Genomic DNA, 57,001 nt, shown 5'->3' with positions numbered 1-57,001 from the left:
CGTCCGATGCTAGCAGCCTCTCGGGGGAAAACGACATAACTATGTATTGCACGGTAAGAGGCTTGAGGTGATTGAATGACGAGATTACTGGCCGGAGCGGGATGTGAACGCCTAGACTTCGCCGATCTTCAGTTCAGGAATAGCCCGTGACCTCTATCTTCTGGTACGACTATGAAACCACTGGCATCAACCCCCGTTGCGACCGTCCGCTGCAAATGGCGGGGATTCGTACTGACTTCGATCTCAATGAAATAGACGAGCCGGTCAACCTTTACTGCCAGCCCAGTGAAGACATCCTGCCCCATCCGGCAGCCTGCGTGATCACGGGTATTACGCCCGGTCGACTGGCCGAGCAAGGCTTGAGCGAAGCCGATTTCATGACGCGGGTGCATGCCCAACTCGCTGCGCCCGGCACGTGCGGGGCGGGGTACAACACGCTGCGTTTCGATGACGAGATGACCCGTTACAGTCTTTACCGAAACTTTTTCGACCCTTATGCGCGAGAGTGGCAGGGTGGTAATAGCCGCTGGGACCTGATCGATGTGGTGCGTGCCGCGTATGCCTTGCGCCCTGACGGCATCGTTTGGCCGACGGACGACGAGGGGCGGATAACGCTCAAACTCGAACGCCTGACCGCCGCCAATGGCATTGATCACGGAAATGCTCACGAAGCGCTATCGGACGTTCGCGCCACCATCGCCCTGGCGCGTCTGATCCGGGAAAAGCAGCCGAAGTTGTTTGACTGGTTGTTTCAGTTACGCGGTAAACAAAAGGTGATGGATCAGATTCGTCTGTTGCAGCCGATGGTGCACATCTCCGGGCGCTTTTCAGCGGCGCGCAATTATGTCGGTGTGGTGCTGCCTTTGGCCTGGCACCCGCGCAACAAGAACGCCTTGATTGTCTGTGATCTGCATCTGGACCCTCAGGGCTTGCTCGATCTTGATGCCGACACCTTGCGCCAACGGCTGTATACCCGCCGCGATGACTTGGCCGAGGGCGAGTTGCCGGTGCCGCTCAAACTTATCCACATCAATAAATGCCCGGTGGTGGCACCGTTGTCGGTACTTCGCTCTGAAGATCAGCAACGTTTGGGGCTGGATATGTCGCTCTACCAAGAGCGCGCGCTGCGGCTAAGTGACGCACAAACAGTTTGGCGAGATAAAGTTCAGGCGATTTACGCCAGCGAAGATTTCACCTCGAGCCAAGACCCTGAGCAACAGTTATACGATGGTTTTATCGGTGATCGGGATCGGCGTCTTTGTGAGCAAGTCAGGTCTGCCGACCCGGCTCAATTAGCGCAACAACAATGGCCTTTCGACGATGAACGATTACCTGAATTATTGTTTCGATATCGCGCACGCAACTTCCCCGATACGTTGAGTTTCGAAGAGCAAGGACGCTGGAGAATATTCTGTCAGCAACGTTTGTCAGCACCCGAGTGGGGGGCGCCAAATACGCTGGAAACTTTTGTAGAAGCCGCAGCCCAATGGAGTATTACGGCTACATCGTTTCAGCGAGAGGTGCTGAATGAATGGCAGAATTATGTCGAAGGATTACGCAAACGTTTGAGTCTTTGAAATCGAAAATGTTCGGGGCTGAATACCAGGCATAAAAAAACGCCAGCAGATGCTGGCGTTCTTTTTTGTCGCGGATGAGTCTGCGACAAGCGCTACGGCTTAGCCCAGCAGGGTAGCCCAGCCTTCAACCACGTCACCGCCCCACTTGGCTTTCCACTCTTTCAGAGTTTTGTGGTTGCCACCTTTGGTTTCGATGACTTCGCCGTTGTGCGGGTTTTTGTATTGCTTAACTTTGCGAGCACGCTTGGTGCCAGTAGTTTTTACTGCGCCGCCGCGTGGTGCTTTGGTTTTGGACTCTGGATCCAATAGCGCAATGATGTCACGCAGAGACTTGGAGTATTCGCCCATCAGGGTGCGCAGTTTGCCTTCGAATTCCAGCTCGGTTTGCAGTTTGTCGTCTTGGGACAGGTTCTTCAAACGGGCTTGCAGCTCTTTGATAGCTTCTTCGGTGGCGCGATATTCGTTGATCAAGGACATGAGGACTACCTTATGTTGGGGCGCTGGATGGCAGGTGACAGTGCGGCAATAATAGTCAGGGTGTTTCACCAAGTAAACATTTAACCGGAGTTTTATTTAAATTAGTTACGGTGAATAGGCATAAATTGCCGGTGTAGTTAAATAGTGTGATGCAGTCATCACGAATATTCACAATTGAGCACTTGAAGATTGGCAACAGGAACACCATCGCGTGGGTTGCAGGTGCTGCCAGAACCTGTGCCGCTTACCTTTGTGTCGGGCCAAACGTCATCAATACTGCAGTTTTGCTGCGCAATCGCTAGAATGGCCGCCTTTGCGAAGTTCTGGAGTTTGACCCTCATGCGCACTTTTCGGCTGGTGATTGCTTGCCCGGACCGCGTCGGCATCGTTGCTAAAGTCAGTAACTTTCTGGCGTCACATAACGGCTGGATCACTGAAGCGAGCCATCACTCGGACAATCTCAGTGGCTGGTTCTTCATGCGTCACGAAATTCGTGCCGATTCGCTGCCCTTTGGTATCGATGCCTTTCGCGAAGCGTTTGCACCGATTGCCGAAGAGTTCTCGATGGACTGGCGCATCACCGATACCGAGCAGAAAAAACGCGTGGTGCTGATGGCCAGTCGCGAGTCTCACTGCCTCGCCGACTTGTTGCACCGCTGGCACAGTGATGAGCTGGATTGCGAAATTTCCTGCGTGATTTCCAACCATGATGACTTGCGCAGCATGGTCGAGTGGCACGGGATTCCGTATTACCACGTACCGGTCAATCCGCAGGATAAAGAGCCGGCATTCGCCGAAGTCTCGCGCCTGGTCAAACAGCACGATGCCGAAGTGGTCGTACTTGCCCGCTACATGCAAATCCTGCCGCCCGCGTTGTGTCGCGAATATGCTCACAAGGTCATCAACATTCACCACAGCTTCCTGCCGTCGTTCGTCGGTGCCAAGCCGTATCACCAGGCATCGATGCGTGGCGTGAAGTTGATCGGCGCTACTTGCCACTACGTGACCGAAGAGCTGGATGCCGGTCCGATCATCGAGCAGGACGTCGTTCGCGTCAGCCACAGTGACAGCATCGACGACATGGTGCGTTTCGGTCGGGACGTCGAGAAGATGGTGCTGGCCCGTGGTCTGCGTTATCACCTGGAAGACCGGGTGCTGGTGCACGGCAACAAAACCGTGGTGTTCTGATAGCCATTCAACGCGGTTGAAATTCGAAGGGCCTGGGCGTTCAATCGCTTCAGGCCCTTCGTCGTTTCTGCACTGAGGACATGACCATGGCCGATCCACTCGACAAAGCGACCTCCAAGGCTCCCGCCATGTTGGGCGAGGGGTGTTTGAGTCGTTACGACCCGGATGACATGAACCTCGAGGACGGCACGGAGTTTCCCGGTGCCGCCGAGTTGTGGGAACAGTTGCAGCAAGAACCCGACGACAAACCTACGCCTGCTTGAACTTCATCAACTTCTTCAGCAGCGGCCGCCCGAGCATCAGCAAAAACACCGGGCCACCCACCAGCAAATAGAAGTAATAGGTTACCGCCCGCCAGATCAGAATCGCCGCCGCCGCGGTGGATTTTCCCACCATCGGCGCCAGCAGCGCCGCCGACGTCAACTCCGCCGCCCCGGCACCGCCCGGCAACAGGCTGAATTGCCCCGCGCTTAGTGAGAGCATCTGGATCAGAAAGCTCCAGGCCCACTGCAAATCCGCCCCGAGCCCACGCAACGCCAGATACAGCACGCTATAGCGCAAGATCCAATGCAGGCACGTCAGGGCAAACACCGTGATGAGTGTCTGAAAGGGCAGCTTCAATGTGTCCGTGAACGCTGCCAGAAAGTGCAGGAGTTTTCGCGCCCAGCGCAGGCGCGTGGTGGTTTTGACATTCAGGCGAGCGAGCAACCGACCGCTCAGGCGAATCAGTATTCGATGGTAGCGGGCGACCACCACGCAACTGACTAACCCGCCGAACATCGAAATGGCGCTCACGGTCAGCAGCCATTCCATGCGTTGGCTGAGGTGCTGGAACAATGCATAAATCAGGATCCCGCTCAGCGCACACAGAAAAAACAGCAAATCGCTCAGCTGATCCATGGCGAACACGGCGCTGCCCCTGGCCGGACGCACGCCATTGCGCGCCAACAACGCCATGATCGTCAGTGGGCCGCCACTGCCGCCCGGTGTTGCGCAATAAGCGAACTCGGCGGCCATCACCACTCCGAGACTTTTCAGCGGGCCCACCTTGTCACGCTGATCCCCGAGCAACAGGCGCAAGCGCATCGTGTTCAGCACCCAGCACAGCAGGATCATGCCGAACATGATCAGCAACCATGTCAGCGGAAAGCTTCGCAGTCGATACCAGGTTTCGTTACCGCCCAGCAGCGACGGAATCAGCACCGCAGCGAGCAGAGCGACGAACAGCAGAATCCCGCGACTCATGCGGCGCGGCCGATACGGTCGCTTTGCAGCGCCAGCCAGCGTGCCTTGGTCATCGGTACACGTCCCTCATCGAGCAAGCGCTTGAGGGTTTGCAGCCAGTAAGTGCGCGAGAACTCATGGCGCATATCGACCGGGTGCAAGCCAAGACGAATCACCGGTGCTTGCTGCCAGCGTTGTTCGCGTTGATCACTGACAAGCTTCGACAACCCCCGGCGCCAGGCACTGCGCGCACTCCAGACCAACCCTGGCGCATCAACCGCGCTGAAGTCCGGCAGACGATACAGATGCTGCGAATCGCTGGTGTAACTCAGGGGTAACTGGCGCAAGGCCTGGCGCGTCCCTTCGCTCATCAACCAGGCCGGGGCGACGAAGCCCTCCAGCGGCCAGTGATAACGGTGGAATATTTCGATGCCGGCGCGCAGGCGGGCGAGGGCGGCGTCTTGAGACAGGCTGTAAAACTCGCCTTCATGGGTGTAGATCCGGCGCATGAACCAGTCTCGTGGCGTAGTGGGAGTGGGCGCTTCATCGCAATGAAAGTAACCGTGCAATGCCAGTTCGTCACCTCGGACGATTCGACTGTCGAGCAAGCGTCGAAATCCCGGATGCTCCTCCAGATCGTTGTGCTTGTGGAAATTGGGCACCACCAGCCAGGTCATCGGCACCTCGCCCAAGGCGTCGACGGCTTCGACAAAGGGTTGATAATCGGCCCAGGTTTGCGGTGCGACGTCGTGCAGCACGAGTAACAGGCTGGGCGGGCTCATGGGCTCAACCATTGGCCGTCAGCGGCCAGTGGCTGTCGAGCACGGCGTGATAGTGCCCCAGCAGGCTGTTGACCACCGTGTCCCAGGAGTAATGCCGCTCGACATGGCTGCGGGCCTGTTTGCCTAAAACCACGCTGCCCGAACTGAACAGCTCGCGGACCGTGTTGGCCATCGCCAATGGATTGTTCGGCGGGCAGAGCCGGCCGCATTGATCGGTGATGATTTCCTGAAAGGCCCCGGCCGCCACGGCCACCACCGGAATGCCACTGGCCATGGCCTCAAGAACCACCAGGCCGAATGTTTCCTGATCGCCGGCGTGCAGCAGCGCATCGGCGCTGGCCATCAATCGCGCCACGTGTGCCGCCGTACAGAATTCACCGATCACGGTAACGTTGTCGGGCACTGCGGCCGGCATCGACGAGCCTACCAACAGCAGGTGATAGCGTCGGCCCAGGCGTTTCATGCAGTCGAGCAGCACCGGCAGGTTTTTTTCCTTGGAGCCGCGTCCGGCGAAGATCAGCAAATGAGTGTCTTCATCAATGCCCAATTCGGCCCGCAGGCCTGTGTCTCGTGCGGTGGGATTGAAGGTTTGCAAATCGACACCCAGCGGTTGCACGAAAACGTTCTTCACCCCCAGCCCGATCAGTTTGTCGGCCATGACCTGGCTGGGCGCCAGAACCCGATCGAAGTTGCCATAGAGCTTGCTGACATAGGCTTCGACGTTGGTGGTGACCCAGTTGCCCATGCGATTGCTGACCAGCAGCGGCAGGTCCGAATGATAAAAGCCGATCACCGGGACATCGAGTTGCCGCCGGGCGTCGAGGGCCGCCCATGCGGTGAGGTAGGGGTCGCCGACCTCGATCAGGTCGGGCTGTAAATCCTGCAGAACATTGCGCCATGGCGCGAGACGGAGGGGGAAGCGATAACCCTTGCCGAAGGGCAGGGCGGGGGCCGGAACCGTGTAAACGCCATCCTGTTCACTCAAGTAAGCCCCAGGGATCAACAGACTGTGGCGAATGCCCGGCTTGATGCTCAGGCGACGGTGCTTTGCATCCAGATAAGTGCGCACGCCACCGCTGGCAGGGGCGTAGAACATGCTTATGTCAGCGATATGCACGATGAACATCCCTCCGGTCCGTTGTTCTCCCTAGGTTGACCTTTATGAAGGATAGATGTTCGGTTGGGGTTTTGTGGCGGGGCGTCGATCGCGCGCCCTCACCCTAACCCTCTCCCAGAGGTAGAGGGGACTGACCGAGGTGTTCTTGGAGCTACATCGACCTGAAAGTCCGAGTCGAACTCAGGTTTTGAAAAGCTTGCGATCGGCTCCCTTTCCCCCTCTCCCCCGTGGGGAGAGGGATGGGCGGGCGGCGTTCCGATGAGGGGTGGATTTTGACGTTTAGATCCTGAAACTGCCTACCAACTGTTTAAGCCGCGCCGCCTGCTGCTCAAGATCCGAGCACGCCCGCAACGTCGACTGCAGGTTTTCCACCCCTTCCTGATTCAGTGTGTTGATCTCGGTAATGTCGACGTTGATCGACTCCACCACCGCCGTCTGTTCCTCGGTTGCCGTCGCCACTGACTGGTTCATCCCGTCAATCTCGCCAATACGCAACGTCACGCTGTTCAAACGCTCGCCGGCCAGGTTGGCGATTTCGACGCTGTCCTGGCTGTGGCGCTGGCTGTCGCTCATGGTGCTGACGGATTCACGAGCGCCGATTTGCAGCTCCTCGATCATGGTCTGCACCTGTTGCGCCGATTCCTGAGTGCGGTGCGCCAGGTTGCGCACTTCGTCGGCCACCACGGCAAAGCCACGTCCGGCTTCACCGGCTCGCGCCGCTTCGATGGCCGCGTTGAGCGCCAGCAAGTTGGTCTGCTGGGAGATGCTGGTGATCACTTCGAGAATCTGCCCGATGTTCACGGTTTTGCTGTTCAGCGATTCGATGTTGGTGCTCGAGGCGCTGAGCATGCTCGACAGTTGATTCATCGCGACAATGCTGCGGTCCACCACTTGCTGACCATCTTCGGCCAGGCTGCGGGCATCGCTGGCCTGACTCGATGCTTGCGCTGCGTTACGGGCGATTTCCTGAGCGGCGGCGCCGAGCTGGTTGATCGCCGCGGCCACGCTGCTGGTGCGCGAAGCCTGTTGGTCGGAGTTGAACATCGACGAGTTCGAGGCGGCCACGACACGCAGGGCCACTTCGTTGACTTGCCCGGTGGCCGACGACACTTCGCGGATCGAACCGTGAATACGTTCCACGAAGCGGTTGAACGCGGTACCGAGGACACCGAATTCATCGTTGTTCACGATGGTCAGGCGTTTGGTCAGGTCGCCTTCGCCGTCGGCGATGTCTGCCATGGCGCGGGTCATGACGTGCAGCGGCTGGATCAGGATGCGGATCAGCATGCCCAGCAGGGCGATGATGATGGCCACGGCAATGACCGTCGCAACGAGCGCCGACGCGCGGAATTCGCTGAGCTTGGAGAAGGCTTTGTCCTTATCCACCGACAGACCGATGTACCAATTGACTGAGGACAGCCCTTTGATCGGTGTAAAGGTCACGATGCGAGTCTTGCCGTCGACGTCTACTTCACTGAAGTCGCTGCTGATGCGCGGGGTGTTTTTCGGGTACGCCTCGCTCAGGGACTTCATCACCAGCGCTTTGTCCGGGTGGACCAGGATTTTGCCATCGGCACCGACCAGGAACGCATAGCCCATGCCGTCGAAGTCCAGTGCGTTGAGGCTGTCGGTGATCACCTGCAAGCTCAAGTCACCACCCACCACGCCGATGTTTTGACCGTCCTTGAGTACGCTATTAACGATGGAAATCACCAACTGGCCAGAAGCCAGGTCGATGTAGGGTTCGGTCAGGGCAGAGCCGCTGGTGCTTTGCGCGCTCTTGTACCAAGGGCGGGCACGAGGGTCATAGCCGTCGGGCATCTTGCTGTCCGGGCGGATGATGAAGGTGCCATCTTTGTTGCCCAGGTAGGCGCCCATAAAGGTCGACGACACAGCCTTCTGTTCCAGCAGGTTGGAGACATTGGCTGTATCTGCGTTCAAGGCAACGGTTTGCGACAGGTTTTCGATCAGCAGGCTGCGGCCGGCCAGCCAGGTTTGAATGTTTTTCGCGGTGACGCTGCCCATTTCCTGCAAGTAGTTGTCCAGATCGCGGCGTATCGCATTGCGCTGCAAATAGTCGTTGTACAGCGTGAACGAGGCGAAGGCGGCAATGACGACGAGGGCGGCGGCAAGCAGGATTTTATGGCTGAAGCGCAGATTTTTGTTCATGGCTCGGGGGGTCCGCTAAGGTCTTATTGTTCGGGGCGTGTTGCTGCTAATGCGCGCAAAATGAGTGCGCAATGGAGCGAGTCGGTAATTCCTGCTCTCCATAGGGGAATGTCGGACCTTGCTTTCAATTGGGTCTCTCGCTTATTTCTATCGGCCGTGAAGGATCAAAGATTAACCATGGGTGACAAAATGCCTGACTCATTACAACTCGTTATCGGTGCCGACCTCGCCGGGCAGCCCATTGCCCAGGCCATGCGTCTGGCGAACCGTCATGGTTTGGTCGCGGGCGCTACCGGGACGGGCAAAACCGTCACCTTGCAACGGATGGCCGAAGCATTCAGCGATGCCGGCGTGGCGGTGTTCGCCGCCGATATCAAGGGCGACCTGTGTGGTCTGGGCGCCGCCGGCAACCCTCAAGGCAAAATCGCCGAGCGGATCGCCGGGATGCCCTGGCTGAATCACACGCCTCAAGCGTATCCGGTGACCCTGTGGGACATTCACGGTCAGTCCGGTCATCCGTTGCGCACAACCTTGAGCGAAATGGGGCCGTTATTGATTGGCAGCCTGCTGGAGCTGACCGACAGTCAGCAGTCGGCGCTGTACGCCGCGTTCAAGGTGGCGGACCGAGAAGGGCTGTTGCTGCTGGACCTCAAGGACTTGAAGGCACTGCTCAATCACCTGCGTGACAACCCCGAATTGCTCGGCGACGACGCCGCGCTGCTGACCACCGGTTCCAGTCAGGCGCTGTTGCGACGTCTGGCGACCCTGGAACAGCAGGGCGCCGAAGCGCTGTTCGGTGAGCCGGCGCTGCAACTCGAAGACATTCTGCAGCCGACCGCCGAGGGCCGCGGGCGCATTCACCTGCTCGATGCCAGCCGTCTGGTGCACGAAGCGCCGAAGGTCTACGCGACGTTCCTGTTGTGGCTGCTGGCCGAACTGTTCGAGCAATTGCCAGAGCGCGGCGATTCGGACAAACCGCTGCTGGCGCTGTTTTTCGATGAAGCGCATTTATTGTTCGCCGGTACGCCAAAGGCTTTGCAGGATCGTCTTGAGCAAGTGGTGCGGTTGATTCGCTCGAAAGGCGTTGGCGTATATTTCGTCACCCAATCGCCGGGCGACCTGCCGGATGACGTGCTGGCTCAGCTCGGTCTGCGCATTCAGCATGGCTTGCGCGCGTTCACCGCCAAGGAGCAGAAATCCCTGCGCGCGGTGGCCGAAGGCTTCCGGCCGAACCCGGCGTTCGATGCCTTGTCGGTGCTGACCGAGCTTGGTATTGGCGAGGCGCTGGTCGGCACGTTGCAGGACAAGGGCACACCGGAGATCGTCCAGCGCGTATTAGTCGCACCACCGCAGTCGCGGATCGGGCCGTTGAGCGAGACTGAACGCACAGTGCTGATCGCGGGGTCTCCATTCAAGGGGCGGTATGACAAACCCGTTGATCGCGAATCGGCTTATGAAGTGTTGATGGGGCGCAAAGGGTTGGCGCCAGAGCCTGACGCTGCTGCGGGCAAACCGGCAGCCGAAGAGCCAAGCTTCACCGACAAGGCCGGGGAGTTCCTCGGCACCGCGGCGGGGCAGGCACTGAAATCAGCGATGCGCCAGGCGGCCAATCAATTGGGCCGACAGTTGGTACGCGGCTTGATGGGCTCGCTGCTCGGCGGCAGCAAGCGCCGCTAAAAGCAAAAGATCGCAGCCTGCGGCAGCTCCTACGTAGGAGCTGCCGAAGGCTGCGATCTTTTGATCTTGCCGTTAAACCTTCGGTTTAGCGTGAGCCGCCAGCCGTTCCAGCGCCGCCCGCAGATTCGGATCGCTGATCCCGTCGGCTGTGGCCTGAATGGTTGCGCCTGCATCGGTCGACAAGCTGATGGTATGGCCAGCCGCCCCTTGCTGAACCGTGGGCGGCTGAACCTTGAACAGAATCCGCGTCAGACTGGCGAACTCGTCGAACATCTGTAATTGCCGTTGCAGACGCTTTTGCTGATAACGCAGGCGGGTTGCCCAATGACCGTCGGTCACTATCAGCAACAAACTGCCTTCGCGCCACGACGCCACATGGCAATGCTCGCGGGCGGCGGGCTGCAATTGGCTTTCCAGCAGACGTTGTAAATGACCCAGGCGTTGAGCGTGGCCGAAGATGGCTTTCAGCGGTTTGGCTTCGCGAAGCAGGACGGCGGGTGCTCTGGCCGTAAGAGGGCGAAATGCCATGATCAGACACCTGAAGTAACAGAGCCGCCATGGTAGCAGAAAGCACCGGATGCACCCGAGCCATTGCTTTGCGAGCGCTTTACCCATTAAATCAACAAGTAACTTCTGCCGTGAATGGCTTGAAGTTCAGCCAAAAGCCCTTATTTTAAGTGAGCCCCGTCACAACGCTGTGCCAGCATCGTGGAACAACGCCACTTTCCTCACCATCGTTTCCGGGTAGAATGCTCGTTCGCATGCGGCCATGAGGGCTGCTCGGGCGACTCACGGGGCCGCCCTCCATCCCTTTAGTGTGGAAGATCCTGCCGATATGTTTGCGCCTTTGTTAAAGAAACTTTTTGGAAGCAAGAACGAGCGTGAAGTCAAACGCATGCTCAAGACGGTGCAACTCGTCAATGCCTTCGAAGAGCAAATGGTGGCCCTTTCGGACGATCAATTGCGTGCCAAGACAGACGAGTTCAAGGCCCGCATCGCCAAAGGGGAAACCCTAGACAAGCTGCTGCCAGAAGCCTTTGCGGTCGCCCGCGAAGCCGGCAAGCGCGTCATGGGTATGCGCCACTTCGACGTCCAGCTGATCGGCGGCATGACCTTGCATGAAGGCCAGATCGCGGAAATGCGTACCGGTGAAGGCAAGACCCTGGTGGCAACACTGGGCGTTTACCTCAACGCACTGTCCGGCAAGGGCGTGCACGTTGTGACGGTGAACGACTACCTGGCCCGTCGTGACGCCAACTGGATGCGTCCGCTCTACGAATTCCTCGGAATGTCGGTCGGTGTTGTCACGCCGTTCCAGCCGCCGGAAGAGAAACGTCTGGCTTACGCTGCCGACATTACCTACGGCACCAACAACGAATTCGGTTTCGACTACCTGCGCGACAACATGGCGTTCAGCATGGAAGAAAAATTCCAGCGCGAACTCAATTTTGCCGTGATCGACGAAGTCGACTCCATCCTCATCGACGAAGCCCGTACCCCGCTGATCATTTCCGGTCAGGCCGAGGACAGCTCCAAGCTGTACATCGAGATCAACAAACTGATCCCGCAGCTTGAGTTGCACATCGAAGAAGTGGAAGGCGAAGTCACCAAGGCCGGCCACTACACCGTCGACGAGAAGACCCGTCAGGTCGAGCTCAACGAAGCCGGTCACCAGTTCATCGAAGACATGCTGACCCGCATTGGCCTGCTGGCTGAAGGCGAGAGCCTGTACTCGGCGCACAACCTCGGTCTGCTGACCCACGTTTATGCCGGTCTGCGCGCTCATAAACTGTTCAATCGCAACATCGAATACATCGTGCAGGATGGCCAGGTCGTTCTGGTCGACGAACACACCGGTCGTACCATGCCGGGTCGCCGTCTGTCCGAAGGCCTGCACCAGGCTATCGAAGCCAAGGAAAACCTGAACATTCAGGCCGAAAGCCAGACCCTGGCCTCGACCACGTTCCAGAACTACTTCCGTCTGTACAACAAGCTGTCCGGGATGACCGGTACCGCCGACACCGAAGCGTTCGAATTCCACCAGATCTACGGTCTGTCGGTGATGGTTATCCCGCCGAACAAACCGCTGGCGCGTAAAGACTACAACGACCTGGTGTTCCTGACCGCCGAAGAGAAATACGCGGCGATCATCAATGACATCAAGGAATGCATGACCCAGGGCCGTCCGGTGCTGGTGGGTACTGCAACCATCGAAACTTCCGAGCACATGTCTGCGCTGCTGCAGAAGGAAGGCATCGAACACAAGGTTCTGAACGCCAAGTTTCACGAAAAAGAAGCCGAGATCATTGCCCAGGCCGGTCGCCCAGGCGCACTGACCATCGCCACCAACATGGCCGGTCGTGGTACCGACATCCTGTTGGGCGGTAACTGGGAAGTGGAAGTGGCAACCCTGGAAGACCCGACTCCTGAGCAGATTGCCCAGATCAAGGCCGACTGGCAGAAACGTCACCAGCAAGTGCTCGAGTCGGGCGGTTTGCAGGTGATAGCTTCCGAGCGTCACGAATCGCGCCGTATCGACAACCAGCTGCGTGGTCGTGCCGGTCGTCAGGGTGACGCTGGTTCCAGCCGTTTCTACCTGTCGCTGGAAGACAGCCTGATGCGCATCTTCGCCTCTGATCGGGTGAAGAACTTCATGAAGGCCCTGGGCATGCAGCCTGGCGAGGCGATCGAGCACCGCATGGTGACCAACGCCATCGAGAAGGCTCAGCGCAAGGTTGAAGGCCGCAACTTCGACATTCGTAAGCAACTGCTCGAGTTCGACGACGTCAACAACGAACAACGTAAAGTGATCTATCACATGCGTAACAGTTTGTTGGCCGCCGACAACATCGGTGAAACCATCGCCGACTTCCGTCAGGACGTGCTCAACGCAACCGTCAGCGCCCACATTCCACCGCAATCGCTGCCTGAGCAGTGGGACGTGGCCGGTCTGGAAGCGGCGTTGCAGAGCGACTTCGGCGTGGCGCTGCCGATCCAGAAATGGCTCGACGAAGACGATCACCTGTACGAAGAAACCCTGCGCGAGAAGCTCATGGCCGAGCTGCTGGCTGCGTACAACGAGAAAGAAGAGCAGGCGAGCGCCGAAGCGCTGCGCACCTTCGAGAAGCAAATCGTTCTGCGTGTACTCGACGACCTGTGGAAAGACCACTTGTCGACCATGGATCACCTGCGTCATGGCATCCACTTGCGTGGTTATGCGCAGAAGAACCCGAAGCAAGAGTACAAGCGCGAGTCCTTCACGCTGTTCTCCGAGCTGCTGGATTCGATCAAGCGCGACTCGATCCGTGTGCTGTCCCACGTTCAGGTTCGCCGCGAAGATCCGATCGAAGAAGAACAACGCCTGCGTCAGGAAGCCGAAGCACTGGCTGCACGCATGCAGTTCCAGCACGACGAAGCACCGGGGCTTGAGCAACCGGAACTGCTGGGTGAAGAGGTCGATGTCGCCCTTGCCATCGCGCCGGTACGCAACGAACAGAAGCTGGGCCGCAACGAACTTTGCTACTGCGGCTCGGGCAAGAAGTTCAAGCATTGCCACGGGCAGATCCAGTAAACCCGTTTCATACGCTGAAATACCCGCGCCGCGACCGGCTTATGCCGTCGCGGCGTTTTGCCATTTAAACCACCGTTCTTCCTGAAAACGGTGCTGACATCATCTATTAAGGAGCGCATTCATGGCTGTTGGTCTTGGTCCTTTGCCAACGTTGCACCCGGTTGCCGGTTTTGAACTCGGTATCGCCTCGGCTGGCATCAAGCGCCCGGGGCGCAAGGATGTTGTGGTCATGCGCTGTGCCGAAGGCTCCACGGTCGCTGGCGTGTTCACCCTGAACGCTTTTTGCGCGGCTCCCGTGATCCTGGCCAAGCAGCGTGTGCAAGGTCCGGTGCGTTACCTGTTGACCAATACCGGCAATGCCAACGCCGGCACTGGCGAACCAGGCCTTGCCGCCGCCGAGCGCACCTGCGCCAAACTGGCTGAGCTGACCGGCGTCGACGCCAGCCTGGTGCTGCCGTACTCCACCGGTGTGATCGGCGAGCCGCTGCCGGTCGAGAAAATCGAAGGGGCTCTGCAAGCCGCCCTCGACGACCTGTCGGTCAACAACTGGGAAGCTGCCGCCACCGGCATCATGACCACCGACACCCTGCCCAAAGGTGCCAGCCGCCAGTTCCAGCATGACGGCGTGACCATCACCGTCACCGGTATCAGCAAAGGCGCGGGCATGATCCGCCCGAACATGGCGACCATGCTCGGCTACATCGCCACCGACGCCAAAGTCTCCCGCGACGTGCTGCAAAACCTGCTGCTGGACGGTGCCAACAAGTCGTTCAACCGCATCACCATCGACGGCGACACCTCGACTAACGACTGCTGCATGCTGATCGCCACAGGTCAGGCAGCACTGCCGGAAATCACCCGCGCCGAAGGCGAGTTGTTCGCCAAGTTGAAGCAAGCGGTGTTTGAAGTGTGCATGGACGTGGCCCAGGCCATCGTTCGTGACGGCGAAGGCGCGACCAAGTTCGTGACCGTTGAAGTCAACGGCGGCGGCAATCACCAGGAGTGCCTGGACGTCGGTTACACCGTGGCTCACTCGCCGCTGATCAAGACCGCACTGTTCGCCTCCGACCCGAACTGGGGCCGCATTCTGGCCGCCGTCGGCCGTGCCGGCGTACCGAATCTGGACGTGAGCAAGATCGACGTGTTCCTCGGTGAAGTGTGCATCGCCAGCCGTGGCGCTCGCGCATCGACCTACACCGAAGCTCAGGGCGCGGCCGTGATGCAGCAGGAAGAAATTACGATCCGTATCGAGCTGGGTCGCGGTGATTGCAGCGAAACCATCTGGACCACCGACCTGTCCCACGAATACGTGAAAATCAACGCCGAATACCGCACGTAACCACCTGCTAGACCGAGTCGCTCCATTCGCGAGCAAGTCGAATCGTCGCACCGCCGCTCCCACATTTGATCGCATTTCTACTGGAAGGACTCGGTCAAATGTGGGAGCGGGCTTGCTCGCGAAAGCGGACTTCCAGACACTAAAGATTCTGGCCTGTATCCCTCATCAAAAGGTCCCGAACATGAGCTTGCACCTGATCATCGGCGACAAACTGATTTCCTCCTGGTCCCTGCGCGGCGCGTTGGCTCTCGACCTGGCCGGCGTTCCTTACACCGAAGAACTGATCAAGCTGAACCAGCCGGATACGCGTGAGCGTCTGCTCAAGCACTCGCCGACCGGCAAAGTCCCGCTGTTGAAAACCGAACACGGCACCATCGCCGACTCGCTGGCGATTGCCGAGTATCTGGCAGAGCAGTTCCCCGACGCCGGCCTCTGGCCCAAAGACACCGCCGCCCGCGCCCAGGCGCGTTCGGCCTGCGCGCAGATGCACAGCGGTTTCTTCGCCATGCGCGGCAACATGCCGTTCGACCTGAGCCACGACGCCGCGCTGTCGCCAGCACCGGCTGACGTCCAGGCCGACATCGAGCGGATGTTGGCGTTGTGGGCCGAGTGCCGCGCTGCCGCCACCGAAACCGGTCCGTTCCTGTTCGGCGGCGCGACCCTGGCGGATGCCTTCTTCGCACCGATCGCCGTGCGCCTGCGCACCTATCAGGTGAGGCTGCCTGCAGCGGACGCGGCCTACGTCGAAACCATCTACCAATGGCCAGCCTTCAAGGCGTGGCAGAAGGCAGGTCTGGAGGAAGTAGAACGGTGAAAAGAGTCCACGTAGCCGCTGCTGTTATCCGTGATGGCAGTGGCAAAATCCTCATTGCCCGCCGTGCCGACACCCAGCATCAGGGTGGCCTGTGGGAATTCCCCGGTGGCAAGGTCGAGGCCGACGAATCCGTCGAAACCGCCCTGGCCCGCGAGCTCCTTGAAGAGTTGGGCATCGTGGTCAACGCGGCTCGCCCGCTGATCAAGGTCCGGCACGATTACCCGGACAAGCAAGTGTTGCTGGACGTTTGGGAAGTGTCGGCCTTTACCGGCGAACCGCACGGCGCCGAAGGCCAGCCGTTGGAATGGGTCGCGCCTCGCGATCTGCTGAACTACGAGTTTCCGGCGGCCAACCAGCCGATCGTTGCGGCTGCACGGTTACCGGCGCAATACCTGATTACCCCGGAAGATCTGGAAACCCCGGCCTTGCTGCGGGGTATCCAGAAAGCCATTGCCGGCGGCATCAAGCTGATCCAGTTGCGGGCACCCAATGGTTACGATCCGAAGTACCGCGATCTGGCGGTGGATGCGGCGGGGCTGTGTGCGGGCAAGGCGCAGTTGATGATCAAGGGGCCGTTCGAGTGGCTGGGAGATTTCCCGTCCGCCGGTTGGCACATCACCTCCGCGCAACTGCGCAAGCACGCAGCGGCTGGCCGCCCGTTACCGGCGTCGCGCTGGCTGGCGGCGTCCTGCCATAACGCTGAAGAGCTGGCGTTGGCCGAGCAGATGGGTGTGGATTTTGTGACCCTGTCACCGGTGCAGCCGACCCTGACTCATCCGGGGGCTCAGCCGCTGGGTTGGGAGCAGGCTTGCGTGTTGATCGAAGGTTTCAGCAAACCCGTGTTCTTGCTCGGTGGTGTTGGCCCGGCGGATCTTCAGAAAGCCTGGGAAGCAGGCGCGCAGGGTGCGGCGGGGATCCGGGCGTTTTGGCCTGAAGCATAACGCTGCAGTGAATCGGCTGGCCCCTTCGCGAGCAAGCCCGCTCCCACATTTGACCGAGTTCTTCCAGAAGGAACGTGATCGAATGTGGGAGCGGGCTTGCTCGCGAAAGCGGCCTGACAGCCGCCGATTAAACCTCTGGTTTGGTCGCCGGCTGCCAAAGTATCTCGGCAATCCCCTGCCGCTTGGCAATTAACCGCGCCACTACAAACAACAAGTCCGACAACCGATTGATGTACGCCAACCCAACCCCGGCCAACGGTTCAACGGCATTCAATTGCTGACAGCGCCGCTCCGCACTGCGTGCCAGGCATCTGCACACATGGGCCTGGGCAATCAACGCCGAGCCACCCGGCAGAATGAAATTCTCCAGCGGCCCCAGCTCTTCATTCCACACATCGATCGCGGCTTCCAGCCGTTCGACTTCTGCCGAGTTCAGTGCCTGATACACCGGCATCGCCAACTCGCCACCCAAGTCGAACAACCGATGTTGGCAAGGCGTCAAAACCTCGATCACTTCGTTCAACCCCGGATACTCGCCACTTTCCGCCGCCAACCCGGCCAATAGCACACCCACCTGACTGTTCAGCGTATCGACCTCGCCAATGGCTTCGATCCGCGGATGGTCCTTGGGCACGCGGCGGCCGTCGCCCAGCCCGGTTTCGCCTTTGTCGCCGGTGCGGGTGTAAATCTTCGACAAGCGAAAGCCCATGGTTACCTCGATAGCTGATTGAGTTCTTGAGAGACGAGCGGGGTGCCCGCCAAGGGCAGGCGCAAGGTGAAACACGTGCCTTGGCCCAGGGTCGATTGCACTTCCATCTGACCCTTGTGGTTGTTGGTAATGATGAAATACGAGACCGACAGGCCAAGGCCGGTGCCCTGACCGATTTCCTTGGTGGTGAAGAACGGCTCGAAGGTGCGTTTGCGCACGCTCTCGCTCATGCCGATGCCGTTGTCCTCCACCTGGATTTCCGCCCAGGGCGGATTCAGTTTGGTGCGCAGAATGATCCGTCCCGGCTCGCGGTCGTCTTCACGTTGGTGAATCGCCTGAGCGGCGTTTTTCAGCAGATTGAGCAGCACTTGCTCCAGTTCGTTCGCGGTCCCGGGCACCGGGCCCAACGCTGGATCGAACTGGCGAATGATCGCCTGGCCCTTGAAGTCGAAACCGATCGCCAGGTCGAAGTCGTTGCCGGCGATTTCGACTGCCTGATCGATCAGCGCGGGCAGGTCGCACGGGGCCATTTGCCGGGTACTGCGGCGACTGAAACTGAGCATGTGCGTGACAATCTTTGCCGCCCGGGCGCCAGCCTGTTGTATGCCGTCGAGCAACTGCGGCACTTCGCGCGCTTGCAGGTATTTGTTGACCGTATCCAGCGCGATCCCGGTTTGCTCGGCTTGTTCGAGATTCTTCGGCAGATCAGGCGAAAGGCGTCGGCGAATGTTCTGCACGTTGTGCAGGATCGCGCCTAACGGGTTGTTGATCTCGTGGGCCATGCCGGCGGCGAGGCCACCGACCGAGAGCATTTTTTCCGACTGCACCATCATTTCCTCCAGCGACAGGCGCTGGGTGATGTCGTCGATCCGGATCACCACGCCACGCCCGGCACCGCCCATCAGCGGGTAAAAGGTCAGGGCGTAGTGCTTGGCTTCTTCGTCCTTGAACCAGGTGACACGCTCGATCTTGGCCACTGTGTGCTGCTCGACGGTTTGCTTGAGTTGCGGCAGAAACGGTTTGAGCGGTTCGAAGGCAAGGAAGATCGGCTGGTTCAAGGCTTCGTCGAGGCGTGTGCCAGACAGGGCGCTGGCCTCCTGATTCCACTGCGTCACGTAGAGCTGTTCATCAAGGGCGATAAGGGCCGAGGGCATGGAGTCGATAATGCTGTTGAGGTAGTTCTGGAAGCCGGTGAGCTTCTTCTCGATCTTGCTGCGCACCTGAACTTCGAGTTCCAGTTTGCGATTGGTATGACGGGTTTCTTCGGCCAGGCCCTGGGCCTGGTCGTACGCGGCCTGGGAATCATCTCGTGCCCGTTTGAGTTGCTGCTCACGGGCCTCGATCCGCGAGAGCATGGTGTTGAACGCCTCAGCGAGGCTGCCGATTTCGTCATGGTTACCGCGGGAGGCGCGCAGGGCGTAGTTCTCTTCCCGGGTCACTTGCCGGGACAACTCTTCGAGCTGATGGATCGGCCGGGTAATCAGGCGTTTGATCTGTCGGGCGATCACCAGCCACAACAGCACACTGAAGATCAGAATCCCGAGGCTGGCGGTGAGGGTGCCGGTGTAGAACGCCATCGGCAGTTCGCTGCTGGCGACCAGTAACAGGTGGCCGGGCGCAGTGCCGGGGCGGGGCAGGGTGATCACTTGATTGCTGCGAAACTCGGTGGCTTGCCAGGATTCGATGTGCCGGTAGCGTTCCGGCAGGCTCAGATTTTCGCCATGCTGCAACTGCGCCAGACGCTCGCCCTTGCCGTTATAAAGGGCCGCCGCGCGCAGCGGTGAATAGCTGTTGAGTTCATTGAGCAGACGTTCGGCGCTTTGCGGTGACTGCAAGGCTTCGGACACCAGGCTGGGGTTGGACACCAGGCGGCCGATGGTCTGCAAGGCCTGAGGTGCCATGCTTTCCTGGGAGATATAGTACGCGGCGCTGATAAAGGTCAGGTTGGCGACCAGCAGGACGGTGGTCAACAGCACCAGCAGGGCGGCCAGCAATTTCTGGCCGACCGGAAGGTTTTCAAGGCGCTGGCGCAATGGCATCAGGTTCATCGCTGAAAAGGAACAAGTGGCCAGCGTAGCCGCTGCTCAGTCGCTGGGCAATCCAAGGCTGTGCAGATGGGTGATCAACCTTTGCTCAAGTTGATTGAGGTGCGGCAGGTTCAACTGATGCCTCGCGGCGACTTTGCAGGCATGACCCAATAGATAGCTGATTTCGGTTCGGCGCTGGTTCGCGACGTCCTGGTACATCGAAGAGTAGTTGGCGGCGGTCGCGTGAATCACCCGTTCGACTTCCTGTTGAAGGTCCTCGGCCGCTGCTGGCTGACCGCACCGCTCAAGCAACTCGGTCAATTCGACGCAAAGGGTGGCGACTTCGCAGTGGTGTTCCTGTAAACCGCCATTACGGCAATCGTGCAGCACGGTCAGCGGATTGATCGCACAGTTGAGCGCCAGTTTTCGCCACAGCCGGGTCAGAATGTCGGTACTCCACTCGTGGGGAATACCGGCGGCGCTCACGTCATCCAGCCAGATCGGCGCCACGGGATGCCCGGCATCCCCCAGCCAGGTGTAACCGTGGCCAGCGAACACCACGCGCCAGTCGCCATCGCGAAAGGCACCTTCGGTGCTCGACGCACAAATGCAGCGAGCCTGCGGCACCTGCGTGGCGACGGCGTCCTGGCTGCCAAGACCGTTCTGCAACAGGATCAGCTCGGCGTCGGGGGCCAGGCGCGGTGCCAGTTGGGCCACGGCTTTCTCGGCATCGTAGGCTTTGCAGGCCACCAATAGGCGGTTGATTGGTTCACCGCTGTCGGGTGTCTCGGCGGGCACCGGATAGCACTGCGCTTTACCGTGTTCGACCAGCGTTAACCCACCCGCCGCCTCATACGCCTCTAAGCGTGCAGCGTCCCGCACGATCAGCTTGACCGGCACGCCGGCCCGCGCCAGTCGAGTGGCCCATAAGGTGCCAAGGCTGCCGGCGCCCAGAACATGCCAGGTGGTGGACATCAGCTTTTTGCTCTGTTTATCGCGCGCATGGGAGGCTCGCAGTGAATGATGGGAAAGACCCGTTATAATCAGCGCGGATTTTAACCGCAAGCCAGGCGTGCTCCATCGTGATCGAGCATGCCCTTTTATTGGAGAGATTACATGCCGTCGTTCGACGTGGTATCCGAACTGGACAAACACGAAGTCACCAACGCGGTCGAGAACGCCGTCAAGGAACTCGATCGTCGTTATGACCTGAAAGGCAAAGGCACCTTCGAGTTCAAGGAAAAGGACCTGACCGTCAACCTGACCGCTGAAGCCGATTTCCAGCTCGAAGCGATGATTGAGATCCTCAAGCTGGCCCTGGTCAAGCGCAAAATCGACGTGCAGTGCCTTGAAGTCAAGGATGCCTATGCGTCGGGCAAGCTGATGAAGCAGGAAGCGGTCCTCAAGGAAGGCATCGACAAAGAGCTGGCGAAGAAAATCGTCGCTCATGTCAAAGACGCCAAGCTCAAGGTTCAGGCTGCCATTCAGGGTGAGCAGGTGCGCATTACCGGCAAGAAGCGTGATGACTTGCAGGAAGCCATCGCGGCCCTGCGCGCCAAGACTTTCGATATGCCGCTGCAGTTCAACAACTTCCGCGACTGACCTTTCAGGCGGGAACCTTGTGGGAGCGAGACCGGCCCTCTTCGCCGGCGAGCCGGTCTCGCTCCCACCCGGATTGTGCTTAACCCAGGAGAATGTAGATGGATTTGAATACTGAAGTGGACAACCTGGTCAAGGCGTCTCAAGCCTGGATTCCGATGATCATGGAATACGGCAGCCGCGTGCTGCTGGCGGTGATCACCCTGGCCATCGGCTGGTGGCTGATCAACAAGGTGGCGCAAAAGCTCGGCGGCCTGCTGGCGCTGCGTAACGCCGACCTCGCGCTGCAAGGGTTCATCAGTAGCCTGGCAAACATCATTCTCAAGGTTCTGCTGATCGTCAGCGTGGCATCGATGATCGGGGTGGAAACTACTTCGTTCGTCGCGGCCATCGGTGCGGCAGGTCTGGCCATCGGCCTGGCCTTGCAGGGCAGCCTGGCGAACTTCGCGGGTGGTGTGCTGATTCTGTTGTTCCGCCCGTTCCGCATTGGTGACTGGATCGAAGCTCAAGGTGTTGCCGGCACTGTCGACAGTATTCAGATCTTCCACACCGTCCTGCGCACCGGCGATAACAAAACCATCATCGTGCCGAACGGCAACCTGTCGAACGGCATCATCACCAACACTAACCGTCAACCGACGCGCAAAGTAGTGTTCGACGTGGGTGTGGATTACGAAGCGGACTTGCAGAAGGCCCGTGAAGTGTTGTTGGAACTGGCCAAAGATCCACGCGTATTGGCCGATCCGGTACCTCAAGCAGTGGTTTCTACTCTGGGTGACAGTTCAATCACGCTTTCGCTTCGGGTCTGGGTAAAGACTGCGGATTATTGGGACGTAATGTTCATGTTTAACGAACAGTCCCGTGATCGTTTGAAAACTGCCGGTGTTGATGTTCCGTTGCCACAGCGGATGATTCGTGTGGTTCAGGAGTCTGCGGTGCAGTGATTGTTTTTTGATCATGTCTGACTCTTTGGTCAGGCAAGTTCCTCACGGATTTGATCGTTTTAACGCATTGTTTGTAGCCAACGAAAAAAGGCCCATCCGAAGATGGGCCTTTTTTTGATTACCGCGAACTAACTTTCTGCAATTACAGAATGTTGAGCGGGTAGTCGGTGATCAGGCGGAACTCAGAGATATCGCCTTCGCCTTCGTCAGCATTGGCGGAGTGCCATGCTTGACGGATGCGGAACGACAGATCTTTAGCCGGGCCGGATTGAACGACGTATTTAACTTCCACGTTGGTTTCGTGGTGTTTGCCGTCTGCACCGTACAGACCAGCGTAAGCGCTGCCTGCTGGAGTGTTGGTGCCGTCGATGTCCCAACCTTTCACGTAACGGGTCATGAAGCTCAGACCAGGTACGCCGTATTCGGCCATTTTCAGGTCGTAACGGGCTTGTACCGACTTCTCGCCAGGGGCGTTGAAGTCAGAGTACTGGATGGAGTTGGCGAGGAAGATCGAGTCGCCACCGCGGTTGTTTTTACCCACACCGATGTAGTCGAACGGGGTATCGCCGTTCACTTTCTGGAAGCCCAGGGTCAGGGTATGCGCTTTCAGGAACGAGAAAGCAGCAGCCAGGGAGTAGGCGTTGTTGCTGATTTCGCCTGCTTTAGCGTTACCGGTGTCCTTGGTGTTGTAGTAGTTGCCGTCGAAGTTCAGCGACTGATCGCCACCCAGTGGGAGGGTGTAGTTCGCGTTGGCGTAGTACTGGTTCCAGACGTCTTCAAGCTTGGCACCGTAGAGCGAGAAGCTCAGGTTGTCGGTAACGCCATATTTGCCGCCGAAGTAGTCGATGGAGTTGGCTTTCACGCCAGCGTAAGTAGCCCACAGGTCGCCGTCACGGGCGTTGCTGTCCTGGCTGGTCGCCGAGTAGAAGTGGCCGCCTTCGAGGTCAAGGTCTTTGACTTCGCTGCTCTGCAGTTGGATACCGCTGGCAGTTTGGTGAAGGATACGGGAACCGCCAACAGCGAACACCGGAGAGGTGCTTGGCTGCATGTCGCCGACTTTCAGCTCGGTCTTGGAGATGCGGAACTTGGCGGCAGCGCCGGCTTTGCCCTGGCTGTTGTTGACTTCGCCATCAGAGTCCACCGACATGTTACCGGTGCCTGCATATTTGTCGGAACCGTCCAGCTTAATGGCCAGTTGGCCCCAAGCTTCAACGCCAACACCGATCAGACCTTGGGTGTAGCCAGAGCTGAACATGCCCTGAATGCCCTGGGTCCAGTCTTTGTCGTCGGTTGCGCCGTCGGTCTTGTTACGGTTGTAGTAGTAGTTGCGAACCAGCAAGTCGAGCTTGCTGTCTTCAACAAAACCTTTGGCTTCTGCCTGGTCGCTTACGAAAGGTGCGGCTACTGCCAACTGAGTACTGGCTGCTGCTGCAACTGCCAGTGCGATCATGCTCCACTTCATCACGCGCATCGTGATTTGCTCCTTTGGTTTTAGAAGAGTACTGCCGTCCCACCTGATTTATTATCTGGGCGGCTCTTTCTTTTTGTGTCGGCGCAAACTTATATCACGCCGACCATGTTGGCGATACTTGCGCATCTAACGTTTCAGCTTCTTTACGACCCTGTCGCAAACGGCTTGGTAGATGTCGCAAATTTACAGCCTCGACGCAAGCGGACTGACAACTTTTAACGTTGTTTTCCAAGGCCTGAGCATCGGTAAAAAGAGTCCCTGGTGAAACGCTTGAATCTCCATCGGGCAACCCTGCCACTGTTTTTATTTGCCTTAAGGCGTCCACTTCCAGCGGACGCTTTAGAGGCGATGTGGGTGTGAATGCAACAAGCGTGCACAAATCAGAATCCTGCTGTTTTTTTTTCTGAAAGCCTGCCTGTCACTGTAAAAACCTCATAAAACCGGGGTGTTCAAGCACGTTTTGTTCGGGCTTGACGCCATGGTTTGCATCGTGTTGTACCCTCGTGGTCGACTGCGTGACAACCCAAAACGTTACCGGTTCACCCCGCCAGTGAGTAAATGGCGGATACCTGACCGACTCAGCGTAGACGCACTGTGCGGTTTTGGTGCAAAAAAATTTAATCGCTGTACTGAATTCATACAGTGCGGCCGTTTGCCAAATTCGAACGCGTCGTTGTTTATCAGTCAGTTCGGTACTTTTTGCGTGGGCGTCGGTTCTGTAATGGTGCGTCCTGCGCGAAAATGACTCATGTCGGGGCGCGCGACCGGTCGTTTGTGTTTTCTCAGGGTGGCTTCGACAATGGTTCGTCGTGAAGCCAGCGGCGTTCGCAGGTATGCTGCCGTCCTGTCGCTTGGTGCGCCGTCTCTCGGGAGGGACGCTAAGCTGAAAATGATAACCAGGCGGGAGTGCGCGCAGTGTTCGCTTTAGATCCACGACTTCAACAAGACACGTTACCGATCGGGGATTTCCCATTGTGCCGGCTGCTGCTGTCCAATGATTCGAACTACCCCTGGTTCATTCTGGTGCCACGTCGCGACGATATCAGTGAGATATTTCAGTTGGATGTCGCAGATCAACAGCAGCTGTGGCAGGAAACGACCGCACTGGCGGAAATGCTCAAGGACTCGTTCGACGCGGACAAGTTGAATGTCGCGGCCCTGGGTAACGTCGTCAGTCAGTTGCACATGCATGTGATTGTGCGCAAGCGTGAGGACGCCGCCTGGCCGGCGCCAGTCTGGGGTAAACACCCGGCCAAGCCTTATAACTCAGAGCAGATCGCGTTGATTCGCGAACGGTTGCGCCTGGTATTGACTGATGATTTTACGTTTCTGGAGGGTTGAATCATGAGCCTGGAAGATCGCGTTACCGATCTGGAGAGCCAGCTGGCGTTTCAGGATGACACAATCCAGGCATTGAGTGATGTGCTGGCGACGCAGCAGCGTGCGGTTGAGCGCCTGCAACTGCAAATGGCGGCATTGCTCAAGCGGCAAGAAGAAATGGCCGGTCAATTCGAGACGTTTGAAGAAGAAGCGCCACCGCCGCACTACTGAGTGTGACCAGCAGACGGGCAACAAAAAACCGCGAACAGCCAGGCTGTTCGCGGTTTTTTTTAGCCTTGAATCAGCGACGCGGCAGAGCGGCGATCACATCTTCGGCTTGCAGGCCCTTGTCACGGTTCATGACAGAGAACTCAACACGCTGGCCTTCGACCAGAACACGATGACCTTCGCCACGAATGGCCCGGAAATGCACGAAAATATCATCGCCGGAATCACGGGAAATAAAGCCGAAGCCTTTAGAGGTGTTGAACCACTTTACGGTACCGGTATCGCGGTTGCTCATGTCATAGCTTGGCGAGGCGGCGGCCGGTGAAGATTTGTAGAAACTGATGGCCAGGTGCAGAAAAACGGCAATCAGGGCAGCGACCAGGCTGAACAGAACAGCAGGTTGACCGGCAATGACAGGCATCGGCGCGATCAGCGTCAGGGTTTGCAGGACGACGGCCAGAACCAGCAGGGCGCTGACCAGGTTTTGCAGTTGATGACGCGGGCCTTTGTTCCAGTAAGGGATAACAGGAGCGAGGGTGAGGTTGAGCAGGCCGAAAAAGGCCAGGTACAGCGCATCAGGTTGTTGCAGGTAAGGTACGGCTTCGGATCGCAGGCTAGGGATGAAGGACAACAGCAAGGCTGCTGCGCCCATTAGCAGGTGGACAATTTTCAACATTTTGAGTAACTCACGTTAAGACGGATCACAAGGAAGAGCTGATTGAGCACGGTTCGCTTCAGAACAATAAGAGGCGTTGGACACGTACCCGGTACCAGCCTATGCGCAGCCCCCGGAAAATAGGCGGTAGCGACACACTGCCTATTTAACAGCAAAGCCTGCGGCTACTCAAATCAGGCAGTCCAGCGGTGCTGTGAGGGTCGATTTGTCGCAGGTAGCTGGAGAATTCCGGGCTGCCTGACCCAGCGTATGCAAGTCCACGAGAAAACCGCGTGGATGCTGCGCGCCCTGTCTTCTCGTGACTTTAAATGTCTTTCTGTCGAATGATATTACGCCCAGGCGTGTAGGAAATTATCTGGAGTAGGACGGTCTCCATGATCGCCCTTCAGTTGTTGGCTTATCCTACGTTGATGGTCATAAAGTCATCTGGATATAACTTTGCGCCTGCGCTTTTATAGAGAAACAGCTTGTTGCTCATATAAAAAAGCAAGGATGGCAAAGGAGTGTCAACGATATGGATTACGAAGACAGGCGAAGCGAGGGGGGTGGCGGTCCGGTCAAGGAGATAAGGATCGATCCATTTGTCAGTGAATTTGATATGGGCCTGGCCCAGCCTTTATCCCGATCAGTGCGGTTGAATGGTTTTGCAACCTGTTTGCGGCTTGAGCAGGTCTATTGGGATATTTTGGGTGACATGGCCAAGGTCAACTGCTGTACGGTCAGTGCGCTGTTGTCCCATGTGGACCGCGAGGTGCATTTACGTCACGGCGGGGTCAAGAACTTCACCGGGCTGGTGCGGGTTGTGTGCGTCGTGCACAGCCTGAAGGAAGGCGGCTGCGTCGCCATGCCTTAGCCACAGGGGTGGAATGGGTAGAGTGTCGGTCTGTGCAGTCTTACGGCTGCACAGGCTGCATTTAATGGATATAATCCCGCTCTTTGCCGCAAAACCCAGCGTGTGCGGTAGCAATCTGATCGCCGAGACAACCCCCATGCCGATGTACGACTATCAATGTGCTTCCTGTGGTCATCAGTTGGAAGCCATTCAAAAGATCAGCGCAGCACCGCTGGTCGACTGCCCTGCCTGCCAGGCGCCAGAGCTTAAGAAGATGCTGTCCATGCCGGGCTTCCGCCTTAGCGGCACCGGCTGGTACGAAACCGATTTCAAGACCGGTTCCAAGAAGAATCTGGCCGGCGGCGACAAAGCTGACTAGGGTCTTGAACCTGAGTTGAACGACACGTGCGAGCTCTTGCATCATCTGGCGCCTTTCACAAGGGCAGGATATGAGCAAGGTCTCCAACCGAATTTCGAATTACGAGAAGCGAAACCACTACCATGATGCGCAGCCATTATTGCGGCCAACTGAACGAAAGCCTGGAAGGCCAGGAAATTACCCTTTGCGGATGGGTTCACCGTCGCCGTGACCACGGTGGGGTGATTTTCCTCGATATCCGTGATCGTGACGGTCTGGCCCAGGTGGTGTTCGACCCGGACCGCGCTGAAACCTTCGCCGCCGCCGATCGTGTGCGCAGCGAGTACGTGGTCAAGGTCACCGGCAAGGTTCGCCTGCGTCCGGCCGGTGCCGGCAACGCCAACATGGCGTCGGGCATGATCGAAGTGCTGGGCTACGAGCTGGAAGTATTGAACGAAGCGGAAACCCCGCCGTTCCCGCTCAACGAGTTCTCCGACGTCGGCGAAGAAACCCGCCTGCGTTATCGCTTCATCGACCTGCGTCGTCCGGAAATGCTCGAGAAGCTGCGTCTGCGTTCGCGCATGACCACCAGCATCCGTCGCTTCCTGGACGAGAACGGCTTCCTCGATGTCGAGACGCCGATTCTGACCCGCGCCACGCCAGAAGGCGCTCGCGACTACCTGGTGCCGAGCCGTACTCACGCAGGTAGCTTCTTCGCCTTGCCGCAATCGCCACAACTGTTCAAGCAGCTGCTGATGGTCGCCGGCTTCGACCGTTACTACCAGATCGCCAAGTGCTTCCGCGACGAAGATCTGCGCGCCGACCGTCAGCCGGAATTCACCCAGATCGACATCGAGACCAGCTTCCTCGATGAAAAAGAGATCATGGGCATCACCGAACAAATGATCCGCAACCTGTTCAAGGAAGTGCTGGATCTGGAATTCGGCGACTTCCCGCACATGACCTTCGAAGAGGCCATGCGTCGTTACGGTTCCGACAAGCCGGACCTGCGTAACCCGCTGGAACTGGTTGACGTTGCCGATCAACTGAAAGAAGTCGACTTCAAGGTGTTCAGTGGCCCTGCCAACGACCCGAAATGCCGCGTTGCCGCTCTGCGCGTTCCAGGCGCGGCAAGCATGCCGCGCAAGCAGATCGACGACTACACCAAGTTCGTCGGCATCTACGGTGCCAAGGGCCTGGCGTACATCAAGGTCAACGAGCGCGCCAAAGGCGTTGAAGGTCTGCAATCGCCGATCGTCAAGAACATCCCTGAAGCCAACCTCAATGTGATCCTTGATCGCGTTGGCGCGGTTGACGGCGACCTCGTGTTCTTCGGTGCCGACAAAGCCAAGATCGTCAGCGAAGCCCTGGGCGCGCTGCGGATCAAGGTCGGTAACGATCTGAACCTGCTGACCTGCGAGTGGGCACCGATGTGGGTTGTCGACTTCCCGATGTTCGAAGAGAACGACGACGGCAGCTTCACCGCCTTGCACCACCCGTTCACCGCGCCGAAGTGCACCCCGCAAGAACTGGAAGCCAACCCGGCGACTGCTCTGTCCCGTGCCTACGACATGGTACTGAACGGCACTGAGCTGGGTGGCGGTTCGATCCGTATCCACCGCAAGGAAATGCAACAGTCGGTGTTCCGTCTGCTGGGTATCAGTGAGGCGGAACAGGAAGAGAAATTCGGCTTCCTGCTCGACGCCCTGAAATACGGCGCGCCGCCGCACGGTGGCCTGGCCTTCGGTCTGGACCGTCTGGTGATGCTGATGACCGGTGCCCAGTCGATCCGTGAAGTGATCGCCTTCCCGAAAACCCAGAGCGCCGCTTGCGTCATGACTCAGGCGCCGGGTGTGGTAGATGCCAAGGCATTGCGCGAACTGCACATTCGTCTGCGCGAAACGCCTAAAGCTGAGTAAGGCTGACCAGAAGGGCGCATCTTCGGATGCGCCCTTTCTTTATAGAGTGGTCGAGATTTTTATTTGCCGGCTGGCGCGTCATGGCGTGGCGGGCAATGTTTCAAAGAGAATTCGGAGCGAGATATGGCGGGTCATTCCAAGTGGGCGAACATCAAGCACCGCAAAGAACGTCAGGATGCCAAGAAGGGCAAGATTTTCACCAAGTGGATTCGTGAACTGACCGTTGCTGCCCGTCAGGGCGGTGGTGATCCGGGTTCCAACCCGCGTTTGCGTCTGGCGCTGGACAAGGCCCTCGGTGCGAACATGAGCCGCGACATTATTGATCGCGCAGTCGCCCGCGGCGCCGGTGCTGCCGATACCGACGACATGGTCGAGCTGAGCTACGAAGGCTACGGCCCGGGCGGCGTGGCGGTGATGGTCGAGTGCATGACCGACAACCGCAATCGCACCGCCGCCGCTGTTCGCCACGCGTTCAGCAAGTGCGGCGGCAACCTCGGTACAGACGGTTCGGTGGCCTATCTGTTCGAGCGCAAGGGGCAGATTTCCTTCGCACCGGGCGTCGATGAAGATGCGCTGATGGAAGCGGCGATGGAGGCCGATGCCGATGACGTGGTGACCCACGAAGACGGCTCCATCGACGTATTCACCTCGTTCGCCGGTTTCTACTCGGTGCGTAACGCGCTGGAAGCGGCCGGTTTCAAAGGTGATGACGCGGAAATCGTGATGCTGCCGACGACCAGTGCCGAACTGGATCTGGAAGGCGCCGAGAAGGTTCTCAAGCTGATCGACATGCTTGAAGACCTGGATGACGTGCAGAACGTCTATTCCAACGCCGACATTCCAGAGTCGGTGGCCGCACAGCTCGGTTAAGGGCAACTAATATTCAATGTGGGAGCGGGCTTGCTCGCGAATGCGGATTTTTAGGCAACATAGTTGCTGAATGTGAAACCGTATTCGCGAGCAAGCCCGCTCCCACATTTGTTATTCGTTGTATTGAATATCGTGCTTTTACTTGATCCGCAGGCGTTATGACTTTAATTCTTGGTATCGACCCCGGTTCGCGCATTACCGGTTATGGCGTGGTGCGTGATACCGGGCGTGGTTGCGTGTATGTGGCGTCGGGCTGCATTCGCACAGGTTCCGGCGAGCTGCATGAACGTCTGCAAATCGTCTATCGTGGCGTGCGCGAAGTCATCCAGACCTACGGCCCGGTGACCATGGGCATCGAAAAGGTCTTCATGGCGCGCAACGCCGATTCTGCGCTGAAACTTGGCCAGGCCCGCGGCGCAGCCATCGTCGCCGGCGCTGAAGAAAGCCTGGAAATCGCTGAGTACACCGCGACCCAGGTCAAGCAGGCGGTGACCGGGACCGGCGCGGCGAATAAAGAACAGGTGCAAATGATGGTCATGCACATGTTGAAACTGACCAGCAAACCGCAAATTGATGCCTCGGACGCCCTGGCCATTGCCATTTGCCATGCTCACACCCGTTCCAGCCTGTTACCCCATGGCTTGGGTACGGCACGCAGTCGTGGCGGGCGCCTGCGTCTCTGATAGCATCAGCAATCATTTTTTATGGAACGAGGGTTTTGCGCCTGTGTCGTCGGCGTAAACCCTTGTTCTGTCAGTCGCCAGCACTGATCTGGCCAACGCTCAAGGATCTGAAACGTGATTGGACGCTTGCGCGGCACACTGGCTGAGAAACAGCCGCCGCACCTGATTCTGGATGTAAACGGTCTGGGGTATGAGCTGGAAGTGCCCATGACCACGCTGTATCGCTTGCCGTCGGTCGGTGAACCGCTGACCTTGCACACCCATTTGGTCGTACGCGAAGACGCGCAGTTACTCTATGGCTTCTTCGGCAAGCGCGAGCGAGACTTTTTTCGCGAGTTGATCCGTCTCAATGGTGTAGGGCCGAAACTGGCCCTGGCCCTGATGTCGAGCCTGGAAGTCGATGAACTGGTCCGCTGCGTACAGTCCCAGGACACCTCGGCACTGACCAAGGTGCCGGGCGTGGGCAAGAAGACTGCCGAGCGTTTGCTGGTGGAACTCAAGGATCGCTTCAAGGCGTGGGAGACTGTACCGGCGATGTTCGCGTTGGTACCAAACCAGCCGGGTGGGCCAGATACGACGCCGGTCGCCACCGCCGAAAATGACGCGGTCAGCGCGCTGATCTCCCTGGGCTACAAGCCGCAGGAAGCCAGCAAGGCGATTTCTGCGATCAAGGAGAAAGGTTTGAGCAGTGAAGACATGATTCGTCGTGCCCTGAAGGGAATGATCTAAGTGATTGAAGCTGATCGTCTGATTACCGCCACACCTGGCCCTCGTGACCGCGAGGAAGTCCAGGATCGGGCGATTCGTCCTGTCAGCCTGGCCGAATACATTGGCCAGCCGACCGTTCGCGAGCAAATGGAGTTGTTCATCCAGGCTGCCCGTGGGCGCAATGAATCCCTGGACCACACGCTGATTTTCGGTCCGCCGGGTCTGGGTAAAACCACCCTGGCCAACATCATCGCCCAGGAAATGGGGGTTTCGATCAAGAGTACTTCGGGCCCGGTGCTTGAGCGTCCGGGTGATCTGGCTGCGCTGCTGACCAATCTTGAGCCACACGACGTGCTGTTCATCGACGAAATCCATCGGCTCTCGCCGATCGTCGAAGAAGTGCTGTACCCGGCCATGGAAGATTTCCAGCTCGACATCATGATCGGCGAAGGGCCGGCCGCGCGCTCGATCAAGCTTGATCTGCCGCCGTTCACCCTGGTCGGTGCGACGACGCGGGCGGGGATGCTGACCAATCCGCTGCGCGACCGTTTCGGCATCGTCCAGCGCCTGGAGTTCTACAACACCGCCGACCTGGCAACGATTGTCAGTCGCTCGGCGAATATCCTCGGCTTGCCCCTGGACCCGGAAGGTGCTTTCGAAATCGCCCGCCGTGCCCGTGGTACGCCGCGGATCGCCAACCGCTTGCTGCGCCGGGTTCGGGATTTTGCCGAAGTTCGCGCCAAGGGCCACATCACCAAGCCGATCGCCGACCTGGCATTGAACCTGCTGGATGTCGACGAGCGCGGCTTCGATCACCAGGATCGACGTCTGTTGTTGACCATGATCGAGAAGTTCGACGGTGGGCCGGTCGGGGTCGATAGCCTCGCCGCAGCCATCAGTGAAGAGCGCCACACCATTGAAGACGTGCTGGAGCCGTACCTGATCCAGCAGGGCTACATCATGCGTACGCCGCGGGGGCGGGTGGTGACCCGGCATGCGTACCTGCACTTCGGTTTAAACATTCCGTCACGATTGGGCGAGATGCCCGTGGTAGACGAGTTCCTCGATGCCGTGGACGATTAATAACCTTTGCGCGCTGATTTATTCGGGGTTTGTGCGGTCTCAGGACCGTACTTTCGCCAGAAAGCCGTGAATCAATGAAAAACAGTTGCCTGGCCGGATTGGCAACCTGAGGAGTAAGCACTAGAGTATGCGCGCGCAAAACGGGCTTGAGCCTTTCGCACTTCGTTGTCGCGTTTATTACGAGGACACCGATGCGGGCGGCATCGTGTATTACGTCAATTACCTCAAGTTTATGGAACGGGCTCGAACCGAGCGGCTCCGGGAGCTGGGCTTTGCCCAATCCCAGCTTGCAGGCGAGGACCTGTTGTTCGTCGTGCATTCCAGCGAAGCGCGCTACCACGCGCCGGCGCGACTGGATGACGAACTGCTGGTAAGCGCTGAAGTAATCGAATTGAACCGTGTCAGCCTGCGCTTCAAACAGCAGGTCAGGCGAGCCACGGATAATGCGCTGCTCTGCGAAGGGCAGTTTCTGGTGGCCTGTGTGCGCACTGAAAGTTTAAAACCCCGGGCCATTCCCGAAGCTCTACGTGCGGCCTTTGCCGACGTGAGCGGCGCGGGTACACACTCAAAGCAGGAGATAAAGCGTGGAAGCTAACGTCGTCGACCATTCCTCCATGTGGAGCCTGGTCAGCAATGCCAGTATCGTGGTGCAACTGGTAATGCTGATCCTGGTAGCCGCATCGGTGACCTCATGGATCATGATCTTTCAGCGCAGCAACCTGCTGCGCGCCGGTCGACGTGCCCTGGAGAGCTTTGAAGAGCGCTTCTGGTCGGGTATCGACCTGTCCAAACTCTACCGTCAGGCCGGCAGCAACCCTGATCCGGATTCGGGCGTAGAGCAGATCTTCCGTGCCGGTTTCAAGGAATTCTCCCGTCTGCGCCAGCAGCCAGGCGTTGACCCGGAAGCGGTCATGGAAGGCGTGGCCCGTGCCATGCGCGTCGCCATTTCCCGCGAAGAAGAAAAGCTCGAGCAGAGCCTGCCGTTCCTTGCGACCGTAGGTTCTGTCAGCCCGTACATCGGTCTGTTCGGTACCGTCTGGGGGATCATGAACTCCTTCCGTGGTCTGGCAACTGCCCAGCAAGCAACCCTGGCCACTGTGGCTCCAGGTATTGCCGAGGCACTGATTGCAACCGCGATCGGTCTGTTCGCCGCCATCCCGGCCGTTATCGCTTACAACCGTTTTGCTGCTCGCAGTGAAACCCTGCTGGGCCGTTACTACACCTTCGCCGATGAATTCCAGGCGATCCTGCACCGCAAAGTGCACACCAGCGAAGAATAAGCAGGTAATTTCCAATGGCTTTAATCGCTCGAGCTCGCAAAAAGCGCAAGCCGGTTGCCGAGATGAACGTGGTGCCTTACATCGACGTGATGTTGGTGCTGCTGGTCATCTTCATGGTGACCGCACCGATGCTCAATCAGGGCGTGAAAGTTGATCTGCCCAAGGTTTCCAGTGAAGCCTTGCCGCAGGACAACAACACCCAGGTCCTGACCATTTCGATCAAGGCTGACAAGACCTACTACTGGAATCTTGGCAGCGAAGTCGACACTGAAAAGCAACAGGACAAGGCCATGACCTTGCCGCAGATGACTGACGCCGTGACCAAAATCATTCGCGCCGGCACTGAAGGTGGCAAGCGTACCCAGGTGTTCATCCGCGGCGACAAGACCGTCGACTACGGTTCCGTCATGGGGGCCATGGGCGGGTTGCAGAAAGCCGGGGTCGGTAATGTTGGCTTGATTACCGAGGCACCCTGATGCAGCAAATGCGAGAGCCGTCCGCCTCGGAAAGCTACTTCTGGCCTAGTGTCTGGGCGCTTGTCTTGCACGTGCTGGTTTTCGGCATGCTGTTTGTCAGTTTCGCCTTCACGCCCGAACTGCCGCCGGCCAAGCCGATCGTGCAGGCGACCCTGTACCAGCTGAAATCGAAAAGTCGGGCGACCACCCAGACCAATCAGAAGATTGCGGGTGAGGCGCAGAAATCTGCTGCGCGCCAGACCGAAGTCGAACAGATGGAACAGAAGAAGATCGAGCAGGAAGCGATCAAAGCCGCGGAACAAAAGAAGGAAGATGCGGCTCAAAAAGCCGAAGAATCCAAAAAGGCCGACGAGACGAAGAAAGCGGAAGAGGCTAAAAAGGCTGATGAAGCCAAGAAAGCCGATGAAGCGAAGAAGACCGCCGAAGCCAAAAAGGCCGAAGAGAAACAATTGGCTGATATAGCCAAGAAGAAGTCTGAAGAAGAAGCCAAGAAAGCAGCTGAAGAAGAGGCCAAGAAAGCGGCCGCTGAAGAAGCGAAGAAAAAGATCGTCGAAGACGCGAAGAAGAAAGCCGCGGAAGACGCCAAGAAGAAATCTGAAGCTGAAGACGCGAAGAAGAAAGTCGCGGAAGACGCGAAGAAGAAAGCTGCTGCCGATGCTGCGAAGAAAAAATCGCAGGAAGCGGCACGTAAATCCGCCGAAGACAAAAAGGCTCAGGCCCTGGCAGATTTGCTTTCCGACACGCCGCAGCGTCAGCAGGCCTTGGCGGATGAGCAGGGTGACGAAGTCGCCGGTAGTTTCGATGATCTGATCCGTGCTCGTGCAGCGGAAGGCTGGGCTCGTCCACCTTCGGCCCGCAAAGGCATGACGGTCGTGTTGCAAATCGGCATGTTGCCGGACGGTACGGTGACTTCGGTCGGCGTGGCCAAGTCCAGTGGCGATGGTCCGTTCGACGCTTCGGCTGTAGCAGCGGTGAAGAATATTGGACGTTTGACAGAAATGCAGGGAATGAAGCCGAGCGATTTCGCTCCGTATCGTTCATTCAAGATGACATTCACACCTGAGGATCTAGCCTTGTGAGAAACCTTCTTCGAGGAATGCTTGTCGTTATCTGCTGCATGGCAGGGATAGCGGCAGCCGATGAAAAAAACATTCTGGTCACCAGCGGCAGTGATCGGGCCACCCCGATCGCAGTCGTTCCGTTTGGCAACCAGGGCGGCAGCGTGCTGCCGGACGACATGGCCGAAATCATCGGTAACGACCTGCGCAACTCGGGTTACTACTCGCCGATTCCAAAACAGAACATGATCAGCCAGCCAAGCCAGGCCAGCGAAATCATCTTCCGTGACTTCAAGGCGCTGGGCGCCCAGTACGTCATGGTCGGCAGCATTGCTCCTGCGGGCGGTCGCCTGCAGGTCCAATATGCACTGTTCAACGTCGCCACCGAGCAGCAAGTGCTGACCGGCAGCGTGTCGGGTAGCGTCGATCAACTGCGCGACATGTCGCACTACATTGCGGACCAGTCGTTCGAAAAACTCACCGGTATCAAAGGTGCGTTCTCGACTCGTCTGCTGTACGTGACGGCTGAGCGTTTCTCCGAGAAGAACACTCGCTACACGCTGCAACGTTCGGACTATGACGGTGCCCGTGCCGTGACCCTGCTGCAATCGCGCGAGCCGATCCTGTCGCCGCGTTTCGCACCGGACGGCAAGCGCATCGCTTATGTGTCGTTCGAGCAGAAGCGTCCGCGTATCTTCATGCAGAACATCGACACCGGTCGCCGTGAGCAGATCACCAACTTCGAAGGCCTGAATGGCGCGCCAGCATGGTCGCCTGATGGCAATCGCCTGGCATTCGTACTGTCGAAAGACGGCAACCCGGACATCTACGTGATGAACCTGGGTTCGCGTCAGATCACGCGTGTCACTAACGGTCCTGGCATCAACACTGAACCGTTCTGGGGTAAAGATGGTTCGACCATCTATTTCACCTCTGACCGTGGCGGCAAGCCGCAGATCTACAAAACCAGCGCAGGCGGTGGTGGTGCGGAACGTGTGACCTTTATCGGTAACTACAACGCCAACCCTAAGCTTTCGGCTGACGAAAAGACCCTGGTGATGATCCATCGTCAGGAAGGTTTCACTAATTTCAAGGTGGCGGCCCAGGATTTGCAGCGCGGAAGCGTAAAAATCCTCACTGATAGCACTCTGGACGAGTCGCCTACTGTTGCGCCCAACGGCACCATGGTAATCTACGCCACCCGCCAGCAGGGCCGGGGAGTCTTGATGCTCGTGTCCATTAATGGACGCGTAAGGCTCCCGCTTCCTACCGCACAAGGCGAAGTCAGAGAACCTTCCTGGTCCCCTTACCTGAACTGACGCGGCGCTACACGTTGTACTTAACACATTGGGGTTCATTAGGAGTTTCACGATGGAAATGCTGAAGTTTGGTAAATTTGCTGCGCTGGCTCTGGCCATGGCTGTAGCTGTAGGTTGCTCGTCCAAAGGCGGCGACAATGCCGGTGAAGGCGCTGTAGATCCAAACGCTGGTTACGGCGCAAACACTGGCGCAGTTGACGGCTCCCTGAGCGAAGAAGCTGCTCTGCGCGCAATCACCACTTTCTACTTCGAATACGACAGTTCGGACCTGAAGCCAGAAGCCATGCGCGCTCTGGACGTTCACGCCAAGGACCTGAAAGCAAACGGCGCTCGCGTTGTTCTGGAAGGCAACACCGACGAACGTGGTACTCGTGAGTACAACATGGCACTGGGCGAGCGTCGTGCGAAAGCCGTTCAGCGTTACCTGGTACTGCAAGGTGTTTCCCCAGCTCAGCTGGAACTGGTTTCCTACGGCGAAGAGCGTCCAGTTGCTACCGGCAACGACGAGCAGTCCTGGGCTCAAAACCGTCGCGTCGAACTGCGTAAGTAATTCGTCATGCGAACGTGCCGTCGTGCTGTAACTGTTTTGGCTCTCAGCCTCGCACCGCTTGCGGTGTGGGCTGCGGTTCCTGTGGTCGATAACGACTCCGGCTATAACAATAGCGGGACTAGTAATCCGCCTGCGGGTTACGGTACGAACGGCGCCTATGCCGGGGGAGGGGTTTCGGCCCCTGTCTCGGCACAGGGCGAGCTGTTCAACCAACTGCAATCAATGCAGGAGCAGATCTCGCGCCAACAAGGCATCATCGAAGTTCTGCAAAATGATGTAGCGCGCATGAAGCAAGAGAACCTGGAGCGATATCAGGATCTTGATCGGCGCATAGGAACCGGCGTTGCACCAGCCGCGACTCCTGATAATTCTTCCACCGGTGGCAGTTTGAATGCCCCCGGTGCAGCAGCGGGCGCAGCCGCAGGAGCGGCAGCCGCTCAAGCACCTGCCGCGGGTAGCGAACCGGCTGATCCGGCGAAGGAAAAACTGTATTACGATGCAGCCTTCGACCTGATCAAAGCCAAGGATTTCGACAAGGCCAGCCAGGCTTTTGCCGCATTCCTGCGCAAGTACCCGAACAGTCAGTACGCGGGTAATGCCCAGTACTGGTTGGGCGAAGTGAATTTGGCCAAAGGCGATCTGCAAGGTGCAGGTCAGGCTTTTGCCAAGGTTTCGCAACTGTATCCCAAGCATCCAAAAGTGCCTGATTCGCTGTACAAGCTCGCTGATGTAGAACGCCGCCTCGGTCATCCCGACAAGGTCAAAGGCATTCTGCAACAGGTTGTGTCCCAATATCCGGGCACTTCCGCCGCTCAGCTGGCCCAGCGTGATCTGCAAAAAATGTAAGGGCAGCTTGACCCGTTTTGAAGAAACCCGCGCTTGTCGCGGGTTTTTTCGTTAGAATTCACGCCCTTTTTATGAAACACGCTTTTTGGGATCTACGCGGTGGCGGGGTTCCTTGAAGTGCCTGACGGAGGCGGACAGCCTGTTTAGCTGTTATGCCCGTGGCGACTATGCAAGACACATTGAGAATCACCGAAGTTTTCTACTCGTTGCAGGGTGAAACGCGGACTGCCGGGCTGCCCACTGTTTTTGTGCGCCTGACCGGTTGCCCATTGCGTTGCCAATACTGCGACAGCGCTTATGCATTCACTGGCGGCACCATTCGCACGCTCGACGACATTCTTGAGCAAGTGGCCGGCTTTCGTCCGCGTTACGTCTGTGTCACCGGCGGCGAGCCGCTGGCACAACCCAACGCCATCCCATTGCTCAAACAGTTGTGTGACGCCGGTTACGAGGTCTCGCTGGAAACCAGCGGTGCCCTGGATATCTCGGCGGTCGATCCTAGGGTCAGTCGCGTCGTCGACCTGAAAACCCCGGGTTCGAAAGAAGCCCACCGCAACCGCTACGAGAACATCGAACTGCTCACGCGCAACGATCAGGTGAAGTTTGTCATCTGCTCGCGGGAAGACTACGACTGGGCTGTGTCCAAGCTGATTCAGTACGGTCTGGATCAGCGAGCGGGTGAAGTCCTGTTCTCGCCAAGTCACCATGACCTTAATGCTCGGGATCTGGCTGACTGGGTGGTGGCGGACAACCTGCCAGTGCGTCTGCAATTGCAGTTGCATAAATATCTGTGGAATGACGAGCCGGGGCGCTGAAATGACTGAACAACTGAACACTACAGAAAAACGTGCAGTCATCTTGCTGTCCGGCGGCCTCGACTCGGCGACCGTCGTGGCGATGGCTCGTGCTGAAGGTTACAGCTGCTACACCATGAGCTTCGATTACGGTCAGCGGTCTCAAGCAGAGTTGCACGCCGCTGCACGCGTTGCCCGTGACCTGGGTGTGGTCGAGCATAAGGTGATCGGTCTCAACCTGAACGGTATGGGCGGCTCCGCACTGACTGACAGCAGCATCGACATTCCGGAGGAGCTGGGGGAGGGCATTCCAGTCACTTACGTGCCGGCGCGCAACACGGTATTCCTGTCGCTGGCGTTGGGCTGGGCTGAAGTGCTCGGTGCCCGCGACATCTTCATCGGTGTCAACGCGGTGGATTACTCCGGTTACCCGGACTGCCGTCCCGAGTTCATCGAGTCCTTCGAGCGCATGGCCAATCTGGCGACCAAGGCCGGTGTAGAAGGCAATGGTTTCCGTATTCAGGCGCCACTGCAGAACCTGAGCAAGGCACAGATCGTCCAGGCAGGCGTGAAGCTGGGTGTTGATTACGGGCTGACTGTTTCCTGCTATCAGGCCGACGATAACGGCCGTGCATGCGGCAAATGCGACAGCTGCCGCCTGCGTGCAGAAGGCTTCGCGGCGGCCGGAATCAGCGACCCAACACCTTATTTTTGATTTATTTCAAATTAGGTGTTGAATAGTCCTTAAAAATCAGTATTATACGCGCCACCACACAGCGGGTCGTTAGCTCAGTTGGTAGAGCAGTTGGCTTTTAACCAATTGGTCGTAGGTTCGAATCCCACACGACCCACCATTTTTGTAGCAGTTTTAAAAGTCTGGAAGGCCCACGCAAGTGAGGATTTCCGGATTTTTTTTTGCTCGCGATTTGAGCTTGCCCGGTTCCGGGCTGCAGCCCGTGACGCAGGTCAGAATCATCTTTTGCATCCACGGGATATTCTGTAGCCTTGCGCAGCTTCAACGTTGTCCGTGCCTGATGATACTCACTTTCCCGGCGGTACCCTGAAGGGGTCGGAGCCGGGTGTATACTCGACTTTCGCGCGAAAGCGCCTGCAGGTCTTGCGAACATGACGCAGATTTCCGAACGCCTTCTGGTTCAAGCCCACCTCGACGCCAAACAGCCCAAGCCGCTGACTGCCGAGGAAGAGGCCTATTACCGTGCCGCCATCGCTGCCGAGCTCAAGGCTCAGAACGCGGTGCTGGTTGCTCACTTCTATTGCGATCCGGTCATTCAGGCCCTGGCCGAAGAAACCGGTGGTTGCGTCTCCGACTCGCTGGAGATGGCTCGCTTCGGCAGTGCTCACCCGGCCAAGACCGTGGTGGTCGCCGGTGTGAAGTTCATGGGCGAGACCGCCAAAATCCTCAACCCTGAAAAACGCATCCTGATGCCGACCCTGGAAGCGACCTGCTCGCTGGACCTGGGTTGCCCGGTGGACGAGTTCTCGGCGTTCTGCGATCAGCATCCGGAACGTACCGTGGTGGTTTATGCCAACACGTCGGCGGCGGTCAAAGCCCGGGCGGATTGGGTGGTGACTTCAAGCTGTGCGCTGGAGATCGTCGAAAGCCTGATGGATAACGGCGAAACCATCATCTGGGGCCCGGACAAACACCTGGGCACCTACATCCAGCGCCAGACCGGTGCAGACATGCTGCTGTGGGACGGTGCCTGCATCGTTCACGAAGAGTTCAAGTCCAAGCAACTCGAAGACATGAAGGCGCTGTACCCTGACGCAGCGATTCTGGTGCACCCAGAGTCGCCGACGTCGGTGATCGAGTTGGCGGATGCCGTCGGCTCCACCAGTCAGTTGATTGCGGCAGCGCAGAGCCTGCCAAACAAGACCTTTATCGTCGCCACTGATCGCGGCATCTTCTACAAGATGCAGCAGCTGTGCCCGGACAAGGTCTTCATCGAAGCACCAACGGCCGGTAACGGCGCAGCATGCCGCAGTTGCGCACATTGCCCGTGGATGGCGATGAATACCCTTGAGCGCACGCTGAAGAGCTTGAAGGAAGGGACTAACGAGATCTTTGTCGATCCAGCGCTGATTCCGCAAGCGATTCGGCCGCTCAAGCGCATGCTCGACTTCACCCAGGCGGCGCGGATGAAATTGGCCGGCAACGCCTGATTCGCCGACAGTGAGCCAAAAAAAACGCCCCGATTTGATTGGGGCGTTTTTGCATCTGCTGGATTACTTGGTTTTCTTTGGAATCCGCACAAGCTGGGTATTGGAGTAGATGTCATGCCAGCTGCGTTTCTGTTTATCAAACAGCGACCAGAAGAAACCCAGGCCGACGCACAGCAAGGACGCGATCGACACCACAAAGCGCAGCAACGCCTGCCACAGGCTGATGGATGAGCCGTCGGCGTTTTGCACGCGTATGCACCAGACCTGCATACCCAGGGTCTGGCCGGACCAGGTCCAGAACTTGGCGAAGAAGCCGAACAATACAAACAGCAGCACCGTTGATAGCAGTGGATCGCCGTCCAGCGCGCCGGCTTCGGTCAGGGTGCGCATCTTGTCTTCGCCGATGATCGCCATCTGGATCATCTTGTAAATGCCGCTGGTGACGATCAGCAGGGCGGTACACAACAAGAAGTCATAGAACATCGCTGCCAGGCGACGGCCCAGGGTGGCGGCGGGAAAGTCGCCCTGGGGGTTGAGCAGGTGTTTCGACATGGCAGCCTCTGGACGGAAAAAAGAAGCCATTTTACGGATTTACGCGCACAAAAAAGCCCCTGATGTCAGCATCAGGGGCTTTTTCGTTACAGAAGATCAGGCTTCTGCTTGTACTTCGTCAGCCTGCATGCCTTTCTGGCCTTGCACAGCAACGAAAGTCACTTTCTGGCCTTCTTTCAGGCTCTTGAAGCCGTTGCCCTGAATAGCGCGGAAATGCACGAACAGATCCGGACCGCTTTCTGGAGTGATAAAACCAAAACCTTTCTCGTCGTTAAACCACTTGACGGTACCGCTCTGACGTTGGGACATTTCTTATTTCCTTTGACGCAAAAATTAATGACAGCCTCCTTCTTGTGAAAGAGTACTGGGGCTGGTTGCAGGAGAGTAAGAAGACGTCGAACGGGATGTAGCTAACTTGTAGGCTACTGCCCAGGTCACGATTCCAAGCGACCCATGCAAACACAGTGAACAAACTCTACGCCAACTACGGGAGAAAAAACAAGCCCTGTGGAGGGCCCGGATTTGCTCGCGTCGGGGCGTTTATGCCGCAACTAGTGTTGGCTTATGCAATCGCCGTGTTCAATTGTTTTCGATCGTTATAAGCAACGTTCATAAACGAAGCTGACAGGTAAAGTGGTGCACTGTTTTATGGCGGTTGCGTTACACATTAGTGCGCTGTTAACGCAACCGCGTTACTTATAGAAACAGTCAATCAGCCGCGGTAGTAGCGTTGTGGAACAAATGGCATTTTGCTTACAAGCAAAGGCACCTTTTTCCCACGAACAATCGCCCATACCGGCGTATCGAGAGCGATATAAGCACTGTCGACGTAACCCATCGCCAAGGGGCCGCCCAAGGTCGGACCGAAGCCACCGCTGCAAACCGCGCCAATGATGTCGCCTGCTTCATTGACGATCTCTGCACCTTCGCGCACCGGCGTGCGTTCCTGAGGCAACAGGCCAACGCGCTTGCGGCTGACACCGGCTTGTTGCTGTCCGAACACGGTTTCTGCGCCAGGGAAGCCGCCGGCACGTGCGCCATCAGCGCGACGAGGCTTGGAGATGGCCCACAGCAGGCTGGCTTCGATCGGGGTGGTCTCGGTGTTCATGTCGTGGCCGTAGAGGCACAGGCCGGCTTCCAGGCGCAGTGAGTCACGAGCGCCAAGGCCGATGGCCGCCACTTCAGGTTCGGCCAGCAGGGCGCGAGCCAGGGCTTCGGTATCGGCGGCCGGCACGGAGATTTCGTAACCGTCTTCACCGGTGTAACCCGAACGGCTGACAAAGCAGTCCACACCCAGCAGTTTTACGCGGGCGAATTGCATGAAGGTCATCTTCGCCACTTCAGGTGCCAGGCGCGCGAGTACGGTGACGGCAGCCGGACCTTGCAGCGCCAGCAGGGCGCGTTCTTCAAACAGCGGCTCGATCGTGCACTGGTCGCCGATGTGTTTGCGCAGATGCGCCAGGTCCTGGTCCTTGCAGGCGGCGTTGACCACCAGGAACAGTTCGTCGTTACCCAGGTTGGCGACCATCAGGTCGTCGAGGATGCCGCCGGTCTCGTTGGTGAACATCGCGTAACGCTGCATGCCCACCGGCAGGTCGATGATGTCCACCGGCACCAGGCTTTCCAGCGCCTTGGCGGCATTGGCGCCGGTCAGGCGGATCTGGCCCATGTGCGAGACATCGAACAGCCCGGCCTGATCACGGGTGTGCTGGTGTTCTTTCATCACTCCGAGCGGGTATTGCACCGGCATGTCGTAGCCGGCAAACGGCACCATGCGGGCGCCGAGTTCGATGTGCAGTGCGTGCAGCGGGGTTTTCGACAGTTGTTCGGTGGACATATTCAGCTCCTGAAAAAGTGTGCAGATGCGCGTAAGCATCAGCACTCGATAATGTTGACCGCCAAACCGCCACGGGCGGTTTCCTTGTATTTGCTTTTCATGTCGGCGCCGGTCTGGCGCATGGTGCGGATGACTTTGTCGAGGGAGACGAAGTGCTGACCGTCGCCGCGCAGGGCCATGCGCACCGCATTGATCGCCTTGACCGAGCCCATGGCGTTGCGCTCGATGCAAGGCACTTGCACCAGCCCGCCAATCGGGTCGCAGGTCAGGCCGAGGTTGTGTTCCATGCCGATTTCCGCGGCGTTTTCCACTTGCTGTACGGTGCCGCCGAGAACTTCGCACAGGGCGCCGGCGGCCATGGAGCACGCCACGCCGACTTCACCCTGACAGCCGACTTCTGCGCCGGAAATCGAGGCGTTTTCTTTATAGAGAATGCCGATCGCGGCGGCGGTCAGCAGAAAACGCACGACGCCGTCTTCGTTGGCGCCGGGGATGAAGCGCATGTAGTAATGCAAAACAGCGGGGACGATCCCTGCCGCACCGTTCGTAGGCGCGGTCACCACGCGCCCGCCGTTGGCGTTTTCTTCGTTGACCGCCAAGGCGTAGAGGTTGACCCAGTCCAGCACCGACAGCGGATCGCGCAGGGACGATTCCGGGTTTTTGCACAGTTGTCGATGCAGCGCGGCCGCCCGGCGTTTGACCTTCAAACCACCAGGAAGGATGCCTTCGTTACGACAACCGGCGTCGACGCAATCCTGCATCACTTGCCAGATTTTCAGCAGGCCGGCGCGGGTTTCCGCTTCCGGGCGCCAGGCACTTTCGTTGGTCAGCATCACCTGGCTGATGGACAAGCCGTAGGTGGCGCAGTGACCGAGCAAGTCCTTGGCGCTTTTGAACGGGAAGGTCAGTGGCGTGGCGTCTTCGACGATGCGATCAGCGCCGGCGGCGTCTTCATCGACCACAAAACCACCGCCGACCGAGTAGTACTCGCGGCTGCGGATTTGTATGCCCGCGGCATCGAAGGCGCGAAAGATCATGCCGTTGGGGTGATAGGCCAACGGTTTGCGGATCATCGCCAAATGTTCTTTCTCGTTGAACGCAATGCTGTGTTCGCCGAGCAGGTTCAAGCGACCATTGCCGCGAATCTCTTGCAGACGGGCGGCGACGGTTTCGGTGTTCACGGTATCCGGGTGTTCGCCTTCCAGGCCCAGCAACACAGCCTTGTCGCTGCCGTGGCCTTTACCGGTGGCGCCGAGTGAGCCGTAGAGCTCGACTTTGACGCAGGTGGTCGCGGCCAGCAGTCCTTCACGACGCAGACCTTCAGCGAAACGTGCCGCAGCACGCATCGGGCCGACGGTGTGGGAGCTGGAGGGGCCGATGCCAATTTTGAACAGGTCGAACACGCTTAAAGACATGGTTGTTCTCCGGTTTCTTGTTATAGGAATGGCGGAATCTGGGTTTTGCACGGACCCCTGTGGGAGCGAGCAAGCCCGCTCCCACAGGGGGATATACGGTGTTCTTGACGGTGGGGGCAGGCGAACCCGCCCCACACAGTTTTAAGCGTAGCTTTCGATCGACGGGCAGGCGCAGATCAGGTTGCGATCGCCAAACACGTTGTCGACGCGACCGACCGGTGGCCAGTACTTGCCTTCGATCAGCGACGCAACCGGATACACCGCTTGCTCACGGCTGTACGGATGCGTCCACTCGCCGACGATTTCCGCCGCGGTGTGCGGCGCGTTTTTCAACGGGTTGTCGTCCTTGTCCAGGGTGCCGTTTTCCACCGCGCGGATTTCTTCGCGGATGCGGATCATGGCGTCGCAGAAGCGGTCCAGTTCTTCTTTGGATTCGCTTTCGGTCGGCTCGATCATCAGCGTGCCGGCGACCGGGAACGACATGGTCGGGGCGTGGAAGCCGAAGTCGATCAGGCGCTTGGCGACGTCATCGACGCTGATGCCGCTGCTGTCTTTCAGCGGACGCAAATCGAGGATGCATTCGTGCGCCACCAGGCCGTTGCTGCCGGTGTACAGCACCGGGTAGTGCTCTTCGAGGCGACGGGAAATGTAGTTGGCATTGAGGATCGCCAGTTGCGACGCACGCTTCAGACCCGCGCCGCCCATCATCCGAATGTACATCCAGGTGATCGGCAGAATGCTCGCGCTGCCGAACGGTGCCGCGCAGACCGCGCCTTCCTTGCGCTCCATGGTGCCGTGACCCGGCAGGAACGGGGTCAGGTGCGACTTCACGCCAATCGGGCCGACGCCCGGGCCGCCACCGCCGTGCGGGATGCAGAAGGTTTTGTGCAGGTTCAGGTGCGACACGTCGCCGCCGAACTTGCCCGGCGCGCAGAGGCCGACCATCGCGTTCATGTTGGCGCCGTCGATGTACACCTGGCCGCCGTGGTCGTGAATGATGCCGCAGATTTCGCGGATGCCTTCTTCGAACACGCCGTGGGTCGACGGGTAGGTGATCATCAGCGCGGCGAGGTGTTCGCGGTGCTCGATGGCCTTGGCCCGCAAGTCTTCGATGTCGACGTTGCCGCGGGCATCGCAGGCGGTGACGACCACGCGCATGCCGGCCATGTTGGCGGTGGCCGGGTTGGTGCCGTGAGCCGAGGACGGGATCAGGCAGATGTCGCGACGGTCTTCGCCACGGCTCTGGTGATAGGCGCGAATCGCCAAGAGGCCGGCGTATTCGCCTTGCGAACCGGCGTTCGGTTGCAGCGAGATCGCGTCGTAACCGGTGGCGGCGCAGAGCATCGCTTCCAGCTCATCGGTCAGCTGCTGATAACCGGCGCTTTGCTCGGCCGGGGCGAACGGGTGCAGGGCGCCGAATTCGGCCCAGGTCACCGGGATCATTTCGCTGGCGGCGTTGAGTTTCATGGTGCACGAACCCAGCGGGATCATGGTGCGATCCAGCGCCAGGTCCTTGTCGGCCAGTTTGCGCAGGTAGCGCATCAGCTCGGTTTCCGAGTGGTAGCGGTTGAACACCGGGTGGCTGAGGATCGGCGATTGACGCAGCAGCGCGGCCGGGATCGTGCTTTCAACGGTGGCAGCCAATGCCGCGAAATCCGGCAGGGTTTGGCCGTCGGCCAGCAGCGCCCACAGGGTTTCCACATCCGCTTGCGAGGTGGTTTCGTCGAGGGACAGGCCCAGACGTTCAGCATCGACCACGCGCAGGTTGATCTGCTGGACACGGGCCTTCTCGTGCAACGCGGCAGTGTTAGCGCCGGTCTTGATCGTCAGCGTGTCGAAGAAGCTTTCCTGCTCGACACTCAGGCCCAGCGCACTCAAGCCTTTAGCCAGAATCGCGGTCAGGTGATGCACGCGCTGGGCGATCTGCGTCAGGCCTTTCGGGCCGTGGTACACGGCGTACATGCTGGCGATGTTGGCCAGCAGCACCTGCGCGGTGCAGATGTTGCTGGTGGCCTTCTCGCGACGGATATGTTGCTCGCGGGTCTGCATCGCCAGACGCAGCGCCGGCTTGCCGAAACGGTCGACGGAGACGCCGACCAGACGGCCCGGCATGTCGCGCTTGAACGCATCCTTGGTGGAGAAATACGCCGCGTGCGGGCCACCGAAGCCCAGCGGCACGCCGAAGCGTTGCGCGCTGCCGATGGCCACGTCGGCACCGAACTCGCCCGGCGGCGTGAGCACGGTCAGGGCCAGCAGGTCGGCGGCGACCGCCACCAAAGCATTGGCGGCGTGGAAGCGTTCGGTCAGTTCGCGGTAATCGAACACATCACCGTTGCTCGCCGGGTATTGCAGCAAAGCGCCGAAGAATGGCGACACGTCGCTCAGTTCACGCTCGTCGCCAACCACCACGTCGATGCCCAACGGCTCGGCCCGGGTGCGCAGCACGTCGAGGGTTTGCGGGTGGCAATGGCTGGAGGCGAAGAACGCGTGGCTGCCCTTGTTCTTGCTCAGGCGTTTGCAGAAGGTCATCGCTTCGGCGGCGGCGGTGGCTTCATCGAGCAAGGACGCGTTGGCGATCGGCAGGCCGGTGAGGTCACTGATCAGGGTCTGGAAATTCAGCAGCGCTTCGAGACGGCCCTGGGAAATCTCCGGTTGGTACGGGGTGTAGGCGGTGTACCAGGCCGGGTTTTCCAGCAGGTTGCGCAGGATCGGCGACGGCGTGTGGGTGCCGTAGTAGCCCTGGCCGATGTAGGTCTTGAACAGCTGGTTTTTGCCGGCGATGGACTTGATCAAGGCCAGGGCATCGGCTTCGCTCAGGCCGTCTTCGAGGCCGAGGACACTGGTGCCCTTGATGCTGTCCGGGATGACGCTGGCGCTCAGGGCTTCCAGCGAGTCGAAGCCGAGGCTATTGAGCATGGCTTGCTCATCAAAGGCGCGCGGGCCGATGTGGCGGGCGATGAATTCGTTGGCAGTGGTCAGGCTTACTTGAGTCATGTCAGCGCTCCTCAGGCTTCGGCGTTGGCTTTGATCAGACGGTCGTAGGCGTCTTGATCCAGCAGTTTGGCGACAGCCGATGCATCGGTTGGCTGGAAGCGGAAGAACCAGCCTTCGCCCAGCGGATCTTCGTTGACCAGTTCAGGGCTGCTGTCCAGCGCCGGGTTCACTTCCAGCACTTCACCGTCCAATGGCATGTACACGCCGCTGGCGGCTTTAACCGATTCCACGGTGGCGGCTTCAGCGCCTTTGTCGTAGGACTGCAGCTCAGGCAGTTGTACGAAAACCACGTCGCCCAAGGCGTTCTGTGCGAAAGCGGTGATGCCGACTGTGACGCTGCCGTCAGCTTCGGTACGCAGCCATTCGTGATCTTCAGTAAAACGCAACTCGCTCATGGAAACTCCTAAGGGGGCCAGACTCGTCTGGTGGACGCGATTGAATGCCGGGCAAAGCCCTGCTTTATGGATGGTTACTAAGCAAAATCGCGGCCAATGTTTTTTTATTGTTAAAAATCAATAAGTTATAGGTTTATTCGGGGTGCAGCGATTTGCGGGCTGTAGCGAAATCGCTACAGTCCAAGGCGGAGAAAAAAGCCTAAGTGGATCAAAGCCTTGCACAGCGGTGATCGGGAAGGGGTGTAGCGATATCGTTCCACTGTAGCGCTTTCAGTACAGATGGAGGTCGTTTTTGAACTCGGAATGGAAGGTGATGCAGGCCCTTGTGGGAGCGGGCTTGCTCGCGAATGCGGTGTGTCAGTTAGCATTGATTTGACTGACCCACCGCCTTCGCGAGCAAGCCCGCTCCCACATTTTGACCGAGTAGGCCTTACGGCTTATTGGGAATGCCGTACTTGCGCAACCGATGGGCGATGGCGGTGTGGGAGGTTTGCAGGCGGCTGGCCAGTTGGCGGGTCGAGGGGTAGCTGACGTAGAGTTTTTCCAGCAGGGTCTTCTCGAACTCTTCCATCGCCTGTTCGAGGCTATCGACGTCGCTGTCACTCTGACGTGCCACGGAGGTGCCGGCGATATCGAGGTCGCCAATGTCGACCAGGCTGCTTTCGCAAATGGCGGCGGCGCGGAAGATCACGTTCTGCAATTGCCGCACGTTGCCCGGCCAGCGATTGCCCAGCAGGGCCGGATAGGTGCCGGGCGCCAGGCGACAGACCGGGCGCTGGATCTGCGCGCAGGCCTGCTGCATGAAGTAGCGGGCCAGCAGCAGGATGTCCTGGCCGCGTTCGCGCAGCGGCGGGACTTCGACGTTCAGGACGTTGAGGCGATAGAAGAGGTCTTCGCGGAACGAACCTTCGCTGACCATTTTTTCCAGGTCGCGGTGCGTGGCGCTGAGGATCCGCACATTGACCTTCACCTCACGATCCCCGCCTACCCGGCGGAAGCTGCCATCGTTCAAGAAACGCAGCAACTTGGCCTGCAAGTACGGCGACATCTCACCGATCTCATCGAGAAACACCGTGCCCTGGTTGGCCAGTTCCATCAGCCCCGGTTTGCCGCCTCGTTGCGCGCCGGTGAAGGCGCCGGGGGCGTAGCCGAACAGTTCGCTTTCGGCGAGGTTCTCCGGCAATGCCGCGCAGTTCAGCGCCAAAAATGGCGAACTGTGCCGGGCGCTGATGGCGTGGCAGGCACGCGCCACCAGTTCTTTGCCGGTGCCGGTTTCGCCCTGGATCAACAACGGTGCATCGAGGGCCGCAACGCGTTGGGCGCGGGCCTTGAGGGTCCGAATCGCCGGGGACTCACCGAGCAGCGCATCGAAACCTTCGGCATGGTCGTGGTGCAGCGCCGACAGGCGCTCGCCGATGCGGTTCGGTTGATACAGGGTCAGCAGGGCGCCGGCGTCGGTAATCGGTGTGGCGTCCAACAGTAGCGTCTGGCCGTTGACGGTGACTTCCCGCAGCGGCAGGCGAAAGCCGTTTTCCAGCAGGGCTTCGAGCAGTGTCGGGTCGGCGAACAAGTCGGCGATGCTTTCGCCGTCAGGTTCGCGACCGTACAACGCAATCAGTGCCGGGTTGGCCAGCAGCACCTTGCCGGCACCGTCCAGCGCCAGGACCGGATCGGTCATGGCCGCGAGCAACGCATCAAGCTGCAGGTGCCGACGCTGGCCGGGAAGAATGTCGACCACCGTCACCGCTTGCACGCCGCGCACGCTGAACAACGCATCGCGCAGCTCTTCGAGGACTTCCGGGCTCAGGGTCGGGGCATCGATGTAGACGTTGGGCGGGACCATTTCCACCGCATCCAGATTGAGATTGCGCCCACCGAGCAGGGCCAGAACTTCCTGGGTAATGCCGACGCGGTCGATGAAGCTGACGTGGATACGCATGGGGCGTTTTTGGGTTCTGGAGTGCGGAGGGTGGCAAGTATGCCTTGGAGGAGGGCTGGGGTGAAATCTTGAGATGTATGGTGGATTCAAAAGCCACCCCTCACCCCAGCCCTCTCCCCAGTGGGGAGAGGGGGAAAGGGGGTAGATATATGTCGCTTTCAAATCCTGAGTTCGATTCGATATCTCAGGTCGATGTAACTCGAAAGAGCAACTCGGTCAGTCCCCTCTCCCCGTGGGGAGAGGGTTAGGGTGAGGGGGGGCTTCAGATTCGATCCAGATGCTCAGGTTTCACCGGATCACCGGATTTGACGTGGAGCTGCGCACGCACATCTTCAAACATGGCGTCGTACTCCTTGTGTATCGAGCCGATACTGGCCTCTTTGGGCATCCCGTACTTCTGCGCGATGCGCGTGGCATGTCGGGCGAAGTCGAAGGCCTGATCTTTGGGCAGAAAGAATTCTTCCTTCAACGCCTTGTCCCCAACCGTGCCATGCATCTTGAACAGCATGCCTTCGCCTTCCTTGGGATCTTGGCTGACTGCATATTCGATGTGCAGGTTGTAACCGTAATCGTCCTTGGTCAGCGCGTGGCGCTCGATGTGCAGGTGGCCGGGCTCGAACGTTGCCATTGGCGTTTCTCCTTCAAAAAGGCATTGAATCAGGGCAGACCTCAGGCCTGCCCTCGGAGTTTCCTTTATTGATAGTTTATCCGGTGTCGCCGTGTCCGAGAGTGGACCGATTACCGCGACTTTTCCAGTCTGTCGGGCGAACGATCAGTCGGCTACCACTGCGCGCGATGCGACCCCAATTCCGAAGCCGGAAGTGCCCACTGCAGCGGCGTCCCCGTAATTTTCAATGGCACCTGCAACCGATGCGCCGGTCCCCAAGGCGTCTGCTCAATCAACAACCCTTGATCGTTGTCATCCTCCGCCCGCAACGGCTCATCTGTTCCCGCACCATTTTCAATCAGCAACTTCGCCGTACGCGCCAACGACAACCGCGCCGATCCATTACGCCCCAACAATCGAATCGCACTGGCCGCCATCAAATACCCGGTGGCGTGATCGAGCGCTTGCAAGGGCAATGGCGTCGGTTTGTCCGCGCGTTTCAACTGCCGGCCGGCGTCGGCGATTCCGCTGCTCATTTGCACCAGGCTGTCGAAGCCGCGGCGGTTCTGCCACGGGCCGCTCCAACCGTAAGCATTGATGCTGACGTCGATCAGGCCGGGCGCCAGTTTCTGGCGTTCGGCGACACCGTAACCCAGGCGTTCCAGTGCGTCGGCGCGGTAGCCGTGGAGCAGAATGTCAGCGTCCTTGAGCAGGCTTTCGAACACCGCGCGATCAGTCTTGTCGTGCAGGTCCAGGCGTGCGCAGCGTTTGCCCAGGGTGACTTCCGGCACCACGCCGGGTTCGTTCCAGGTCGGTGGGTCGATCCGCAAAACGTCGGCGCCGAGGCCTGCCAGAAAACGGCTGGCGATCGGTCCGGCGAGCACTCGAGTCAAATCCAGCACCTTGATCCCGGCCAGCGGTTGCGCCACCGAGCCTTGCCACGGTTTCGCGTTCTGGCGGTTGTTTTCAGCAAACTGAATCAGCGGCTCGGCGTTCACAGCCTGACCTTGAGGATGCGCCTGCCATTGCGCCCAGCTACGCATTTCGGCGGCGCAGCCACCGGCATCGACCACGGCCAGCTCCAGATCGCTTTTGGCCCATTGAGCAACCTTGCTTGCCATCGCCGCACGGTCGGCACAGGCGCCGAGCACTTTTTCGGCAGCGGCGCGGTGATGGGGCGCGTTGGTGTGCAGACGGATCCAGCCATCCTTTGTGGCGTAGTCACCGGCGACCGGATCCCAGAGTGGCGGGACGGTCCAGCCTAACGGGCGGATCGACGTGGCGAACCAGAAAGAGGCCAGGCGCCGATCGACCTCAAGGCTGGGTAAGCGACCGGTTTGTTGCTGCAGCCATTCGCTGGCAGCCTGGCCGGCAGCGGCAATGCTGGCGCATGCCAGGTCGGTGACGGCAAACGCCGAGGGCAGGGCGCCGCTCGAGGTGAATGGAATCGGCGTGTGAGGCAAGCCGAGTGCGGCTTGAATGGACGTGAGTAAATCAGTCATCGAAGGCCCTCCGGGAGAGAGGGCAGCATAGATCAAAAGATCGTCCGAACGCGGCCCGAGCCTTCGGACGATCTTTTGAGGGTTACACCCGAAACTGATCCATCAGTTTCATCTGGTGGGAGGTCAACGAATTGAGATGGCTGCTGATCTGTGCCGATTCGGTGGCTTGGCCGGTCAGGGTTTCGGTGACGGTGCGGATCGCCGAGACGTTGCGGTTGACCTCTTCGGCCACGGCGCTTTGCTGTTCGGCGGCGCTGGCGATTTGCAGGTTCATGTCGCTGATGACCGTTACTGCGTCGCTGATTTTGCTCAAGGCCTGCACAGCTTGCTGGATCTGCCCGGCGTTGCTGTGAGCCTGGGTCTGGCTCGAATGCATCGTGGCCACCACGCCGCGAGTGCCGGTCTGGATGCGCTCGATGACGATGCGGATTTCTTCCACCGAGTCCTGGGTGCGTTTGGCCAGATTGCGCACTTCATCGGCGACCACCGCAAACCCGCGACCGCTCTCGCCGGCACGCGCTGCTTCAATCGCCGCGTTGAGCGCCAGCAGGTTGGTTTGTTCGGCGATGCTGCGGATCACTTCCAGCACCGAGCCGATCTGCTCGCTGTTGACCGCCAGTGCTTCGACTTCGGTCACCGCCTTACTGACTTCGTCGGCCAATTGATTGATGTCGCGGGTGCTGCGTTCGATGATCTGCATGCCGTCGCGGGCCGACTGGTCGGCACCCTTGGCCGCATTCGCCGCGTTTGACGCACTGTTGGCGACGTCGTGGGCGGTGGCGCTCATTTCGTTGGACGCAGTGGCGACCTGGTCGATTTCGCGGAACTGCACCTGCATGCCTTCGCTGGTCTGGCGGGCGATTTCCGAAGACTGGTCGGCGGTGCCGCGCGCATCGGTGATGCTCTGTTTGATCTGCGCGATGGTCGGTTGCAGCTTGTCGAGGAAACGGTTGAACCAGCTCACCAGTTCGCCCAGTTCGTCTTCCTTGCTGTAGTGCAGACGCTGCGTCAGGTCGCCGTCGCCGCTGGCAATCGCCTTGAGCATCTCGGCCACGCTGTTGATCGGCCGAGTCACGCCGGACGCCGTGAGCCAGATCAGCAACAGCCCGACCAGGCCGGCAATTACCGCTACCAACACGGCTTTGATCGTGCCGCTTTGCTGGGCGTCATCGAGTACGGCTTGCAGCTTGACCGAGTCGGCCAGCAACACCTGTTTCGGCAGGTCGATCACCACGCCCCAGGCCTTGGACTCGGCAATCGGACTGACCGGGTACACCGCACGGATCAGGTCGCCCTGTTCGAGAATCTTCGGCGTCCCACCGCTGAGCAATTGCAGAACGTCCTTGCCGTCTGCGCCCAGAGTGTCGCCGATGCTTTTGCCGACCTTGCTCGCGTCGACGCTGTAACCGGCGAGTACACCGCTGCCGGAGACGATCAGCATGTGCCCGGCGCTGTTGAACAGATCGCGCTGGGAGTCCACCGCCGCGGCTTGCAGCGCGTCGAGGGCGATGTCCACACCGACCACGCCGATGGATTTGCCATCCACCAGCAGCGGTACGGAAATGGTGGTCATCAGCATTTCCTTGCCGGCGACGGTGTCGGCATACGGGTCGAGCAGGCAGGTGCGCTTGCTGTCGCGAGGGCAGGTGTACCAGCTGTTATAGGGCGTGCCGCTGAGGCTCAAGGTGGTTTTGGTCATGTCGTCTTCGACCATTATCGTGTTGATCCCGACACCGCCGGCACGGCTCCAGTAGCTGGCGAAACGACCGGCTTCGTTGGACTGGCGAGCCGCATCGTTGGCGAATTCGCTGTCCTTGCCGTCGAGGCCATTGGGCTCGAATGCCAGCCAAATGCCGAGTACTTTGCCGTTGCGCTCGAAGGCGGTTTTCAGGCTCTGGTTCAACTCTTCACGCAGGGCGCCGGCGTCAAGGGAGCGCTTGGTCGCCATGTTGCGCATGTCCTTGATCTGATCGGCCAAGGCGGTCACCACCAGCAGGTTTTCGCCGAAGGTCTTCTGCACCCGCACCGCTTGCTCGGCGGCCTTGGCCTGGAGCAGGTTCTGCACGCTGGCGGTGAGCATCTTGCTGCTGGAGGCGCTGACCAGTTCATCGTTCTGATCGGTCTGGTAGATGTTCATGCCGACGATCAGGACGACCACGCCCAGCAGGCACAGACCGGAGAGCAGGACGATTTTCAGGCGGATGGAGAGAGAGTCGAACATAGGACGAACTCGCGAATGGATGAGGTGTTGGCTGTGAGTCGGGATCGACCCGGTTCGCCAAGTCCATTCAGCGCCATTTAATGCACATCGGCGTGGGCAAAGGTTGCATGAACGCGAAGCCGACGAACGGTAACAGGTGACCGTTTGCGCAGGAAAATGCCCTGAAAAGGACAAAAATTCAGGAAATTGTCGGCAACGATTCCGGCCGCGACCAGATCCACAGATTGCCCAGACTCATGCCGGCAATCGCCAGATAGATCGGCCAGCCATGATCGAGCGTCACCAGCATCAACCCGGCGCACAGCAGCATGCTGACGGTGGCGCTGAGCTTGGCTCGGCGGGTGATGATTTTGCCGTTGCGCCAGTTGCGCAGGATGGAACCGAACAGCCGATGGTTTTCCAGCCAGGCGCTCAGGCGCGGCGAACTTTTAGTCGCGGCCCAGGCGGCCAGCAGGATGAACTCGGTGGTCGGCAGGCCGGGTACGACAATGGCGATCAAGCCGATGCCCAGGCTGAGGTAGGCCAGGAGACCGAAAAGGATTCGGGCGAGTTTTGAGGATGTTGAGTGAGGCATGCGCTTTCCTTGTGGGAGCGGGCTTGCTCGCGAAAGCGGTGTGACAGGCCACATTGATGCTGACTGACACACCGCTTTCGCGAGCAAGCCCGCTCCCACAGGTCCGTATTCTCAGGCGAGTTCGGGGGTGGTGGCGTAGGCCTGTTCCAGCAACACGGTGAAGCGGTTGAACGCGTCGATAGCGCCTTTATCCAACTCGGCTTCTTCCTGTGCGCTGAGTTCCAACCCGTCGAGGGTTTTGACGAAGCTCTTCCAGCCTTCAGCGCGGCCACCGGCCGGTTCACCGAGATGACGAGCACCGAAGGTTTCGCTTAACCCCAGACCGACAGCTCGCTTGATCAGGAACGCCGCGCCAAGTTTCGAACCTTCCGACACGAACAGCCAACCCAGTGCTTCTGCTTTGGTTGGATTCTTCACGGCACCGGCGACGGGCGCTGGAACTTCAGTTTCCAGGTCCGCCAGATCTGCCTTGGCCGCTTCAGCACGGCAGCGAGCTGGCAGGTCCGGGACGATGGCGGTCAATTCGGCATCGTTGTACAGCGACACCAGTTCCGACTGAAGCAAATACTGAGCCACCACGAAACGCGCGAAGTTGGCCTGGGTTTCGAACGGTGCGTGGGCTTTGACCAAGGCATCAAGCTTGGTATGAGGCTCGTTTGTGATCTGGTTCAAACGTTGCGAACGCAGAGCTGGGCGTTGAGCAGTGTCCTGAGCGGTCATGAGAAGTCCTTGAGAAAAAGAGGCGCTTGGTAACGAGACGAACAAGCAGGCGCCTGACAGTAAAAAAACCTCACTACGCCACTTCTATAAAGCAACGCAGTGAGGTGGCAGGGTCAGATATCCCAGACCAGATTGATCGCGAAGTTGCGACCCGGTTGGGTCAGGCGGTCGAGGTTGGCCGGTTGAGTGACCGAGGCTTCGCCGACGCTGTCGTAACCGCGCACGTCATCCCACTGCCAGTACTTCTTGTTGGTCAGGTTGTACAAACCGGCGTTGACGGTTACGTCGTCGGTCACCTTGTAGAAGCCGGCCAGGTCGAGCACGCCATAGCCTGGGGTCTTGAACTGGGTGCTGGTGCCGTCCGGGGTTTTGAAGCTGGTGCTGTCGACGCGGGTTTTGCGCTTGACCAGTGTCCAGCTCAACAGGGCGCCGTAGTTGTCTTGGTCGTAACCCAGGCCGAACACACCAGTCAGCGGGTTGATGCTGTTAAGCGGCTGGCCGCTGTCATCGTTTCGGCCGTACAGGTAGGCCACCGAACCCTGGGTGTAGAGACCGGTCGGGGCGCCGAAGCTGTCCAGATTCAGGCGACCCTTGAGCTCCACGCCTTTGATGGTGGCGTGCGCGATGTTGTTGCTCTGGAAGGTGGTCTCGGTGTAGCCGGGCGTGATGGCGTTCTCGTCGATGAAGTCGCGGTATTTGTTGTAGAACACCGCCACATCGAAAGTGCCTGCGTCGAACTGGCCGCGCAGGCCGGTTTCATAGCTCTTGCTCTTTTCCGGTTCCAGATCAGGATTCGGTGCGACCTGATAGCCGCCGGCCAGGTTTTCAAAGCGACCGTACAGCGCCTTGGCGGTCGGTGTACGGAAGCCTTCGGCGTACTGGCCATACCAGGTGTAGTGGTCGTTGAAGCTATAGGTGGTGCCGAATTTTGGCGACAGACGATGCCAAGTCTTGGTGTCGTCGCTCACCACACCGTTGCCGCTCTGGTCGGCGGTGACCAGGAATTCGTCGGTGATGTGCGGCTTGAGCTCGGTGTAGTCGTAGCGTGCGCCGGGCAGGAAAGTCCAGTTGCCCCAGCTGATCTGATCCTGGGCGAACAGGCTGTAGCTGTTGATGGTCGGATCCGGGAAGTCGCTGGCGGGTTTCAGGGTATCGGCGGCGCTGGCGGCACCGATGACCCGGCAAGCGCCGGCCACGGTCAGGCAGGTGCCGCTACCGGTGCGCAGGCCGGTGACTTTGTCCTGTTTGAGGGTGGTGCCGTAGGTGACACGGTGGTCGGTGTCGGCGATGGCAAACGACTTGTCAGCCTGGGCATCGAACACCCATTGGCGATCCTTGTAGGTGGTATCACGGTTGCGTAGCACCGTGCGCGACGGCGCGTAGATTTCTTCGGTGCTCTGGTCGGTCTTGGCGATCTGGTAGTTCAGCGTCCACT

52 protein-coding genes, 1 tRNA gene and 2 pseudogenes (1 of these 55 cut by a window edge) are annotated in these 57,001 nt (G+C 58.9%); 30 read left to right on the top strand and 25 right to left on the bottom strand.

Annotated features, from left to right (window positions below):
- The first annotated feature begins 146 nt into the window (after positions 1–146).
- The gene (sbcB, locus tag ACSQ87_RS25510; protein WP_223430299.1) at positions 147–1,577 is read left to right on the top strand and encodes an exodeoxyribonuclease I; all 1,431 of its coding nucleotides are present in this window, start codon (positions 147–149) and stop codon (positions 1,575–1,577) included.
- Positions 1,578–1,676: 99 nt separating this feature from the next.
- Here sbcB and mvaT read toward each other — a convergent pair whose 3' ends face one another.
- Positions 1,677–2,054, bottom strand: coding sequence for a histone-like nucleoid-structuring protein MvaT (gene mvaT / locus ACSQ87_RS25505; RefSeq protein ID WP_007933316.1), 378 nt, complete (start codon positions 2,052–2,054; stop codon positions 1,677–1,679).
- A 339-nt stretch (positions 2,055–2,393) separates the two neighbouring features.
- Between mvaT and purU the strand changes: the two genes are divergently transcribed.
- Complete coding sequence (gene purU / locus ACSQ87_RS25500) at positions 2,394–3,242, top strand: formyltetrahydrofolate deformylase (RefSeq protein ID WP_436274632.1); 849 nt, start codon at positions 2,394–2,396, stop codon at positions 3,240–3,242.
- 86 nt (positions 3,243–3,328) lie between these two features.
- Complete coding sequence (locus ACSQ87_RS25495) at positions 3,329–3,505, top strand: hypothetical protein (protein ID WP_436274631.1); 177 nt, start codon at positions 3,329–3,331, stop codon at positions 3,503–3,505.
- Here ACSQ87_RS25495 and ACSQ87_RS25490 read toward each other — a convergent pair.
- The 4 genes from ACSQ87_RS25490 to ACSQ87_RS25475 form a co-directional block, all read right to left on the bottom strand.
- Positions 3,492–4,487, bottom strand: a complete 996-nt coding sequence (locus tag ACSQ87_RS25490) for a lysylphosphatidylglycerol synthase transmembrane domain-containing protein (protein ID WP_436274630.1) — start codon at positions 4,485–4,487, stop codon at positions 3,492–3,494. The genes ACSQ87_RS25495 and ACSQ87_RS25490 overlap by 14 nt on opposite strands.
- The gene (locus ACSQ87_RS25485; RefSeq protein ID WP_436274629.1) at positions 4,484–5,260 is read right to left on the bottom strand and encodes a DUF2334 domain-containing protein; all 777 of its coding nucleotides are present in this window, start codon (positions 5,258–5,260) and stop codon (positions 4,484–4,486) included. Before ACSQ87_RS25485 ends, ACSQ87_RS25490 begins: the two co-directional genes overlap by 4 nt.
- On the bottom strand, positions 5,253–6,374 hold the full coding sequence (locus ACSQ87_RS25480; protein ID WP_436274628.1) for a glycosyltransferase family 4 protein: 1,122 nt from the start codon (positions 6,372–6,374) through the stop codon (positions 5,253–5,255). The genes ACSQ87_RS25485 and ACSQ87_RS25480 overlap by 8 nt, the downstream gene beginning before the upstream one ends.
- A 270-nt stretch (positions 6,375–6,644) precedes the next feature.
- On the bottom strand, positions 6,645–8,534 hold the full coding sequence (locus tag ACSQ87_RS25475; RefSeq protein ID WP_223430305.1) for a methyl-accepting chemotaxis protein: 1,890 nt from the start codon (positions 8,532–8,534) through the stop codon (positions 6,645–6,647).
- Positions 8,535–8,723: 189 nt separating this feature from the next.
- Between ACSQ87_RS25475 and ACSQ87_RS25470 the strand changes: the two genes are divergently transcribed.
- Complete coding sequence (locus ACSQ87_RS25470; protein WP_436274627.1) at positions 8,724–10,211, top strand: helicase HerA-like domain-containing protein; 1,488 nt, start codon at positions 8,724–8,726, stop codon at positions 10,209–10,211.
- 72 nt (positions 10,212–10,283) lie between these two features.
- On the opposite strand, the gene ACSQ87_RS25465 is transcribed toward ACSQ87_RS25470, so the two are convergent.
- Positions 10,284–10,739: a DUF721 domain-containing protein gene (locus ACSQ87_RS25465; RefSeq protein WP_007945864.1), complete on the bottom strand. Its 456-nt coding sequence runs from the start codon at positions 10,737–10,739 to the stop codon at positions 10,284–10,286.
- A 307-nt stretch (positions 10,740–11,046) separates the two neighbouring features.
- On the opposite strand from ACSQ87_RS25465, the gene secA reads away from it, so the two are divergent.
- The 4 genes from secA (at position 11,047) to ACSQ87_RS25445 (ending at position 16,876) form a co-directional block, all read left to right on the top strand.
- Entirely contained in the window at positions 11,047–13,782 is a 2,736-nt protein-coding gene (gene secA, locus ACSQ87_RS25460) for a preprotein translocase subunit SecA (RefSeq protein ID WP_223430307.1), read from the top strand.
- 121 nt (positions 13,783–13,903) lie between these two features.
- Positions 13,904–15,121 carry a bifunctional glutamate N-acetyltransferase/amino-acid acetyltransferase ArgJ gene (gene argJ, locus ACSQ87_RS25455; RefSeq protein WP_095132706.1) on the top strand — a complete coding sequence of 406 codons (1,218 nt, stop codon included), beginning with the start codon at positions 13,904–13,906 and terminating at the stop codon, positions 15,119–15,121.
- 181 nt (positions 15,122–15,302) lie between these two features.
- Positions 15,303–15,935: a glutathione S-transferase family protein gene (locus tag ACSQ87_RS25450; RefSeq protein ID WP_223430308.1), complete on the top strand. Its 633-nt coding sequence runs from the start codon at positions 15,303–15,305 to the stop codon at positions 15,933–15,935.
- Positions 15,932–16,876 carry a Nudix family hydrolase gene (locus tag ACSQ87_RS25445; protein ID WP_436274626.1) on the top strand — a complete coding sequence of 315 codons (945 nt, stop codon included), beginning with the start codon at positions 15,932–15,934 and terminating at the stop codon, positions 16,874–16,876. The genes ACSQ87_RS25450 and ACSQ87_RS25445 overlap by 4 nt, the downstream gene beginning before the upstream one ends.
- A 127-nt stretch (positions 16,877–17,003) precedes the next feature.
- On the opposite strand, the gene ACSQ87_RS25440 is transcribed toward ACSQ87_RS25445, so the two are convergent.
- Genes ACSQ87_RS25440 through ACSQ87_RS25430 form a run of 3 tightly spaced genes read right to left on the bottom strand, consistent with a single transcriptional unit; the run spans position 17,004 to position 20,587 of the window.
- Entirely contained in the window at positions 17,004–17,585 is a 582-nt protein-coding gene (locus ACSQ87_RS25440) for a cob(I)yrinic acid a,c-diamide adenosyltransferase (RefSeq protein ID WP_436274625.1), read from the bottom strand.
- Positions 17,586–17,587: 2 nt separating this feature from the next.
- Positions 17,588–19,624 (bottom strand): sensor histidine kinase, encoded by a 2,037-nt coding sequence (locus ACSQ87_RS25435; RefSeq protein ID WP_436274624.1) that lies wholly within the window; start codon positions 19,622–19,624, stop codon positions 17,588–17,590.
- Positions 19,625–19,669: 45 nt separating this feature from the next.
- Complete coding sequence (locus ACSQ87_RS25430; protein WP_436274623.1) at positions 19,670–20,587, bottom strand: putative 2-dehydropantoate 2-reductase; 918 nt, start codon at positions 20,585–20,587, stop codon at positions 19,670–19,672.
- Between the two features lie 141 nt (positions 20,588–20,728).
- On the opposite strand from ACSQ87_RS25430, the gene ACSQ87_RS25425 reads away from it, so the two are divergent.
- Positions 20,729–21,214, top strand: coding sequence for a YajQ family cyclic di-GMP-binding protein (locus tag ACSQ87_RS25425; RefSeq protein WP_007906601.1), 486 nt, complete (start codon positions 20,729–20,731; stop codon positions 21,212–21,214).
- Between the two features lie 98 nt (positions 21,215–21,312).
- Positions 21,313–22,155 carry a mechanosensitive ion channel family protein gene (locus ACSQ87_RS25420; protein WP_223430312.1) on the top strand — a complete coding sequence of 281 codons (843 nt, stop codon included), beginning with the start codon at positions 21,313–21,315 and terminating at the stop codon, positions 22,153–22,155.
- A gap of 142 nt (positions 22,156–22,297) precedes the next feature.
- On the opposite strand, the gene ACSQ87_RS25415 is transcribed toward ACSQ87_RS25420, so the two are convergent.
- A complete protein-coding gene (locus tag ACSQ87_RS25415; RefSeq protein WP_150658535.1) occupies positions 22,298–23,626 on the bottom strand; it encodes an OprD family porin in 1,329 nt (442 codons plus the stop codon).
- A 915-nt stretch (positions 23,627–24,541) separates the two neighbouring features.
- Here ACSQ87_RS25415 and ACSQ87_RS25410 point away from each other — a divergent pair.
- Entirely contained in the window at positions 24,542–24,967 is a 426-nt protein-coding gene (locus ACSQ87_RS25410) for an HIT domain-containing protein (protein ID WP_150658534.1), read from the top strand.
- Between the two features lie 3 nt (positions 24,968–24,970).
- Positions 24,971–25,177 (top strand): SlyX family protein, encoded by a 207-nt coding sequence (locus tag ACSQ87_RS25405; RefSeq protein WP_056741397.1) that lies wholly within the window; start codon positions 24,971–24,973, stop codon positions 25,175–25,177.
- A 70-nt stretch (positions 25,178–25,247) separates the two neighbouring features.
- Here ACSQ87_RS25405 and ACSQ87_RS25400 read toward each other — a convergent pair whose 3' ends face one another.
- Positions 25,248–25,850, bottom strand: a complete 603-nt coding sequence (locus tag ACSQ87_RS25400; protein WP_056741398.1) for a cold-shock protein — start codon at positions 25,848–25,850, stop codon at positions 25,248–25,250.
- Positions 25,851–26,364: 514 nt separating this feature from the next.
- Here ACSQ87_RS25400 and ACSQ87_RS25395 point away from each other — a divergent pair.
- From ACSQ87_RS25395 to nadA, 18 genes are all read left to right on the top strand, one after another.
- Positions 26,365–26,703 carry a ribbon-helix-helix domain-containing protein gene (locus ACSQ87_RS25395; RefSeq protein WP_150658533.1) on the top strand — a complete coding sequence of 113 codons (339 nt, stop codon included), beginning with the start codon at positions 26,365–26,367 and terminating at the stop codon, positions 26,701–26,703.
- Between the two features lie 136 nt (positions 26,704–26,839).
- Positions 26,840–27,061 (top strand): FmdB family zinc ribbon protein, encoded by a 222-nt coding sequence (locus ACSQ87_RS25390; RefSeq protein ID WP_010457489.1) that lies wholly within the window; start codon positions 26,840–26,842, stop codon positions 27,059–27,061.
- 122 nt (positions 27,062–27,183) lie between these two features.
- Positions 27,184–28,959 (top strand): aspartate--tRNA ligase, encoded by a 1,776-nt coding sequence (gene aspS / locus ACSQ87_RS25385; protein ID WP_223430313.1) that lies wholly within the window; start codon positions 27,184–27,186, stop codon positions 28,957–28,959.
- Between the two features lie 123 nt (positions 28,960–29,082).
- Positions 29,083–29,829, top strand: a complete 747-nt coding sequence (locus tag ACSQ87_RS25380) for a YebC/PmpR family DNA-binding transcriptional regulator (RefSeq protein ID WP_056741401.1) — start codon at positions 29,083–29,085, stop codon at positions 29,827–29,829.
- A gap of 158 nt (positions 29,830–29,987) precedes the next feature.
- Positions 29,988–30,512 (top strand): crossover junction endodeoxyribonuclease RuvC, encoded by a 525-nt coding sequence (gene ruvC / locus ACSQ87_RS25375; RefSeq protein WP_008147379.1) that lies wholly within the window; start codon positions 29,988–29,990, stop codon positions 30,510–30,512.
- A gap of 114 nt (positions 30,513–30,626) precedes the next feature.
- The gene (gene ruvA, locus ACSQ87_RS25370; protein WP_046049661.1) at positions 30,627–31,241 is read left to right on the top strand and encodes a Holliday junction branch migration protein RuvA; all 615 of its coding nucleotides are present in this window, start codon (positions 30,627–30,629) and stop codon (positions 31,239–31,241) included.
- On the top strand, positions 31,242–32,303 hold the full coding sequence (gene ruvB / locus ACSQ87_RS25365; RefSeq protein ID WP_046049660.1) for a Holliday junction branch migration DNA helicase RuvB: 1,062 nt from the start codon (positions 31,242–31,244) through the stop codon (positions 32,301–32,303).
- Between the two features lie 127 nt (positions 32,304–32,430).
- Complete coding sequence (gene ybgC / locus ACSQ87_RS25360; RefSeq protein ID WP_084318967.1) at positions 32,431–32,898, top strand: tol-pal system-associated acyl-CoA thioesterase; 468 nt, start codon at positions 32,431–32,433, stop codon at positions 32,896–32,898.
- On the top strand, positions 32,888–33,583 hold the full coding sequence (tolQ, locus tag ACSQ87_RS25355) for a protein TolQ (RefSeq protein WP_008147369.1): 696 nt from the start codon (positions 32,888–32,890) through the stop codon (positions 33,581–33,583). Before ybgC ends, tolQ begins: the two co-directional genes overlap by 11 nt.
- Positions 33,584–33,606: 23 nt before the next feature.
- Entirely contained in the window at positions 33,607–34,059 is a 453-nt protein-coding gene (tolR, locus tag ACSQ87_RS25350; RefSeq protein ID WP_161807482.1) for a protein TolR, read from the top strand.
- Positions 34,059–35,138 (top strand): cell envelope integrity protein TolA, encoded by a 1,080-nt coding sequence (gene tolA, locus ACSQ87_RS25345; protein WP_436274622.1) that lies wholly within the window; start codon positions 34,059–34,061, stop codon positions 35,136–35,138. Before tolR ends, tolA begins: the two co-directional genes overlap by 1 nt.
- A 17-nt stretch (positions 35,139–35,155) precedes the next feature.
- Positions 35,156–36,436 carry a Tol-Pal system beta propeller repeat protein TolB gene (gene tolB / locus ACSQ87_RS25340; RefSeq protein ID WP_166675809.1) on the top strand — a complete coding sequence of 427 codons (1,281 nt, stop codon included), beginning with the start codon at positions 35,156–35,158 and terminating at the stop codon, positions 36,434–36,436.
- A 52-nt stretch (positions 36,437–36,488) separates the two neighbouring features.
- Complete coding sequence (gene pal, locus ACSQ87_RS25335) at positions 36,489–36,986, top strand: peptidoglycan-associated lipoprotein Pal (RefSeq protein WP_003178634.1); 498 nt, start codon at positions 36,489–36,491, stop codon at positions 36,984–36,986.
- A 6-nt stretch (positions 36,987–36,992) separates the two neighbouring features.
- Positions 36,993–37,832 (top strand): tol-pal system protein YbgF, encoded by an 840-nt coding sequence (gene ybgF, locus ACSQ87_RS25330; protein ID WP_223430315.1) that lies wholly within the window; start codon positions 36,993–36,995, stop codon positions 37,830–37,832.
- Between the two features lie 167 nt (positions 37,833–37,999).
- The gene (gene queE / locus ACSQ87_RS25325) at positions 38,000–38,647 is read left to right on the top strand and encodes a 7-carboxy-7-deazaguanine synthase QueE (RefSeq protein ID WP_129437837.1); all 648 of its coding nucleotides are present in this window, start codon (positions 38,000–38,002) and stop codon (positions 38,645–38,647) included.
- Between the two features lies 1 nt (position 38,648).
- The gene (queC, locus tag ACSQ87_RS25320; protein ID WP_046049656.1) at positions 38,649–39,341 is read left to right on the top strand and encodes a 7-cyano-7-deazaguanine synthase QueC; all 693 of its coding nucleotides are present in this window, start codon (positions 38,649–38,651) and stop codon (positions 39,339–39,341) included.
- A gap of 63 nt (positions 39,342–39,404) precedes the next feature.
- Positions 39,405–39,480 (top strand) — tRNA-Lys (locus tag ACSQ87_RS25315).
- A gap of 271 nt (positions 39,481–39,751) precedes the next feature.
- A complete protein-coding gene (gene nadA / locus ACSQ87_RS25310) occupies positions 39,752–40,810 on the top strand; it encodes a quinolinate synthase NadA (protein WP_223430316.1) in 1,059 nt (352 codons plus the stop codon).
- A 63-nt stretch (positions 40,811–40,873) separates the two neighbouring features.
- Here nadA and ACSQ87_RS25305 read toward each other — a convergent pair whose 3' ends face one another.
- The 14 genes and pseudogenes from ACSQ87_RS25305 to ACSQ87_RS25240 all read right to left on the bottom strand — a co-directional run.
- Positions 40,874–41,362, bottom strand: coding sequence for an RDD family protein (locus ACSQ87_RS25305; protein WP_150658528.1), 489 nt, complete (start codon positions 41,360–41,362; stop codon positions 40,874–40,876).
- A gap of 96 nt (positions 41,363–41,458) precedes the next feature.
- The gene (locus ACSQ87_RS25300) at positions 41,459–41,671 is read right to left on the bottom strand and encodes a cold-shock protein (RefSeq protein WP_003175786.1); all 213 of its coding nucleotides are present in this window, start codon (positions 41,669–41,671) and stop codon (positions 41,459–41,461) included.
- A gap of 403 nt (positions 41,672–42,074) precedes the next feature.
- A complete protein-coding gene (gene gcvT, locus ACSQ87_RS25295) occupies positions 42,075–43,199 on the bottom strand; it encodes a glycine cleavage system aminomethyltransferase GcvT (RefSeq protein ID WP_223430317.1) in 1,125 nt (374 codons plus the stop codon).
- Positions 43,200–43,237: 38 nt separating this feature from the next.
- Positions 43,238–44,614 carry an L-serine ammonia-lyase gene (locus ACSQ87_RS25290; RefSeq protein WP_095132678.1) on the bottom strand — a complete coding sequence of 459 codons (1,377 nt, stop codon included), beginning with the start codon at positions 44,612–44,614 and terminating at the stop codon, positions 43,238–43,240.
- 141 nt (positions 44,615–44,755) lie between these two features.
- Positions 44,756–47,608: an aminomethyl-transferring glycine dehydrogenase gene (gene gcvP, locus ACSQ87_RS25285; protein WP_436274621.1), complete on the bottom strand. Its 2,853-nt coding sequence runs from the start codon at positions 47,606–47,608 to the stop codon at positions 44,756–44,758.
- A gap of 11 nt (positions 47,609–47,619) precedes the next feature.
- Positions 47,620–48,003: a glycine cleavage system protein GcvH gene (gene gcvH, locus ACSQ87_RS25280; RefSeq protein ID WP_008027813.1), complete on the bottom strand. Its 384-nt coding sequence runs from the start codon at positions 48,001–48,003 to the stop codon at positions 47,620–47,622.
- Positions 48,004–48,433: 430 nt separating this feature from the next.
- Complete coding sequence (locus ACSQ87_RS25275; RefSeq protein ID WP_150657241.1) at positions 48,434–49,942, bottom strand: sigma-54-dependent transcriptional regulator; 1,509 nt, start codon at positions 49,940–49,942, stop codon at positions 48,434–48,436.
- A 262-nt stretch (positions 49,943–50,204) separates the two neighbouring features.
- The gene (locus tag ACSQ87_RS25270; protein ID WP_436274620.1) at positions 50,205–50,570 is read right to left on the bottom strand and encodes a DUF5064 family protein; all 366 of its coding nucleotides are present in this window, start codon (positions 50,568–50,570) and stop codon (positions 50,205–50,207) included.
- Positions 50,571–50,722: 152 nt separating this feature from the next.
- Positions 50,723–52,051 (bottom strand): CoA transferase, encoded by a 1,329-nt coding sequence (locus tag ACSQ87_RS25265; protein ID WP_436274619.1) that lies wholly within the window; start codon positions 52,049–52,051, stop codon positions 50,723–50,725.
- A gap of 82 nt (positions 52,052–52,133) precedes the next feature.
- A pseudogene (locus ACSQ87_RS25260) lies at positions 52,134–52,661 on the bottom strand (methyl-accepting chemotaxis protein); the annotation flags it as partial.
- Positions 52,662–52,991: 330 nt separating this feature from the next.
- Positions 52,992–53,999: pseudogene (locus tag ACSQ87_RS25255) on the bottom strand (PDC sensor domain-containing protein); the annotation flags it as partial.
- 451 nt (positions 54,000–54,450) lie between these two features.
- Positions 54,451–54,846 carry a YbaN family protein gene (locus ACSQ87_RS25250; protein WP_436274618.1) on the bottom strand — a complete coding sequence of 132 codons (396 nt, stop codon included), beginning with the start codon at positions 54,844–54,846 and terminating at the stop codon, positions 54,451–54,453.
- Positions 54,847–54,957: 111 nt separating this feature from the next.
- The gene (locus ACSQ87_RS25245; protein ID WP_436274617.1) at positions 54,958–55,566 is read right to left on the bottom strand and encodes a biliverdin-producing heme oxygenase; all 609 of its coding nucleotides are present in this window, start codon (positions 55,564–55,566) and stop codon (positions 54,958–54,960) included.
- 113 nt (positions 55,567–55,679) lie between these two features.
- Positions 55,680–57,001, bottom strand: the 3' portion of a protein-coding gene (locus ACSQ87_RS25240; protein WP_436274616.1) for a TonB-dependent receptor. It continues 1,243 nt past the right edge of the window; 1,322 of the gene's 2,565 nt are visible here — the last part of the coding sequence; its start codon lies off the right edge, out of view; its stop codon occupies positions 55,680–55,682.

It is taken from the genome of Pseudomonas sp. LjRoot277 (genome assembly GCF_964253845.1).
In the GTDB taxonomy this organism is placed as follows: Bacteria; Pseudomonadota; Gammaproteobacteria; order Pseudomonadales; family Pseudomonadaceae; genus Aquipseudomonas.
This window is presented reverse-complemented; position numbering and strand designations above follow the sequence as displayed.

Excerpts from the sequence above, each read along its gene's own strand:
- mvaT (WP_007933316.1), bottom strand. The coding sequence starts at position 2,054 with ATGTCCTTGATCAACGAATATCGCGCCACCGAAGAAGCTATCAAAGAG.
- purU (WP_436274632.1), top strand. The coding sequence starts at position 2,394 with ATGCGCACTTTTCGGCTGGTGATTGCTTGCCCGGACCGCGTCGGCATC.
- ACSQ87_RS25495 (WP_436274631.1), top strand. The coding sequence starts at position 3,329 with ATGGCCGATCCACTCGACAAAGCGACCTCCAAGGCTCCCGCCATGTTG.
- ACSQ87_RS25490 (WP_436274630.1), bottom strand. The coding sequence starts at position 4,487 with ATGAGTCGCGGGATTCTGCTGTTCGTCGCTCTGCTCGCTGCGGTGCTG.
- ACSQ87_RS25485 (WP_436274629.1), bottom strand. The coding sequence starts at position 5,260 with ATGGTTGAGCCCATGAGCCCGCCCAGCCTGTTACTCGTGCTGCACGAC.
- ACSQ87_RS25480 (WP_436274628.1), bottom strand. The coding sequence starts at position 6,374 with ATGTTCATCGTGCATATCGCTGACATAAGCATGTTCTACGCCCCTGCC.
- ACSQ87_RS25475 (WP_223430305.1), bottom strand. The coding sequence starts at position 8,534 with ATGAACAAAAATCTGCGCTTCAGCCATAAAATCCTGCTTGCCGCCGCC.
- ACSQ87_RS25470 (WP_436274627.1), top strand. The coding sequence starts at position 8,724 with ATGCCTGACTCATTACAACTCGTTATCGGTGCCGACCTCGCCGGGCAG.
- ACSQ87_RS25465 (WP_007945864.1), bottom strand. The coding sequence starts at position 10,739 with ATGGCATTTCGCCCTCTTACGGCCAGAGCACCCGCCGTCCTGCTTCGC.
- secA (WP_223430307.1), top strand. The coding sequence starts at position 11,047 with ATGTTTGCGCCTTTGTTAAAGAAACTTTTTGGAAGCAAGAACGAGCGT.
- argJ (WP_095132706.1), top strand. The coding sequence starts at position 13,904 with ATGGCTGTTGGTCTTGGTCCTTTGCCAACGTTGCACCCGGTTGCCGGT.
- ACSQ87_RS25450 (WP_223430308.1), top strand. The coding sequence starts at position 15,303 with ATGAGCTTGCACCTGATCATCGGCGACAAACTGATTTCCTCCTGGTCC.
- ACSQ87_RS25440 (WP_436274625.1), bottom strand. The coding sequence starts at position 17,585 with ATGGGCTTTCGCTTGTCGAAGATTTACACCCGCACCGGCGACAAAGGC.
- ACSQ87_RS25435 (WP_436274624.1), bottom strand. The coding sequence starts at position 19,624 with ATGCCATTGCGCCAGCGCCTTGAAAACCTTCCGGTCGGCCAGAAATTG.
- ACSQ87_RS25430 (WP_436274623.1), bottom strand. The coding sequence starts at position 20,587 with ATGTCCACCACCTGGCATGTTCTGGGCGCCGGCAGCCTTGGCACCTTA.
- ACSQ87_RS25425 (WP_007906601.1), top strand. The coding sequence starts at position 20,729 with ATGCCGTCGTTCGACGTGGTATCCGAACTGGACAAACACGAAGTCACC.
- ACSQ87_RS25420 (WP_223430312.1), top strand. The coding sequence starts at position 21,313 with ATGGATTTGAATACTGAAGTGGACAACCTGGTCAAGGCGTCTCAAGCC.
- ACSQ87_RS25415 (WP_150658535.1), bottom strand. The coding sequence starts at position 23,626 with ATGCGCGTGATGAAGTGGAGCATGATCGCACTGGCAGTTGCAGCAGCA.
- ACSQ87_RS25405 (WP_056741397.1), top strand. The coding sequence starts at position 24,971 with ATGAGCCTGGAAGATCGCGTTACCGATCTGGAGAGCCAGCTGGCGTTT.
- ACSQ87_RS25400 (WP_056741398.1), bottom strand. The coding sequence starts at position 25,850 with ATGTTGAAAATTGTCCACCTGCTAATGGGCGCAGCAGCCTTGCTGTTG.
- ACSQ87_RS25395 (WP_150658533.1), top strand. The coding sequence starts at position 26,365 with ATGGATTACGAAGACAGGCGAAGCGAGGGGGGTGGCGGTCCGGTCAAG.
- ACSQ87_RS25390 (WP_010457489.1), top strand. The coding sequence starts at position 26,840 with ATGCCGATGTACGACTATCAATGTGCTTCCTGTGGTCATCAGTTGGAA.
- aspS (WP_223430313.1), top strand. The coding sequence starts at position 27,184 with ATGATGCGCAGCCATTATTGCGGCCAACTGAACGAAAGCCTGGAAGGC.
- ACSQ87_RS25380 (WP_056741401.1), top strand. The coding sequence starts at position 29,083 with ATGGCGGGTCATTCCAAGTGGGCGAACATCAAGCACCGCAAAGAACGT.
- ruvC (WP_008147379.1), top strand. The coding sequence starts at position 29,988 with ATGACTTTAATTCTTGGTATCGACCCCGGTTCGCGCATTACCGGTTAT.
- ybgC (WP_084318967.1), top strand. The coding sequence starts at position 32,431 with ATGCGCGCGCAAAACGGGCTTGAGCCTTTCGCACTTCGTTGTCGCGTT.
- tolA (WP_436274622.1), top strand. The coding sequence starts at position 34,059 with ATGCAGCAAATGCGAGAGCCGTCCGCCTCGGAAAGCTACTTCTGGCCT.
- tolB (WP_166675809.1), top strand. The coding sequence starts at position 35,156 with ATGCTTGTCGTTATCTGCTGCATGGCAGGGATAGCGGCAGCCGATGAA.
- pal (WP_003178634.1), top strand. The coding sequence starts at position 36,489 with ATGGAAATGCTGAAGTTTGGTAAATTTGCTGCGCTGGCTCTGGCCATG.
- ybgF (WP_223430315.1), top strand. The coding sequence starts at position 36,993 with ATGCGAACGTGCCGTCGTGCTGTAACTGTTTTGGCTCTCAGCCTCGCA.
- queE (WP_129437837.1), top strand. The coding sequence starts at position 38,000 with ATGCAAGACACATTGAGAATCACCGAAGTTTTCTACTCGTTGCAGGGT.
- queC (WP_046049656.1), top strand. The coding sequence starts at position 38,649 with ATGACTGAACAACTGAACACTACAGAAAAACGTGCAGTCATCTTGCTG.
- nadA (WP_223430316.1), top strand. The coding sequence starts at position 39,752 with ATGACGCAGATTTCCGAACGCCTTCTGGTTCAAGCCCACCTCGACGCC.
- ACSQ87_RS25305 (WP_150658528.1), bottom strand. The coding sequence starts at position 41,362 with ATGTCGAAACACCTGCTCAACCCCCAGGGCGACTTTCCCGCCGCCACC.
- ACSQ87_RS25300 (WP_003175786.1), bottom strand. The coding sequence starts at position 41,671 with ATGTCCCAACGTCAGAGCGGTACCGTCAAGTGGTTTAACGACGAGAAA.
- gcvT (WP_223430317.1), bottom strand. The coding sequence starts at position 43,199 with ATGTCCACCGAACAACTGTCGAAAACCCCGCTGCACGCACTGCACATC.
- ACSQ87_RS25290 (WP_095132678.1), bottom strand. The coding sequence starts at position 44,614 with ATGTCTTTAAGCGTGTTCGACCTGTTCAAAATTGGCATCGGCCCCTCC.
- gcvP (WP_436274621.1), bottom strand. The coding sequence starts at position 47,608 with ATGACTCAAGTAAGCCTGACCACTGCCAACGAATTCATCGCCCGCCAC.
- gcvH (WP_008027813.1), bottom strand. The coding sequence starts at position 48,003 with ATGAGCGAGTTGCGTTTTACTGAAGATCACGAATGGCTGCGTACCGAA.
- ACSQ87_RS25275 (WP_150657241.1), bottom strand. The coding sequence starts at position 49,942 with ATGCGTATCCACGTCAGCTTCATCGACCGCGTCGGCATTACCCAGGAA.
- ACSQ87_RS25270 (WP_436274620.1), bottom strand. The coding sequence starts at position 50,570 with ATGGCAACGTTCGAGCCCGGCCACCTGCACATCGAGCGCCACGCGCTG.
- ACSQ87_RS25265 (WP_436274619.1), bottom strand. The coding sequence starts at position 52,051 with ATGACTGATTTACTCACGTCCATTCAAGCCGCACTCGGCTTGCCTCAC.
- ACSQ87_RS25250 (WP_436274618.1), bottom strand. The coding sequence starts at position 54,846 with ATGCCTCACTCAACATCCTCAAAACTCGCCCGAATCCTTTTCGGTCTC.
- ACSQ87_RS25245 (WP_436274617.1), bottom strand. The coding sequence starts at position 55,566 with ATGACCGCTCAGGACACTGCTCAACGCCCAGCTCTGCGTTCGCAACGT.